The sequence below is a fragment of the Prevotella melaninogenica genome (assembly GCF_018127925.1).
Taxonomy (GTDB): Bacteria; Bacteroidota; Bacteroidia; order Bacteroidales; family Bacteroidaceae; genus Prevotella; species Prevotella melaninogenica_C.
Genome location: NZ_CP072347.1, coordinates 1,271,271 through 1,328,941, shown reverse-complemented (window position 1 = coordinate 1,328,941; position 57,671 = coordinate 1,271,271). Strand labels below are relative to the sequence as shown.

44 protein-coding genes and 1 CRISPR repeat array (2 of these 45 cut by a window edge) are annotated in these 57,671 nt (G+C 40.0%); of the genes, 17 read left to right on the top strand and 27 right to left on the bottom strand.

Annotated features, from left to right (window positions below; all coding sequences use genetic code 11):
- The 6 genes from J4861_RS05050 to J4861_RS05025 all read right to left on the bottom strand — a co-directional run.
- Positions 1-633, bottom strand: the 5' portion of a protein-coding gene (locus J4861_RS05050; RefSeq protein ID WP_211816056.1) for an RloB family protein. It extends 21 nt beyond the left edge of the window; the window shows 633 of its 654 coding nt (coding positions 1-633); the start codon lies at positions 631-633; its stop codon lies off the left edge, out of view.
- A 3-nt stretch (positions 634-636) separates the two neighbouring features.
- Entirely contained in the window at positions 637-1,959 is a 1,323-nt protein-coding gene (locus J4861_RS05045) for an AAA family ATPase (RefSeq protein WP_211816055.1), read from the bottom strand.
- Positions 1,960-2,769: 810 nt separating this feature from the next.
- Entirely contained in the window at positions 2,770-3,240 is a 471-nt protein-coding gene (locus tag J4861_RS05040) for an HU family DNA-binding protein (RefSeq protein WP_211816053.1), read from the bottom strand.
- A gap of 294 nt (positions 3,241-3,534) precedes the next feature.
- Positions 3,535-5,091 (bottom strand): hypothetical protein, encoded by a 1,557-nt coding sequence (locus J4861_RS05035; protein WP_211816051.1) that lies wholly within the window; start codon positions 5,089-5,091, stop codon positions 3,535-3,537.
- Positions 5,092-5,145: 54 nt separating this feature from the next.
- Positions 5,146-5,355, bottom strand: coding sequence for a hypothetical protein (locus tag J4861_RS05030; RefSeq protein ID WP_211816050.1), 210 nt, complete (start codon positions 5,353-5,355; stop codon positions 5,146-5,148).
- Positions 5,356-6,026: 671 nt separating this feature from the next.
- Positions 6,027-6,458: a Fur family transcriptional regulator gene (locus J4861_RS05025; protein WP_211816048.1), complete on the bottom strand. Its 432-nt coding sequence runs from the start codon at positions 6,456-6,458 to the stop codon at positions 6,027-6,029.
- A gap of 542 nt (positions 6,459-7,000) precedes the next feature.
- On the opposite strand from J4861_RS05025, the gene J4861_RS05020 reads away from it, so the two are divergent.
- Together J4861_RS05020 and J4861_RS05015 are read left to right on the top strand one after the other, a co-directional pair.
- Positions 7,001-7,525: a flavin reductase family protein gene (locus J4861_RS05020; RefSeq protein WP_120175206.1), complete on the top strand. Its 525-nt coding sequence runs from the start codon at positions 7,001-7,003 to the stop codon at positions 7,523-7,525.
- Positions 7,526-7,606: 81 nt separating this feature from the next.
- A complete protein-coding gene (locus tag J4861_RS05015) occupies positions 7,607-8,050 on the top strand; it encodes a hypothetical protein (RefSeq protein ID WP_211816046.1) in 444 nt (147 codons plus the stop codon).
- Positions 8,051-8,509: 459 nt separating this feature from the next.
- Here the strand turns inward: J4861_RS05015 and J4861_RS05010 are convergent, their stop codons facing one another.
- The 5 genes from J4861_RS05010 to J4861_RS04990 form a co-directional block, all read right to left on the bottom strand.
- On the bottom strand, positions 8,510-9,799 hold the full coding sequence (locus J4861_RS05010; RefSeq protein ID WP_211816045.1) for a histidine-type phosphatase: 1,290 nt from the start codon (positions 9,797-9,799) through the stop codon (positions 8,510-8,512).
- Between the two features lie 171 nt (positions 9,800-9,970).
- Entirely contained in the window at positions 9,971-11,131 is a 1,161-nt protein-coding gene (locus tag J4861_RS05005; RefSeq protein ID WP_211816043.1) for an OprO/OprP family phosphate-selective porin, read from the bottom strand.
- A gap of 152 nt (positions 11,132-11,283) precedes the next feature.
- The gene (locus tag J4861_RS05000) at positions 11,284-12,075 is read right to left on the bottom strand and encodes an acid phosphatase (protein ID WP_211816041.1); all 792 of its coding nucleotides are present in this window, start codon (positions 12,073-12,075) and stop codon (positions 11,284-11,286) included.
- Positions 12,076-12,239: 164 nt separating this feature from the next.
- Complete coding sequence (locus J4861_RS04995) at positions 12,240-15,410, bottom strand: ligand-binding sensor domain-containing protein (protein WP_249110742.1); 3,171 nt, start codon at positions 15,408-15,410, stop codon at positions 12,240-12,242.
- A 447-nt stretch (positions 15,411-15,857) separates the two neighbouring features.
- Positions 15,858-16,445: a DUF417 family protein gene (locus tag J4861_RS04990; RefSeq protein WP_036921230.1), complete on the bottom strand. Its 588-nt coding sequence runs from the start codon at positions 16,443-16,445 to the stop codon at positions 15,858-15,860.
- A gap of 666 nt (positions 16,446-17,111) precedes the next feature.
- Here J4861_RS04990 and cas9 point away from each other — a divergent pair.
- The 3 genes from cas9 to cas2 are packed head-to-tail and all read left to right on the top strand — an operon-like array spanning position 17,112 to position 22,638.
- The gene (gene cas9 / locus J4861_RS04985; protein ID WP_211816039.1) at positions 17,112-21,383 is read left to right on the top strand and encodes a type II CRISPR RNA-guided endonuclease Cas9; all 4,272 of its coding nucleotides are present in this window, start codon (positions 17,112-17,114) and stop codon (positions 21,381-21,383) included.
- The gene (gene cas1 / locus J4861_RS04980; RefSeq protein ID WP_211816037.1) at positions 21,380-22,306 is read left to right on the top strand and encodes a type II CRISPR-associated endonuclease Cas1; all 927 of its coding nucleotides are present in this window, start codon (positions 21,380-21,382) and stop codon (positions 22,304-22,306) included. Before cas9 ends, cas1 begins: the two co-directional genes overlap by 4 nt.
- A complete protein-coding gene (gene cas2, locus J4861_RS04975; RefSeq protein ID WP_009013305.1) occupies positions 22,306-22,638 on the top strand; it encodes a CRISPR-associated endonuclease Cas2 in 333 nt (110 codons plus the stop codon). The genes cas1 and cas2 overlap by 1 nt, the downstream gene beginning before the upstream one ends.
- 100 nt (positions 22,639-22,738) lie before the next feature.
- A CRISPR array of direct repeats spans positions 22,739-26,473; the repeat unit is 47 nt; unit sequence GTTGTACGTGCTAATGCAAAGATACACATTTTGAAGCAATTCACAAC.
- Positions 26,474-26,559: 86 nt separating this feature from the next.
- Here cas2 and J4861_RS04970 read toward each other — a convergent pair.
- From J4861_RS04970 to J4861_RS04955, 4 genes are all read right to left on the bottom strand, one after another.
- Positions 26,560-27,978 (bottom strand): PepSY-associated TM helix domain-containing protein, encoded by a 1,419-nt coding sequence (locus J4861_RS04970; protein WP_211816036.1) that lies wholly within the window; start codon positions 27,976-27,978, stop codon positions 26,560-26,562.
- Positions 27,979-28,882: 904 nt separating this feature from the next.
- Entirely contained in the window at positions 28,883-29,500 is a 618-nt protein-coding gene (locus tag J4861_RS04965; protein ID WP_211816035.1) for a hypothetical protein, read from the bottom strand.
- A 186-nt stretch (positions 29,501-29,686) separates the two neighbouring features.
- Entirely contained in the window at positions 29,687-31,918 is a 2,232-nt protein-coding gene (locus J4861_RS04960; protein ID WP_211816034.1) for a GH92 family glycosyl hydrolase, read from the bottom strand.
- A 118-nt stretch (positions 31,919-32,036) separates the two neighbouring features.
- Positions 32,037-32,468, bottom strand: coding sequence for a hypothetical protein (locus J4861_RS04955; RefSeq protein ID WP_211816033.1), 432 nt, complete (start codon positions 32,466-32,468; stop codon positions 32,037-32,039).
- Between the two features lie 310 nt (positions 32,469-32,778).
- Between J4861_RS04955 and J4861_RS04950 the strand changes: the two genes are divergently transcribed.
- Positions 32,779-33,144: a BlaI/MecI/CopY family transcriptional regulator gene (locus tag J4861_RS04950; protein WP_211816032.1), complete on the top strand. Its 366-nt coding sequence runs from the start codon at positions 32,779-32,781 to the stop codon at positions 33,142-33,144.
- Positions 33,145-33,195: 51 nt separating this feature from the next.
- Positions 33,196-34,434, top strand: coding sequence for a M56 family metallopeptidase (locus J4861_RS04945; protein ID WP_211816648.1), 1,239 nt, complete (start codon positions 33,196-33,198; stop codon positions 34,432-34,434).
- Positions 34,435-35,200: 766 nt separating this feature from the next.
- Here the strand turns inward: J4861_RS04945 and J4861_RS04940 are convergent.
- From J4861_RS04940 to yihA, 4 genes are all read right to left on the bottom strand, one after another.
- Complete coding sequence (locus J4861_RS04940) at positions 35,201-35,740, bottom strand: beta-class carbonic anhydrase (RefSeq protein ID WP_211816031.1); 540 nt, start codon at positions 35,738-35,740, stop codon at positions 35,201-35,203.
- A gap of 10 nt (positions 35,741-35,750) precedes the next feature.
- A complete protein-coding gene (locus J4861_RS04935; RefSeq protein ID WP_211816029.1) occupies positions 35,751-36,341 on the bottom strand; it encodes a DKNYY domain-containing protein in 591 nt (196 codons plus the stop codon).
- A 235-nt stretch (positions 36,342-36,576) separates the two neighbouring features.
- A complete protein-coding gene (locus J4861_RS04930; RefSeq protein ID WP_211816027.1) occupies positions 36,577-38,367 on the bottom strand; it encodes an ABC-F family ATP-binding cassette domain-containing protein in 1,791 nt (596 codons plus the stop codon).
- Positions 38,368-38,376: 9 nt separating this feature from the next.
- Entirely contained in the window at positions 38,377-38,973 is a 597-nt protein-coding gene (yihA, locus tag J4861_RS04925; protein WP_211816026.1) for a ribosome biogenesis GTP-binding protein YihA/YsxC, read from the bottom strand.
- 177 nt (positions 38,974-39,150) lie between these two features.
- Between yihA and J4861_RS04920 the strand changes: the two genes are divergently transcribed.
- The 3 genes from J4861_RS04920 to J4861_RS04910 all read left to right on the top strand — a co-directional run bounded on the left by J4861_RS04920 (position 39,151) and on the right by J4861_RS04910 (position 42,433).
- The gene (locus J4861_RS04920; RefSeq protein WP_211816025.1) at positions 39,151-40,134 is read left to right on the top strand and encodes a Gfo/Idh/MocA family protein; all 984 of its coding nucleotides are present in this window, start codon (positions 39,151-39,153) and stop codon (positions 40,132-40,134) included.
- A gap of 41 nt (positions 40,135-40,175) precedes the next feature.
- Positions 40,176-41,381, top strand: coding sequence for a DUF4421 domain-containing protein (locus J4861_RS04915; RefSeq protein WP_211816024.1), 1,206 nt, complete (start codon positions 40,176-40,178; stop codon positions 41,379-41,381).
- Positions 41,382-41,446: 65 nt separating this feature from the next.
- Positions 41,447-42,433, top strand: a complete 987-nt coding sequence (locus J4861_RS04910) for an N-acetylmuramoyl-L-alanine amidase-like domain-containing protein (RefSeq protein WP_211816023.1) — start codon at positions 41,447-41,449, stop codon at positions 42,431-42,433.
- Positions 42,434-42,741: 308 nt separating this feature from the next.
- Here J4861_RS04910 and J4861_RS04905 read toward each other — a convergent pair whose 3' ends face one another.
- From J4861_RS04905 to J4861_RS04885, 5 genes are all read right to left on the bottom strand, one after another.
- Positions 42,742-43,845: a bifunctional methionine sulfoxide reductase B/A protein gene (locus tag J4861_RS04905; protein WP_211806513.1), complete on the bottom strand. Its 1,104-nt coding sequence runs from the start codon at positions 43,843-43,845 to the stop codon at positions 42,742-42,744.
- 109 nt (positions 43,846-43,954) lie between these two features.
- The gene (gene trxB, locus J4861_RS04900) at positions 43,955-44,887 is read right to left on the bottom strand and encodes a thioredoxin-disulfide reductase (RefSeq protein ID WP_211816022.1); all 933 of its coding nucleotides are present in this window, start codon (positions 44,885-44,887) and stop codon (positions 43,955-43,957) included.
- Between the two features lie 113 nt (positions 44,888-45,000).
- Positions 45,001-45,621, bottom strand: a complete 621-nt coding sequence (locus J4861_RS04895; protein ID WP_004359983.1) for a deoxynucleoside kinase — start codon at positions 45,619-45,621, stop codon at positions 45,001-45,003.
- Positions 45,622-45,786: 165 nt separating this feature from the next.
- Positions 45,787-46,401: a deoxynucleoside kinase gene (locus J4861_RS04890; RefSeq protein WP_004359982.1), complete on the bottom strand. Its 615-nt coding sequence runs from the start codon at positions 46,399-46,401 to the stop codon at positions 45,787-45,789.
- Positions 46,402-46,482: 81 nt separating this feature from the next.
- The gene (locus tag J4861_RS04885) at positions 46,483-47,952 is read right to left on the bottom strand and encodes an alkaline phosphatase family protein (protein ID WP_211816020.1); all 1,470 of its coding nucleotides are present in this window, start codon (positions 47,950-47,952) and stop codon (positions 46,483-46,485) included.
- A gap of 112 nt (positions 47,953-48,064) precedes the next feature.
- Here J4861_RS04885 and J4861_RS04880 point away from each other — a divergent pair, with 112 nt between their 5' ends.
- Positions 48,065-48,709: a helix-turn-helix transcriptional regulator gene (locus tag J4861_RS04880; protein ID WP_211816019.1), complete on the top strand. Its 645-nt coding sequence runs from the start codon at positions 48,065-48,067 to the stop codon at positions 48,707-48,709.
- 478 nt (positions 48,710-49,187) lie between these two features.
- Here J4861_RS04880 and J4861_RS04875 read toward each other — a convergent pair whose 3' ends face one another.
- Positions 49,188-51,182 (bottom strand): OPT family oligopeptide transporter, encoded by a 1,995-nt coding sequence (locus tag J4861_RS04875; RefSeq protein ID WP_211816018.1) that lies wholly within the window; start codon positions 51,180-51,182, stop codon positions 49,188-49,190.
- An 85-nt stretch (positions 51,183-51,267) separates the two neighbouring features.
- Between J4861_RS04875 and tsaA the strand changes: the two genes are divergently transcribed.
- Positions 51,268-51,930, top strand: coding sequence for a tRNA (N6-threonylcarbamoyladenosine(37)-N6)-methyltransferase TrmO (tsaA, locus tag J4861_RS04870; protein ID WP_211816017.1), 663 nt, complete (start codon positions 51,268-51,270; stop codon positions 51,928-51,930).
- Between the two features lie 94 nt (positions 51,931-52,024).
- Here the strand turns inward: tsaA and J4861_RS13350 are convergent, their stop codons facing one another.
- Together J4861_RS13350 and J4861_RS04865 are read right to left on the bottom strand one after the other, a co-directional pair.
- Entirely contained in the window at positions 52,025-52,348 is a 324-nt protein-coding gene (locus J4861_RS13350; protein ID WP_249110741.1) for a hypothetical protein, read from the bottom strand.
- On the bottom strand, positions 52,348-52,848 hold the full coding sequence (locus J4861_RS04865) for a zinc ribbon domain-containing protein (RefSeq protein WP_211816016.1): 501 nt from the start codon (positions 52,846-52,848) through the stop codon (positions 52,348-52,350). The genes J4861_RS13350 and J4861_RS04865 overlap by 1 nt, the downstream gene beginning before the upstream one ends.
- Before the next feature lie 167 nt (positions 52,849-53,015).
- Between J4861_RS04865 and J4861_RS04860 the strand changes: the two genes are divergently transcribed.
- The 5 genes from J4861_RS04860 to J4861_RS04840 all read left to right on the top strand — a co-directional run.
- Complete coding sequence (locus tag J4861_RS04860) at positions 53,016-53,612, top strand: DUF3256 family protein (RefSeq protein WP_211816015.1); 597 nt, start codon at positions 53,016-53,018, stop codon at positions 53,610-53,612.
- 74 nt (positions 53,613-53,686) lie between these two features.
- Positions 53,687-54,949 carry a nucleoside permease gene (locus J4861_RS04855; protein WP_211816014.1) on the top strand — a complete coding sequence of 421 codons (1,263 nt, stop codon included), beginning with the start codon at positions 53,687-53,689 and terminating at the stop codon, positions 54,947-54,949.
- A 28-nt stretch (positions 54,950-54,977) separates the two neighbouring features.
- On the top strand, positions 54,978-55,526 hold the full coding sequence (locus J4861_RS04850) for a bifunctional nuclease domain-containing protein (RefSeq protein ID WP_211816013.1): 549 nt from the start codon (positions 54,978-54,980) through the stop codon (positions 55,524-55,526).
- Between the two features lie 78 nt (positions 55,527-55,604).
- Positions 55,605-56,339 (top strand): RsmE family RNA methyltransferase, encoded by a 735-nt coding sequence (locus tag J4861_RS04845; RefSeq protein ID WP_211816012.1) that lies wholly within the window; start codon positions 55,605-55,607, stop codon positions 56,337-56,339.
- A gap of 381 nt (positions 56,340-56,720) precedes the next feature.
- Positions 56,721-57,671, top strand: partial view of a TonB-dependent receptor gene (locus J4861_RS04840; RefSeq protein WP_211816011.1) — the 5' portion only. The gene runs 2,310 nt beyond the window's last position; the window shows 951 of its 3,261 coding nt (coding positions 1-951); its start codon is at positions 56,721-56,723; its stop codon lies beyond the right edge, outside the window.

Genomic DNA, 57,671 nt, shown 5'->3' with positions numbered 1-57,671 from the left:
GATACTGTTAACAAGGAGATAGACTCTGGTACCCATGGTCTGTGGCCATCTATCATCTGGTTTGATGTCCAGTTTGCTTGCTCTTGCGATTGCATTTTCAATATTAGGGAGTAGAGTTGCGGCCTCGTATTTCGATTCACGATAGCTTCCCATGAGCGAACGAAGTTTCTTCTTGGTCCAAGTGTCACCATTCCGGCTTGTCTTCTTGTTCTCTGACAGATCATTCCAGTCTTCTTCTGAATAGCGTTCCACATCCTCAAGGTGCAGAATTAGCCATAGTTCAAAACAAGGGTTACTGACACAGAAATTAAAAAATCTGTTCTGAGAGCATTTCATAGCAACCTCAGACAGCATTTTCTCCGTCCACTTGTCTCTATCAACAACAGCCCATAACTGATCGTCCTCATCAATATCATATTCTGTAACAAAGCCTTGTATCTGTCGATATACCTCTTCTGGACTGGACTCATTCGTACCTCTACGCAATACCTCTACATGTACACCAGGGGCATGCATAGAGGCTTTCATCTCTTCAAAGTAGATGTTTTCAGTATCCTTACCCTCTGCAGCAATGACTACCAGGCGGCCTGATTTGATACCTTCCTGACGTTCAAAACTCTTGCGTTTTCTCATTGTTTACCACTTTAGACTATTAATAGGTGCAAAGAAGGGGATAGCCCCATACCGACCTTGTAGGTATCCCTTACGAACATCCTCCCTTGGTTTGTACTCTGCAAGGGAGGTGAAATGAGAGGCTCCAACAGCATCTTTCTCAACAAACCACACCTCGTCAGCACGAATCAAGTCTAAGTTTAGCAGGTTTGATTCGTGTGTAGAGAAGATGAGTTGGGTGTCTTTGTCAGCTGTGAGGTGACTGAAGTAATATTCAAGAATCTTCTGTGAAAGCATCGGGTGCATACTTCTGTCAATCTCATCAATCAGATAGACCGTCTCATTCAGACGCAGGTCAATGAGCATAGGGATGAAGTCCATGATCCTTATAGACCCATCAGACTCCTCGTTCATCTCAAATGCTATCTCTCTATTATCTTCACCATTATGGATGGTATTCTGCTTATAGATAGACATAGTTCCGTCTTTTTCAGACTCAAAGAAATAGATGGCTGAATTAGAGGGAGAGGCGACTACAATCCCTTTACCAGGTTCTGCTTCTGCAAGAATGTCTGTCACAAGTTCCTTGGGTAGCTCTAAGTTCTCCTTAGCCACCCTTACTCGTCGTATATCAACAATGCCCGTATTGAAATAGTTAAGGAGTGATTTTGTGGCAATAGCAAACTGTTTGTCTTTTTCCACACGGATAGACAGGCCTTCAAACCTTGTCTTTGGGAAGATAATCTTTAGGTTTTCTTTCATCCAACGATAGACCTCAGTGATGGCGTTAAGGCCTTTGCCATTTCGTTTGATATATTCTGAAAGAAAACTATCGTTCTTAGGAGTACTCATGCTGATGAACTTCACAAGCTGTTTCTCTTCTTCGCTCGCAGTGAAGGAACCAAAGGTAAAATCATTGCTATCAGCAGATACCTTACGTGTAAATACTTCCATGTCTGAACGACTGTTGGTTTCAAACAGCCACTCTTCGGCAATTCCCTTGACAGAGAACTCTACTCCGTAAGCATAATATTTCTTGCCCACCTTAAATTCCATCTCAACCTTTGAAGGTCTATTCCCTAACGTAGCAAGTTTGAAAGGTTCTACTTCATTCTTAGGGACGCTTTCCAGCGCAATTTTCTGTAGTATATCAACAGCCTTGATGATGTTACTCTTGCCCGAAGCATTGGCCCCGTAGATGATACCCGCTTTGAGTACAGAGATGTCGTCACGCTTTTCTGCGCGGCAAACCTGTTCAGAGTGTTTATCACTTTTACCTGCAACGAAACTGATTTGAGTTTCTTCTTTGAATGAGAGTAGGTTCTCGACGGTTATTCTTAATATCATGTAATGACGTATTTGTGCTTGTTTACGTTGCAAATATACGTAAAATACTTAATATCTCCAAATGTTATGTCGAATATCTACAATAATCTTGTAAATAACAGAAGCATCTTCTTTGTGTAGTGTTACCGATTATCTTTATCTTGTCGGATGTTTATCTCGTTAGTTCGCAGTATTAGGGTGTGTTTTCAAACGCTATGTACGAATGCTTTAAGGAGTAAGATGTAAGGGCCTTCCAATATATCGAATTATTGCTGTCCGGTAAAAATAAACTGAAAGCTCTGTATATCTTTATTCATCAGTGTTGCAGCCGTTTTACTTATCCAAGGGCTTGGTTTTCAGTTTCAAATTGTAAGCATTATAAAATGTGCTTATATTGATAAGGAAAGACCTATAATAACCAGATAAATTAATGAAATCATAAGTTTAAGTCTATTTTATCTAACACAGATAACCCCAAAAAGTTTTATCGGACACCAATATTTTTTTATGAACTTATCTTGACTTCTGTTTCTTCTTCACTTTTTTCATCAGAATAACAATGAAGTCGTCTTGACTTTTCTACTTTGTTAAAATCAAGCGGAATTCTTATCTTTGTCTTTACTAAAGAAGGCCTTAAATTCCTCTCATGTACAAAGTACTGGACAGAGATGCAATAAAAATAGCAAGAAACAATCGGATTGATAGGAAAAAAGTTTTTGAAAAGTAAATAATAAAAAGAGGATGTGCCGTCATTATTGGCACATCCTCTTTTACATTCTAGCCTATACACCGCTAGGCTACTCTCTTTTCAGGAAGAGACTGGGAAAGGGGTTATCCAGATACAGGGCCACCGCCGCCTTCTTTCTTTCCTTTCTCTTTCTTCTCTTCCTTTTCTTCGCCTTTCCACTCTTCCCAGTCAATGTCCACATCCGACAAACCGCGCGTAGAAACACGACCCTTGCCAGCACCACGATAGCGTGTTTCAGGGAGAAAACGAACGCGAACGCCCTTGATAAGGTTAGCCGTAACCTCCTTTTCAGTGTCAACACCGTTCTTGTTAGTAATCGCCGTAAAATAGAACGAACCTACACCGTCAAGTTTTACCGACCGCCCCTGTGCCATGAAGTCGCCCATCACACTGCCTAACGCCGTCAACACCGCACGCACGTCAGCCGGACTTACTGTCGACTCCGCAGCAATACGTTTCGCAACCTGCTCCGTCGTTGCAGCCGTTACAACCAGAACGGATTTAGGATACCATTTACCGTTCACTTTCATCTTAATTTTCTTATAAAATGCCATGGTTAAAAGATTTTAATCCGAGAACCGAAGTGTTAACATTAACGAAATGTACTTTCGTGGCTGACAAAATGTACTTTTGTGCCCCACGAAATATACTTTCGTGCCCCACAGAATATACTTCCGTCATGAAAACATATTTCAGTTCTCGGCTAGTTAATAATTATTATCTACAGACACTCATCATCTATAGATGTATCATGGTTTTATTTCTATTTTTATCCAGTTAGTCTTTTTCATCACTCTTTTTCAAACAAAAAGTACTTGTTTAGAGAGTGCGTGAAGAGCGTTCTCTTTTTACTCAAATAAGTTTTGTCCTATGAACCCAAACTTACGCCCATAATAATAAACATCGAAACTATTATTAGTAAAGCGTATGAGCCCAGCTTCAGTATTATACAATGGATTGCCACTGGAAGACCAATAGTCACCTTCAACACCAAGATCCTTTAGCTTTCCATCATAAAGATAACCTAGTGTAGGCAGAAAAAAGAACTGGTTTATCTCAGAGTCAGAAAGAGGAGTGTGAGAAGGAGGATTACTTAAGAATAAGCTACTAACCGTACGATAATCCGTTACTCCATCAGGACCTACTACAGAAGAGAATCCACTGATAAAAGCTTTTTTCTTAATCCATATACCGCTTTTATATAAATGTCCCATCGTTGTCCACAGTCTTCCGTCATCCCAATGAGGTTCTCCCTTTAGAGTATACCATACCAGCTCATTAAGATTAGGGAGAGAAGCACAGAAAAAACTAGCATCTAGACGTGATCCTCCGCTAGCTTCATTCTTATAACGAGGATCGGTATTGTTCTGTGGATAGAAGGTTGAACTCTGATCTTTAAGTGTTGGCTGCCAAAGTGGATTTTTGTGTGTCCATTCATAGCCATCCCAGTACTGCTTTTTCGCATCCCACATACAGTAATGATTACCATCATAATTGGGCACATCGAGATTGGCAGTCATGTCATAGTAGGTATTCTTTGCATAATTGAAAGCACTCAGGGTCTTCGTAATAGCTCCCTCCACGTTGGTCACAATATCCTTCACCCAGTAACGCACTTTTAAAATATGAGTTCCTGGCTTTATCACCATGTAAGCACCGTTGGTTGCTACACTAGCAGAGGTATTTGTCAAAGGGAAACCATTAGTGTAAGCACCGCTACCGATAGTATTAAGGGTAATCTGCTTGCCACTGCCTGTACCTGTCAACTCACCTGTAGTTGGGTCAAGTGTGTAGGTGTGAGTGATGTCATTGTCAGAGGTAACTTCTATCTTTGTTAGATAGCAGTCGTTAAGAACTGTATTACCTGTATAAGGCTGAAAGACAAGAATGGCTGCCTGGTGATCAAGTGCAAAAGCAAACGAGCCGTTCGGCTGCTTAGAAGCATCGGCCGTTCCACAGTCACCTGACTCACCGAAATGATCGGTGTTATTTGGTTCTGCTTGACTTTGGGCAGCAGAGATAGTTACTTGATCTTGATTACCATTCTTGCCAGGATAATAAACCTTGTAGGTTGTATGGTTCTTGAACTTGCCTGGTACCTTAAACTTAAAGGATGCTTCCTTACTTGCTGGGGCATTGTTACTCTGCTGCCAAGTACCGTCATCATCTTTCACCCAAATCTTGTCGCCGGCCTCCCAATAGAAAGCACCAGTACTATAATCCATCGTGGTACGGGTCTTTGCCTCGTCACCCGCAACAAAGGTAGTAAGATTCTTGTCATTCTCATTGTTTGTGCCTGTTGTGCCCTGTGCTACGTCTTCATTGGCACATGAAGCAAACGCTAACGCTAGCCCGCAGAAAGCTGCAAATGATAACAGGCGTGTCTTAAACGAATTCTTTTTCATTGTCTGTTTCTTCTTTTTTGATTCTGTTTTCTTTTCTGTTAATAACTCTCTTGCTTAATCTTCCCATGCAGAAGAAGTACCCTTGCTGCTCTCTTCTAAATCCTCCCATTCAGCTACAGCTTTAGCACTTGATGGACCGGTGCCGTGATGTCCAGGATTGTGCTGGCTGGGGAAAGAGGTAGCCATAAGACTAGTTTCTTCACTCATCTTTGCTATCTGGCACTGTGGCACGAGATAGACTTTTCTTTCTTTTGTTTTCATCATCTTTTTGATTTGATTAAAATAGTTGTTATTTACTCTCTATGTGGCTTTGTTGCTCACCTTTTATTATATACATCCTGATAAGCTCATTATCTATTCCTCTTAACAGCCTGCCCTCTCCCCCTCTACAGACAGACAGCATGTTACTGCTGCCTGCCCGAGAAATCAACGAGAGAAAACAAACTATTATCAGAGAATTACAATTATCTTTTGTGATAAAATCAGTGCTTAAAACGTTCTTATTTTGCTTTCTTAATAGCTCGCAAATGGACACAAAAAAGCGAACAAAGGAAACTCCGTGAAGTCCTTTGTTTACAAGCGTTACGACACGCTTCGCGCGCGCGTAGGATGGAAGAAAAAAAGTGTGATTAAACGCTAGTAGCGCCTGTGTGTGTGTGTGTGTGTGTGTGTGTGTGTGTGTGTGTGTGTTAGCAAAATATCTGAGACTACCAAATATAAAGCACTAAAAAAGGCAAAGAAACTAATATTTCTTTGCTGTGCTGAATTGGTCTGATATGTCATTACTAATTTGTTCACGGGCGCAAAGGTAAGACTTCTTTTTAGAACTGACAAGGAAATCTTAAAGAAATATATAAATTAGGGAGGTTGAGTTTCATTTATTCATAATTCAACCGTTACTCGCATGAGTGTTGCGACCTACAGCTATAGGGAATTTAGTTCAGTTCCTCTTTCTCGTTCATTGTCTCAAGGCAGTGAGGACAGATACCTTTATAGTAAAGCTGTGTGTCATCAATTCTAAAACCCTTGCCAATTTCGCCAGTATAGCGTGGCATTTCCATTGCCTCAAAGTCATAAACCTTCTCACAACGCTTGCAGAAGAAGTGTGCATGTGGCTCGGTAATACCGTCGTAGCATACGCGATGATCATCAATAGTAATCATTGATGCTGCTCCGTGCTCTGATAACATTCTCAATGTGTTATAAACAGTTGTACGGCTCACCGTAGGAAGTTTTTTCTTCAATGCAAGAAAGACCTCTTCCACTGTTGGGTGGGTGTGGTGAGTAGCGAGATACTTCATGATTGCTACACGCTGTACAGATGGGCGAATACCTAATGCTATTAATTTGTTATATACTGAATCCACTGTTGTCTACCTTTTTATCAATTTATACTAAATATAACTCCACTAATCATAATAAATCACCCGACTTAATGCGAATGATTGATAGAATATCACTGCAAAGGTACGAATTTTGTGAAAAACTGACAAATATTATATTGGAAAAACTACAGATATTGTTGAAGTAGACGGGTGGACAAGTAGACGAGTGAACGAGTTGCTTGTGAGAAAGACAGGGTAACATAGTAGTTTGATAAGAGAACGGTTTGCTCAGAGAAAGACACAGTAACAGAGGAACGAGGAGGAGTAATAACATAACAAGTAACTTATCTACTTCTTAATTTGTATGCAATAAAGAGTATTCTTATGTTACTTTGTCGTCTTTACAAGTAATTTATTCACTTGTTAACTTGTATGCATTAAATGTGTTCTTATGTTACTTTGTCTTCTTTATAGGTAACTTGTTCCTTTGTCATCTTTTCACTTGTGTGCTTTGTTGGAACAGATAAAAGTATTACTTTTGTATTTGATAAATGTTTAATGTGTATACATAAAGATTATTTAGGATGAAGGAAGTTAGTTACAAAGATTTAAAGTTCAATCCGTTCAACCTTTTAGGAAAGGAATGGATGTTGTTATCTGCTGGTAATGAGCAGGATGGGTGTAACACGATGACAATCAGTTGGGGACATATTGGCTGTATGTGGGGCCATAACGACCCAACAGTTGTTGCCTATATACGTGCCAGTCGCTATACAAAGACCTTTGTAGATAAGGAAGATTACTTTACGCTTTGCGTGATGGATGCCTCTTTTAAGAAGCAAATGGCTTATCTTGGTTCTGTTTCTGGACGTGATGAGAATAAGATAGAGAAAGCTGGATTGACAAAGGTTTTTGCTGATAATAGTGTTTATTTTAAGGAGGCTAAGTTAGTTCTTGTTTGTAAGAAAGAGTATGCTGCAGACCTAAAGGAAAGTGGTTTTATTGATAAGGAGGTTTTTGAACAGGCTTATCCTAATGGCGACCTTCATACGATGTATGTTGGTAAGATTGAAAAAATACTCGTTCGTGACGATGAGTATCTTGGTTAGTAAACAAGTGAACAAGTAGACAAGTTTACCAGTTGCTTGTAATAAAAGATGAATTGTAAGAGGCAAAAGGTTTATAAGGGAATGAAAATAGGGTATATCTTTATCATTCTATTGCTTCTTGTAGCCTGCAAACCTTATGATGATTATAAGGAAAGGGGGCATTGGAAGCAACTGGAAGAGAATGAACGTATAGGTTTTTATTGGCGGCATAATGATAAAATCTATGCCGCCTTAGGCGATTCTGCCGTCCTTATCAAGTATGTTAAGCCTATGGAAGATGTCGATATAGCGACCTTCTATGTGAATAAAGAAACTACCAATGGGATGGAGAATTATGCTAAGGATAAGAAGAATGTTTATTATCCTTTGCTTGTAATATGCGTTGATGCTAATACCTATGGTTATGAGTATACTACAGAGCCTATTGTCAAGGGTGCCTTTCCCTCTTCTTTCAGGTATGTCGGAGATGGGAAAGGAACAGATGGGTATACGATGTATAGATATGGTAGGCGAGAAGACAAGTGAAGGAGTAGACAAGTTAACCAATTGCTTGTAATAAAAGATGGTGTATCATGGTAATGGACATAGTAACAAAGGTAACGTGATAATTTAATAAGTAACTTGTTCACGTCCTTTGTTATTATGTCTTTTTTTATCTTTTACACAAGCAACTGGTTCACCTATCTACTTGTTTACTTTGTTATTTTGTCTTTTTTATACAGTAAACTTGTTCACTTCTTCATTATTCTGTCCTTAATAGGATAGGTGTTGAGGCTCCGCACATGTGGTGCTAAGGCTTCGCACGAGTGGTGCTAACCAACAGCACAAGGCGTGCGGAGCAACAATACCGCTGTAGAAGATGGGATATAAGCTGATTGATAGACGAGTTTAAGAGTAGGAAAGTTGCTTGTTAAATTCTCATTTCCTTTTTTCTATCTTTCTCACAAGCAACTCGTCTACTTGTCCACTTGTCAACTCGTCCACTTACTTAATATCATCGTATGCGCGAATAGCCTGAAGGAAACGTGCATTGACATCTTCGAAAGTATAAAGACCGTCAGTATTCTGATTGAGACCCTTCAACTTTAAGGAGAATACTTGTGGAGCATGCTGCAGGTCGAGTAGGAACATCTGCTTAAGTTGGTCTGTACTCTGATAAACAAGGTTTACGGCTATATAAGCTTTACCAGCAGCGTCGACCCACTTCTCTAAGACAAGTTTTGAACCGATAGGAGTCTTCTTCTCGATAGAGTTAGGAAGTGAATATTCCTCAACGCCAAGGGCAGCATCAACACTTGCAATGTTTGAGTCGTGACCACAGAGGAATGTAAACTTACGGTCTTTGTCGTTCAGTTCGTCATACATATACTGTAAAAGTGGGTGAGCCACGTTAACAGCAACAATCGGAGCAGTGAAAAGTACGTCGCCATACACGTCTTTTACCTTAGCAATCTTAGTCCAATCCTCAGTTGTGAGTTTATGACCAAAGGCAGCTTTCATGCCATCTGGCTCCTCATAATACTGGAGGATAAAGGCGTCAGAAGCAGAGTTAGCATTCTTCAACGAACCCTTCATTCCTGGCTCTTGGTTGAGTTCAAGCGTAATTTGTGTATCGTTATTAACGAAGTCTTTTATTTCTCCTTTCTTATAATACTCACTTTGCTTCATGTCTAAGACCTTAGCAATGAGGTCGTAGCTCTCCTTCAGACCTTTGTTGATACCAACGAGTCCTTCCTTACCACCCATAGCATTGATTTGCTTCATAGCCTCAGTACGGAAAGCCTCAGTACTTTTTGTAAGACGAGGGAAGAAGATTGGGTCCATCTTAGATGGCACATAGCGGTGGTTCACACGTAGGTTAGCCACTGGCATGAAGCCACCAGAGAAGTATTGTGCAGTAGCGATACAACGCTGCATAGAGTTGGCATAGACATTTACTTCGTCAATTGTTGGAACATAGTTATCCTTAAACAATCCCGTTTCGATAGTCCATTTGCGGAAGAACTGTCCCATCTCGGTCTCAAGTACACCACCTCTGAGTGTCAGTTCGCTGGCTGCAGATGACCAATTTGTCCACTCGTGTGGAGTCATCTTGCTCAGTGCAGAACCATTGGTTGATAGTGGTGAGCGGATGTTATGACGAGAGAGGATAACAACTTCCTTTAGTTTGTATTTTCCTTTGAACGCCTCAGAACGCTGAAGCTGTGCCTGTGCTAATGCTGGACAAATGATTGTCAGTATTAAAAGGAGTAAGAGTGAATTAAGTTTTCTCATTGTAGTAAGAGTTTGATTAATTCATAATTTATAATTCACAATTCATAATTATGATTACCATTGTTTGCTATAAAGATAGGTAATTTATCTATAGTTAATGATAACACCCTTATCATAAGCATCTGAAGTAATCATAATTATGAATTGTGGATTATGAATTCTGAATTAATGTTAGAATTTAATCTGCAAACGTGTCTCAAGAATAGAGAATGTGTTATTGTTGAATGCTGCGTTATCTGTTGCGCGAGTGATAGAACCACGAACACGCCAAATCATATACTTATTAAGGTAGTAGTTGAAGGTCAATGACCAATCATTTACCTTACCACCAAAGATATTAGCATCCTTATCAGTCAAGGTAGAGTAGTTGTAAGCTGCAACAAGCTCCAAAGAACCTGGATCAGGAGTAGCAATACCCGCATCAGCCTTGGTATAAGTATAGCCCTGACCATTGAGGAGGTAGCGTACATTGCTATATGCACCCCATGCGTTATAGTTTGGCATAGCGTTGTCGCGCTTGATGCCTACGTAGAAGTATTGTGCCTCGAAACCGAAGTTGCCAATAGCAAAGTTCATTTCTGGAGAGAACTTCCACAGTGCTTTAGCGTCTGAGATTTTAGCCTCCTGTGCAGCAACATTTGCTATACGTGTTGGGAATGGAGCCTTCAACGTGTAAGACTTATGGCTGATGGTTGCATCCTTGTTGTAACGTGGAGACTCATATGCACCACTGATACCGATGTGGAAAATCTTACCACGCTCAGTTAATGGGCGCCATACCAATCGTGTCATTGCACCCCATGCCTCGTTGCCGAGCTTGTCGGTTGTCATCTTCATCGCGTCATTCTCAGCAAATACTGATGCAGTAGCATGGAACTTCTCGCCAGCATGAACATACATCGCACCAATCAGACGGCTGTTGAAGAATGCCTGGTTAGCCAATGGCTCTTCCATTGAAATCTTGAAACTTGATGATGTACCACTCTGTAAACCAAACTGGTGTACGAAGTAACCCATACGAATCAAGTTCTCTTTGTTGAAATTATAATCGAGACTAATGTCTTTAAGTGAAAGACTTTGACGTGCATAACCAACGTCAACCTTTGCTTTCCACTTACCATATGTGGCACTTACGCCCATACGTACGTCTGGAATAGCAACACCATCATTGAGCTGGTTATCAAGTTTCTCATCTGTTGAGTGCATAACACCTGCATCCATAAGGATACGACCTGTTGGTTTTACTACCAACTTTGGTTCTGCTTCTTCCTGAGCAAAGGTACTTGCACAAGTCATTAATGCACAGGTAGCAATAAGGATAATTCTTTTCATAAAGGTATTTTTATTATCAATCTTTTATAAATTAGGTTTTTAACTAAGAGTTAGAGCTATAAGAAAGAGTCAAAGAGGAGTTAAGCTATCAACTAAAATGTTAATGTAAACCTACTGGCTTAACTCCTATGACACCTTATATATCGTAAGACTTAGTCAGCTGTCTTAAATGTACTCTTAGCAATCTTGCCTTCCTTCTTCAGCTTAGCAAACTCTTTCTTTGCCTTTTCCAACTGCTCTTGGAAAGCTGGTTCTGCATGGAGACGTGCTACAACCGCTGCACTAATGACACGAGCGGCATCTACATCGCTCTGCCAGTGGTAACCACAGATGACACGACTCTGCCCCATTTGATAGCCACGCTCAAGGATTTCATTCTGACGATCAATGTTAATCTCTGACAGAACAAGAGCGGTAGCCCAACCGATAGCAGTGTGACCTGATGGATAAGAACCATTAGTAGACAGCTCTTGCTGCTGCTCTGGGTTACAAGTCATCTCATTATAGAAAGCAAATGGGCGAACACGCATGTAGTGATCCTTAGCGCTACGTGTAGCCAAGTCACCTGCATCTTCACGCATATTCAAAACAAGTTTATAAATCTCTGGAGTTGTCCCCTTGCTGATTTTAATACCGAAAGCCTCTGAGAAAGCGTTTGGAACACCGTCACCACCTACACGTGCATCAGCTGCTGCCTGATCACCACGAGGAGTATTGCGCTGCATCTTACCCCATTGGTACTGCGCTTCGTCATAAAGGAACTGAATACTACCTGGCTGTGGAGGTGCTGGAAGAAGTTCAAGTGAACTTGCTTGCTGTCCATCCTGAAGATAATAGAGGTCTGGTTGTGTACGGACGTCTTTAATCTTCTTTGCCGCTGTCTGTGCGAAAGTGGTTACTGAGAACATTGCCAGCAAACCAACAACTAAGGTCTTCTTTGTCATTTTGGTAGAGTTTTAAATTTATAAAATGGTTTAATTAAAATACAATAGTAATATATTTCTACAAAGGTAGAAGAAATGTTATAAACAAAATAGTTGCATCTCGTTTTTTAGATAAAATAAACGAATGCAACTATTGTTAATATATTGATTATCAGTTATTACTCTTATTCTGATAATTTTAAAATATAATAGACGATACTGGCTGGATTCTCGTTGTAATAGGCTGTGAGAATTACCTTATTATCACCAATCTTACTATGATAAAGACGACTGACAACAGGATTTAAGTTGCCATAGATACCTAACATTCCTGGTAAGAGTGTGCGCTTTACTCGTGGCATTGCAAGGAGCAAAATCAAGACTCGTACCTGCTGACTGTTGGCTGCAGTAAAGTGGAATATCTCTTTGCAGACTTCTTTATCTGTCATGGCAAAACTCTTGAAGAACTCGTCTGACACCTCTGCTATTTGGTCAGTGATGTCACGTGTAGCAGAGTCGATGTCAGCAAAGAGTTTTGAGTTAAACTTTTTCATGCGTCTTTCCTCATTCTCTTGCACAACATTCTCGTGTACAGCAGTATAATCTTGCATCAGTTTTTGTAGTGTCTTCAGATGTTTTATTTGGTTGATACGATTATCAATCGTCTGTAACAAGCGAAGGAGTACTATGCGGTCGCGGTTGTCAATGTCGTTTTCTATCGATTGCAATTCGTCCGACAGTGCCTTAGTCATTATCTCATAGCCTTCAAACTCTTTTAGTTGTTTGATACTATCAGATATATAGTTACGAATGATCTTCAAGCCATCCTGCGTGAAAATGTTCTCGTATTGATGCTTAACAGCAATGAAATCAGAATAAACTTCTGCCACAGGATGTTGTTTTGATTCATTAAGAATATGATGAAGACGCTCTTTCATACCATCATTCAGTCCTTTTAGCACGAGTGTGTCTTGAGTAGAACGATGGAATTTATTGAGTCGTTCTTTAAGTTCTTGGATATGATTGAGCCATACTTCATTCCTTCGGCATTGCTCAATGATAACCTCAATATTGTCTGTATTGCGTGCTTCTTCTGATTCATGCACCATAGAGTCACGTTCATAGACCTCAAATTGCTGGATTCGAGTTATTTGCTCATTCAGATATTTCACCATCTGAAGAGCTGTGTCACGGTTTAGTCGGGCTATTCGTGCTGATAGTTTTGCAAACTGTTCGTTGTTATTACGCAGACTTTGTGAACTGATATTAATGCTATCAATCTCATTATTAATACTATCGAGCGTATTGCGTTCTGCCTCTGTCAGCTTGTCTTTTAAGGATTCTAAAGCTTCCAGCCGTTGGTGCAGGTCGTCTTTACTCATCTGAAGTTGGCGATAAGTCAATATCTGATGCCTACGATAGCTAATGAAGATAATACCAAGAATGCAGATCAGGGTAAAGAGAATGATACCAATAAGTTGTAAACTCGGTACTTTATTATCGAAGGTTACCCATTTGGCTACCTCTTCCTTCCCTGGAATTAACTGCAAAACACCGAGGTCGGAGCCTATATATAAGGTATTGTCAAGGATAACACCTGCCTGAGCATTGAAGTGGATGTCTGCAAAGTAACTACCACAATCAATCAGTCGTCCCTTTTTAATGATATATTTATGGATGCCAGTCTCTGGTATCGTATAGACAACACTGTCATTGATACAGAACATTCTACAGCTTCCATCCGTCTGAATAGAGTCAGAACCTTGAATCTGTAGATAATGATTGGTGAGCAATAGGAGATGAGGATTCTGTTCACCGTATGTCAGTAGACTACTGATAAATACTTTATCTTGTGTTCCTGCAACTTGTTTTATCTGTTCATGCTTTCCAAAGAATACACCATGGTTGAGTGTGGCAATATATATCCCTTCACCGTTTTTCACTTGATGAAAAGCTGTTATATATCTGTTATCCATTGCCTTTATCGTATCTGTCTTACCGTTTTGGGTATCAATGGATAATAGATAGTCTTGCACACCAAGGAGTATCTTACTTTGTTTTGGCAGAAATGCCATAGAGGTGATACGTGTCTTGGTTTGCGCCAACAGTTGTGGACGCTTAAAGAGCTGATTAATCAGGTAATGATTACCAAGATTCAGTCTGAATAGCTGATTATTAGAATTATAGTAATAAATGTCCTCACCATTGGCATACATCTCCTTTGGCAACTCATCATTGTCAAAGTCGTATATCTTCTTTGCTATCTGTTCACCTGCTTTCTGGCAGAATAGCTCATGTTGATTATTAACATAGATAAGAGATTTGTCGGAAAGACATGCAGTGACGACCGGAGGATTAGCGTTAAAGAAGCCAAGATGGTGTGGAATACGCCATACTGCATTCTTTGTCAGTAGCACAGAAAAGCCATTGCCATCGTCTGCAATGGATATCTGATGCGGATTGTCTGGAATATTGTTACGTAATGGAATAGTAACAAAACGCTTTAAATTGTCTGATAAAAGAATGCTGGACGAAGTGATAAAATAGTAAGTTGAACTTGCTTTATAAAAGGACAAAACCGATTGAGGAAGCGAAAAGGTCTTACTATCAGCTCCATTAAAGCCTTCAATAGTCAGCTGATTATCAGATAGGATATAAAGTTTGCCATCATAAATAGCAACACTACGTATATTCTCCCCTTTATGACGCAGTTCTGTCTTCTTCCTTTGGAGGTTTATGCTTATAACACCAGCTTGTGTTGCTGCAAAAAGCCACTTATTTCCGACATGACAGAGATTATTTACTAAGAAAGGTTCATAATACTGACCTGTTTTTTCTTTATGAATAGGGTAAAGGGGTTTTAGTCCTTGCTGCTGTTGATTAAGCGGCATAGAGAAAAGTCCTTGAGAGGTGGCAACAAAGAGTGTACCGTCTGCTATATCAATATTATATGGAGAGTATCGGTTACCTTTGCTTGGAATCTCAAAGGTCGCCTTGTGGACAAGCGTGTCGGCAGCTATGTTCCATAACTGTAAACCGGCATTACGTGATGCTATCCATATCTGATTAGTCTGGTTGGGGGCGCGTTCAATGTCATAGATGCGGTCAAGTCCTGTGTAAAAACGCTTTCTGTTTTGTCCGTCAACATGCCATATAACACCCGTCTCACCGCCAATCCAGTATCCTTTTTTATCTATAGCCAGTGTTGACAAGCGGTCATCATAGTGAAATTCCTGCTCTGATAACGACCGTGAAGTAGTTGTTTCCTTGCAGCTTGTGATGATAAATAATAATATCAAGCAAAGGCAGCTACTAAGAAAATGCTTCTTTATCCCTAAGTTATATCTTGTAGTCATTAGATTCTACTTTGTCTGCAAAGATAACGAAATACTCTGATATTGTAACAGAATATCTTATTTACTTTGTGGAAAAGTTATGCTTCCGATGTGTTTCTCAGTGTGTTTTATCATAGAGTATGCTTGCTTAATAATCTTTCGTGCTTTCGAAAGAGCTTTTTATTAACGCCTTTTCGTGTCTTATAATGAGCATAATGCCTCCTTCTCTTACCATCTCTCACCAACGTATTGATGCTCCGCACATGTCGTGTTGACGGTCCGCACATAATGTGCTAAGGGTAAACACCAATGGTGTTGAGGCTGAATTGCCTTGTAATATCAACGATTGATTTGGATTAAAGCACTATAATGAATGTGTATCTTCCAGATGATTAAAGGCTGTGTTACTCTTTATATACATAAAAAAGAAAAGGGAATGTACTGAGCATCCCCTTTTCTTATAATCGTTTACCTCTTATTATTCTTCAAGATTCGCTGTGCACAGTCTGCTAATACAACTACGGCACCTGCTAAAATACATACGTCCTTGATGACAAGTCGACCTGCACCAGTTAGTAGCGGGAATCCATGTTCACCACTACCTAAGTCTGGAACCCAAACTTCAGGTGTCGTGACAAGGAAGGATAGTGTTCCGAATGTCATGATAATGACCAATCCAGAGCCTACAAAACCAACCTTTGGGAACCATATACCCAATAATGTCAAGATACCAAATGACATGATTGCAATACCCAAGCCGTGTGAGAATGTATAAGTATTGTTTGCCTCATGCCACTCATGCTTAACCTTATCAAACTCACCCTCTTTGAGTTTGTAGTCCTTATATTCAGGTGCTTGCTTTGTATAGAAGAAGCTCATAAACGGACTGTTAGCAACGAAAGGTACAATACCCTCTGCCTCATAGTTCCAGAACTTCAGACCACCAATCCATACGAAGATGATAAAGATAGCTATACGTATCAAATGAATACCTGTACCCTTCAGCGATGCTGCGGTATTAAGAACGAAATCTAATAATAATTTTACTTTATTCATAATCTGTTTTTTTATTGAATTTTATGTCTTGAATTTATACTTTGTGCTTGTGGAATTATCCCTCAATTTATAGATTAAGTTTAGTCTTATCCTATTTCTTTAATCTATTTTTATCCCTATTATTTGGATTTGTCGGCAAAGATATATATTTATCTTCAAACCGCAAAGAATTATTTTGTATTTATTTCAAATAATGCTTCAAAAGACCTATTTATCATGCCTTTTACGCCCTAATTACTTGAGAAATACCATGTTTGTGGTATATAACAAAACAGTAAAAAGAACAAATTATGTATAACTTATGGCTTAAATTAATTATATGTTTTTGTATTAATGTGTATAGGTGCTTACTTGATATGGAATTGTATTTGGAGCTATGGAATGTTTTGGTTATTTTCTAAATTTAATAAAAATATCCATTAATTTGGAAATTTGAGAAAAATTATATAAGTTTGCATTTATAGAATAAACTAAGTAATGCTGTAATTAAGAACCTAAAGAAGTCTGAGTAGTAAACTTGTAGTAGAATATAAAAAAGCCCCTACGGTTGTCCGCAGGGTGCAAGAAAAATCTTCGGCTTATAGCCTTGTTGTGAAAAGTATTCACTGTGTATCTGGTTGCAAATTTACAACTATTTTTTGAATATACAAGCAAAACCATAAAAATATGACACAAAAAGTTTTAGGCTTAGACCTTGGTACTAATTCTATTGGCTCTTCAGTAAGAAATTTGGATCTCTCTGATGATTTGAAAGGGCAATTAGAGTTTTTCTCTTCTGATATTTTCAGAAGTAGCGTTAATAAGGAAAGTAACGGACGTGAATATTCATTAGCAGCACAGCGTTCTGCGCATAGCAGAAGCCGTGGGTTGAATGAAGCAAGGCGTCGTAAGTTGTGGGCAACCTTGGATTTACTTATCAAGTACGGTTATTGTCCGATGTCTCCTGATTCTTTAATGAGATGGAGCACTTATGATAAACAGAGAGGGCTCTTCAGAGAGTACCCTATAGACGATAAGGATTTTAATGCGTGGATACTTTTGGATTTTGATGGTGATGGTAAACCTGATTATTCCAGCCCATATCAACTACGTCGAGAACTTGTTACACGTCAGTTTGATTTCGATCAGCCTATTGAACGTTACAAATTGGGTCGTGCTTTGTATCATATTGCTCAGCATCGTGGGTTTAAGAGCAGTAAGGGTGAGACTCTGTCACAGCAGGAAACTAATAGCAAGCAATCACTTACGGATGAATCTACAGATGTAGCTGGAGAAATGAAAGCTTCGGAAGAGAAACTGTCAAAGGGGCTATCTACCTATATGAAGGAGAATAACCTTTTGACGGTTGGTGCTGCTTTTGCTCAGTTAGAAGATGAAAGGGTGAGAGTACGGAACAATAATGATTATCGAGCAATACGTTCACAATTTCAGCAAGAAATAGAAACCATTTTTAAGTTCCAGCAAGGTTTGTCAGTAGAAAAAGAGTTGTATGAACGTCTTGTTAGTGAGAAGAAAAATATTGGTACAATCTTTTATAAACGTCCATTACGTTCGCAACGTGGCAATGTGGGTAAATGTACACTTGAACGTACAAAGCCACGTTGTGCCATTGGGCATCCATTGTTTGAGAAGTTCCGTGCTTGGACACTGATTAATAATATCAAGATCAGAATGTCTGAAGAGGAACAAGCAGAACAACTCCCTATGAAATTACGGTTCGAACTTTATAATGACTGCTTTTTAGCATTTGTAAGAGCTGAATTTAAGTTTGAGGATATTCGGAAGTATCTTGAGAAGCGTCTGGGTGTTCATTTCTCTTATAATGACAAGACTATTAATTATAAAGACAGTACAAGTGTTGCTGGTTGTCCTATAACAGCTCGATTCAGAAAACTTTTGGGAGAGGATTGGGAGTCTTTCCATGTTGATGGGCAAAAACAGAGACAGGCGCATGGGAAGAATAACGCTTCATTCCATACTGTTTCTTATTCCACGAATGATATATGGCACTTCTGTTATGATGCGGAGGAACCAGAAGCTGTATTGTCTTTTGCGCAAGATAATTTAAAGTGGGAGAAGAAGAAAGCAGAAGAACTTGTCCGTATCTGGTCAGCAATACCTCAAGGCTATGCTATGTTGAGCCAGAAGGCTATCCGTAATATCAATAAGATGTTGATATTGGGAATGAAATACTCTGATGCAGTGTTACTTGCTAAGGTTCCAGAGATTGTAGAGATAGCTGACGAGGAGATTCTTTCTGTTACTGAAGATTATCATCGTGTGGAAGCACAGGTTGGGCATGAAAAACAGATTAATAATATTGTTAATGCTCTCATAGCCAAGTATAAATCAACGTCAGAAGAATACCGTTTTGCCGATCATAATTATGATTATCAATTAGATGAGTCTGATGAAAAAGATATAATCAAACAGATTGAGAGTAATATAGGTACAAGGAAGTGGAGTTTGTTGGATGCCGACGAGCAGACGGATATTTTACAGAAAGTCCGAGATAAGTATCAGAACTTCTTTAGAAATCACGAGCGTAAGTTTGTAGAATCTCCTAAATTAGGAGAGTGCTTTGAAGAGTATCTTGTAAAGAGATTCCCAATGGTTAAGGGAGAGCAATGGAAGAAGTTATATCATCCGTCACAAATCGCTATTTATCGTCCTGTTTCTGCAGGTAAGGATCGCTCTGCTTTAAGACTGGGTAATCCAGATATTGGTGCAATAAAAAATCCTACAGTGTTGAGAGTGCTTAATACTTTGAGAAAGAGAGTAAATCAACTCTTGGATGATGGGCTTATATCTCCAGATGAAACAAGGGTGGTTGTAGAGACTGCACGTGAATTGAATGATGCTAACAGAAAGTGGGCATTGGATACTTACAATAGAATCCGTCATGACGAAAATGAAAAGATAAGGAAGATTCTTGAAGAGTTTTACCCGAAACGTCGTGATACTATAAGTACAGATGATATAGATAAGGCACGGTATGTGATAGATCAACGTGAGGTAGATTACTTTACGGAATCGAAGACCTATAATAAGGATATAAAGAAGTATAAATTTTGGTTGGAGCAGGGAGGACAGTGTATGTATACTGGGCGTACCATTAATCTATCAAATCTTTTTGATCCAAATGCTTTTGATATTGAGCATACCATCCCAGAGAGTCTCAGTTTTGACAGTTCGGATATGAATCAGACTTTGTGTGACGCTCATTACAACCGTTTCATAAAGAAAAACCATATTCCTGCAGATATGCCGAATTATGATAAGGCTGTTATTATAGATGGTAAAGAGTATCCTGCGATAACATCTCAACTACAGCGTTGGATAGATAGGGTTGAGCGTCTTAATCGTAATGTAGAATATTGGAAAGGGCAGGCAAGAAGGGCACAGAATAAAGACCGTAAAGATCAATGTATGCGTGAAATGCATCTATGGGGAATGGAGCTGGAATACTGGAAAAAGAAGTTGGAACGCTTCACAGTTACTGAGGTTACAGACGGATTTAAGAACAGTCAGCTTGTCGATACACGAGTTATAACTCGTCATGCAGTTTTATATCTGAAGAGCATATTCCCACATGTAGATGTGCAACGAGGAGACATAACTGCTAAATTCAGAAAGATACTTGGTATACAAAGTGTAGACGAAAAGAAAGATCGTAGCTTACATTCTCATCATGCTATAGACGCAACAACTCTGACGATAATCCCAGTTTCTGCAAAGAGAGAGCGTATGCTGAAGTTATTTGCTAAGATAGAAGAGATTAATAAGATGTTATCTTTCTCTGGTAGTGAGGATAGGACAGGACTGAAACAAGAACTTGATGGCTTGAAAGATCAGCTTAATAAAGAAGTTAAGGCTTGTAGGATAGGACATAATGTTTCGGAAATTGGTACGTTTATAAATGATAATATTATTATTAACCACCATATTAAGGACCAAGCTCTTACACCAGTTCGTCGCCGGTTGAGAAAGAAGGGACATATAGTTGGAGGAGTGGATAGTCCTCGATGGCAGACTGGTGATGCCTTGCGAGGTGAAATCCATAAGGCAAGTTATTATGGTGCGATAACACAGTTTGCAAGGGATAAGGAGGGAAAAGTTCTGATGAAAGAGGGACATCCTCAAATTAATCCTACGATTAAATTTGTAATACGTAGAGAATTAAAGTATAAGAAATCTGCTGCAGACAGTGGCTTTGCTTCATGGGATGATCTTCAGAAAGCTATTGTTGATAAGGAACTTTTTGCTTTGATGAAAGGGCAATTCCCAGCAGAAACATCTTTCAAGGATGCTTGTGAACAGGGAATCTATATGATAAAGAAAGGAAAGAATGGTGAGGATGATAAAAAGTTGTACAGAATAAGGCATATAAGATGTAATACTGTGCAGAAAAATGCTTTGAAGATAAAAGAGCAAACCTATAAATCCGAGAAAGAATATAAGCGTTATTTCTATGCTGCAGTCGGCGATTTGTATGCAATGTGTTGTTATACAAATGGTAAGATTCGTGAGTTTAAAATATATAGCTTGTATGATATTTCTTGTCATCGTAAATCTGATATAGAGGATATTCCAGAGTTTATCACCGATAAGAAAGGTAATCGACTTATGCTTGATTATAAGTTGCACACTGGCGATATGGTATTGCTTTATAAGGATACTCCTGAGGAATTGTACGATTTAGATAATGTGAACTTGAGTAAATTATTATATAAGATAAATGGGTTTGAAAATGACGGCTTACGTGTTAGGATGGTAAATCATTTAGTTGTAAAAGAGGCTATGGGAGAATCTGTTAAAGATTATACGAAATTGCCTGATATCATTCGTTGTGGTATTAAAACAATAAAGTTTCTTATTATGGGCGAGAATCGTGACTTTGTTATTAAGAATGGTAAGATAATCTTCAATCACCGATGATAAAGAAAACTTTATATTTTGGGAATCCTGCTTATCTCTCACTTCGTAATAGGCAGTTGGTTATCCGACTTCCAGAAGTGGAGAAAGCAGAACTTCCTGATATCGTAAAACAAGAGACTGTTAGAACGATTCCAATAGAAGATATTGGTGTGGTGGTATTGGATAATAAGCAGATAACCATTACACAAGGTGCTTTAGCAGAGTTAGTAGCCAACTCTGCTGCAGTAATTACCTGTGATAGTAAATGTATGCCTACGGGAATGTTACTTCCTCTTTCTGGTAATACATTGCATCAGGAGCGTTTTCGTAATCAGATAGAAGCTGCAATTCCATTGCGTAAACAGCTGTGGCAACAAACGGTAAAAGCTAAGATAGAGAATCAAGCATATTGCTTACAGAAGAATACTTCTAAATCATTTGTTCCGCTCCATGTCCTTGCTCGTAAAGTCAGGAGTGATGATGCTGATAACCACGAAGCGCAAGCTGCAGCCTATTACTGGAAGAATCTCTTTTCTGATGGTTTCACAAGAGATAAGGATGGTATTCCACCTAATAATCTGTTGAATTATGGATATGCAATACTTCGTGCTGTGATTGCTCGTGCTTTGGTGGGGAGTGGACTATTACCTGTCTATGGTATTCATCATCATAATCGTTATAATGCTTATTGTTTAGCAGATGATATTATGGAACCTTATCGTCCGTTTGTGGATGACCTTGTCATTTCGACAATGAAAAAGATGGAAATTTCAGATGATTTGACAGTAGAATTAAAGCGGGAGATGTTGTCAATACCAGTTCTTGATGTTAGTATAGGTGGTAAGCGTAGCCCATTGATGATTGCTGCAGGCTTAACAGCTGCAAGTCTTGCAAAGTGCTATAATGGGGAAGCTCGTGAAATTTCTTATCCTTCTTTTCTTTGATGCAACGACTTAGCGAATATAGGGTTATGTGGGTGATGGTCTTTTTTGATCTTCCAACGAATACAAACAAGGAAAAGCGTGCTTATACTATCTTCCGAAAAGATTTGATGAAAGATGGTTTTACAATGTTTCAATTGTCAATCTATGTTCGTCATTGCGCAAGCAGAGAGAATGCAGATGTTCATGTGAAACGTGTAAAATCGTTTATGCCTAATTCTGGTAATGTCTGTATTATGGTCATTACTGATAAACAATTTGGTGAGATAGAGCTTTTTCGTGGAACTCAGCCACAAGAACCTAATGCCCCAGGACAGCAACTAGAATTATTCTAAAAAAGAGTCCCATCATTGTGATAGGACTCTTTTGTTTTGCATTTTTTGTTTGTACAAAAGTCTTGTTACTTGCTGTAATACAGGTAAATATAACTTTTAAGTTGTACGTGCTAATGCAAAGATACACATTTTGAAGCAATTCACAACCAAATGGTCTTGTTACTTCCGCTCAACTCCGTTGTACGTGCTAATGCAAAGATACACATTTTGAAGCAATTCACAACGATACTATTGACGCTATGTTTCGTCAATCGGTTGTACGTGCTAATGCAAAGATACACATTTTGAAGCAATTCACAACATGAGTAAGCGCTCAACTCGTGATAGCTTCGTTGTACGTGCTAATGCAAAGATACACATTTTGAAGCAATTCACAACCACTCCTACTAAGTTACGACGTGAGTATATGTTGTACGTGCTAATGCAAAGATACACATTTTGAAGCAATTCACAACATGAGTAAACGCTCAACTCGTGATAGCTTGTTGTACGTGCTAATGCAAAGATACACATTTTGAAGCAATTCACAACCTATTAAAACAGCTGAAGAAACTACTGGTGGTTGTACGTGCTAATGCAAAGATACACATTTTGAAGCAATTCACAACGCAGCGCAAAGAGTTTGAGGAGAAGCAGCAGTTGTACGTGCTAATGCAAAGATACACATTTTGAAGCAATTCACAACCCAACGATGCTGCTCAACGTGCATATGATAGTTGTACGTGCTAATGCAAAGATACACATTTTGAAGCAATTCACAACTGGGAGTGTAACCCCTCTGAACATTTTCAAGTTGTACGTGCTAATGCAAAGATACACATTTTGAAGCAATTCACAACGTTTTGTTGCTTCTCTCTCTGATTGCTGGTGTTGTACGTGCTAATGCAAAGATACACATTTTGAAGCAATTCACAACAATACTAAGCGTCAACATATGCACGCTTTGGTTGTACGTGCTAATGCAAAGATACACATTTTGAAGCAATTCACAACTTAACTGTTCCTGTAAGTCCTAAAGAATTTGTTGTACGTGCTAATGCAAAGATACACATTTTGAAGCAATTCACAACCCAGTTTGCCTTGGTGAATTTTGTCATAATGTTGTACGTGCTAATGCAAAGATACACATTTTGAAGCAATTCACAACTTTCCGCTCTAAACAGCGTGAAACTACTTGTTGTACGTGCTAATGCAAAGATACACATTTTGAAGCAATTCACAACCAGCTTGGTGACCTTGCAGGTAAAGGACTTGTTGTACGTGCTAATGCAAAGATACACATTTTGAAGCAATTCACAACTAGGGGGCTGAAAGCCCCCATAGCGATAGCGTTGTACGTGCTAATGCAAAGATACACATTTTGAAGCAATTCACAACTACTCCAACTAAGCTGAGACGTGAGTATAGTTGTACGTGCTAATGCAAAGATACACATTTTGAAGCAATTCACAACTTCTGCAGAGCGGATTCTATTTTCTTTTTTGTTGTACGTGCTAATGCAAAGATACACATTTTGAAGCAATTCACAACCTTATGATACAGACTTCGTCTCTGCTAATAGTTGTACGTGCTAATGCAAAGATACACATTTTGAAGCAATTCACAACTTCTGCTCAACTGCAGATACTCTCACGTCTGTTGTACGTGCTAATGCAAAGATACACATTTTGAAGCAATTCACAACTACACCGACGAAGCTGCGGCGTGAATATATGTTGTACGTGCTAATGCAAAGATACACATTTTGAAGCAATTCACAACCTTCGTATGCAGAATTATCTCAAGTGGTAGTTGTACGTGCTAATGCAAAGATACACATTTTGAAGCAATTCACAACAGTGTAGCTGCCCTCTCTGCTCCGTTCTCTGTTGTACGTGCTAATGCAAAGATACACATTTTGAAGCAATTCACAACTACTTATAAAAATGGTGGTGTCGTTTGCTTGTTGTACGTGCTAATGCAAAGATACACATTTTGAAGCAATTCACAACACACCTTGCGCCTTACTGTTGTTATGCTCGGTTGTACGTGCTAATGCAAAGATACACATTTTGAAGCAATTCACAACATAGGGGGCTTTGCCCCCATAGCGATAGCAGTTGTACGTGCTAATGCAAAGATACACATTTTGAAGCAATTCACAACCAAGAGATTACGGGAGAAATCTTGCAAAAGTTGTACGTGCTAATGCAAAGATACACATTTTGAAGCAATTCACAACTGATGCAACTGTTACTGCTAAAAACGGTAAGTTGTACGTGCTAATGCAAAGATACACATTTTGAAGCAATTCACAACAACAACTTTTCGTTAAAGTATGATGCGCCTGTTGTACGTGCTAATGCAAAGATACACATTTTGAAGCAATTCACAACTATAGGGGGCTTTGCCCCCATAAGCGTCCAGGTTGTACGTGCTAATGCAAAGATACACATTTTGAAGCAATTCACAACGGTGAATTGACTGCAAATTCTAACATGCGAGTTGTACGTGCTAATGCAAAGATACACATTTTGAAGCAATTCACAACAATAACCCTATTTTAGCCGCAGGAGAAATTGTTGTACGTGCTAATGCAAAGATACACATTTTGAAGCAATTCACAACGCGTATTTGTCTGCTTCTGTGGGAACTATTGTTGTACGTGCTAATGCAAAGATACACATTTTGAAGCAATTCACAACAACGAACAAGATTTAACCCCGGTTGAGGCTGTTGTACGTGCTAATGCAAAGATACACATTTTGAAGCAATTCACAACATGAGCCGAGAAATAAAGCTAAAACTTGGAGTTGTACGTGCTAATGCAAAGATACACATTTTGAAGCAATTCACAACAGTTAACGGGTCAATGTCTACGATGGACGTGTTGTACGTGCTAATGCAAAGATACACATTTTGAAGCAATTCACAACTTAGGTATCAGTGGGCAGGCGTTAAACTCGTTGTACGTGCTAATGCAAAGATACACATTTTGAAGCAATTCACAACTACTTACGAAGATAATCAGAAGCACGAAGGTTGTACGTGCTAATGCAAAGATACACATTTTGAAGCAATTCACAACAAAGAAGATGCTCGTTCTAAGAGAATAGCTGTTGTACGTGCTAATGCAAAGATACACATTTTGAAGCAATTCACAACGGTTACTAAACTTTGCACGCTATATGCAGGTTGTACGTGCTAATGCAAAGATACACATTTTGAAGCAATTCACAACGGACAGGCTCTTGGTTCTCGCGGTGGTCTTGTTGTACGTGCTAATGCAAAGATACACATTTTGAAGCAATTCACAACGATTATTGTACATTCAATATAGAAGAGCAGTTGTACGTGCTAATGCAAAGATACACATTTTGAAGCAATTCACAACATGGATTAGATTGACTTTAGAGCAATCTGGGTTGTACGTGCTAATGCAAAGATACACATTTTGAAGCAATTCACAACGTACGGGTCTTCTGATTATGCTAACCCTCTGTTGTACGTGCTAATGCAAAGATACACATTTTGAAGCAATTCACAACTCGTGATGCGCTTGTTAATTCTCCTTTATAGTTGTACGTGCTAATGCAAAGATACACATTTTGAAGCAATTCACAACCGTTCTGCTTATCTCGGTATCATTAGTTCTGTTGTACGTGCTAATGCAAAGATACACATTTTGAAGCAATTCACAACCACTTGGATAGGTTTGTCATTGAAAAGTCGGTTGTACGTGCTAATGCAAAGATACACATTTTGAAGCAATTCACAACCCATACGGAGCGGGAAAAACAATACCGTAGGTTGTACGTGCTAATGCAAAGATACACATTTTGAAGCAATTCGCAAATAGAAAAGCTTTGCTTAGATATTAAACAGAGTTGTATGTGCTAAAGTCTGCAGCACATCTCATTTGTTCACGGATAAATTCTATCCCTATGCCTTTTTACCAGACACAAGGGTGAAGATGATGAGGATGCCGATGACGAAAATGAAGAGGAAGGAGCCTAATGCACCGGCATAGATTCTACCTGTGTGTACCTCTAAAGCAAGACTCCAAAGCGACATGGGTTTATCTTTCAATTCTTCTGGCTGTTTTGCGAAGGATGAACCTTGGAAATAGGTTGCTATACATTCCTTGTTTGTGAAATCAGAACTATAGCCAGAGATTGTCTGTTCGTCTGGTGCAGTACCCGGTATGCGGGGAGTAGAGACCATAGCATCATTGTAGTAAAGTACGACGTTATTCTTACGATCCCAGTAGAACAGACCATCGAAGGAGCCTACTATCCATGATTTGTTGTCTGCATGTTGCCAAACATTTTGACCCATAACACTCACTGGGGGTGCTGTGGTGATAGGTGTTGGCTTGGAAGAGAGATTCTTAAGAGAGTAGAAACCTTCCGAAGTCGAGATGAGCCAGTCGTGAGCTTGCTCATCATATCGAATCATTCTTAGTTTATCATTCCAAGGATTATCATTGTCTAAGGTCGTACCAGGCAATGGTTTCGTATTGTTTGTGGCAAGGAGAATCATCAGTGGGGGACGTAAAGCCCATCCCGTTATTGCGATAAATAGCGTTAAGGCGAATGTGTAATACCCAATCTTCGTATGCCAAACGATCATTAATGCTGTTTTGCGACGAACCCAATACCATATACCCGTCACACAAAGGATAATTAAGACGACTCCAATTCCGTCTACAATGAGTTTCCCTACGGTTCCAAACAGTGCACCACTATGCAATAACCATATTTGACGGAACAGTGATACCTTCCCCTCATTGCCCTCACCAGCTTGTAGTGTCAGACAAGTAAACTTCTTATAAGGGGCTGTAGCATAGTAGAGGTGGGAGCGAGAAAGAACGATGAGCGTATCACCATGGGTGGTGATGTCTGTCAATAGTTCGTCATCCTCTTGCTTAGGTAGGTCAATTTTTTGCCAAGATGCGTTCTTCCCCAGTTTATATAAGTCTATGACGCTAACCGCAAACAGGTCATTTTGTGGGGTTTTAGCCATTCCTCGCATCTGTCGATAGTCAGCACCAGCAGGTAGACCTTGGTTATATTCGGTGAAGTGAGAAGCAGTTGTATCAGTTTGAATGACACCCGCTGCGCCATATATGAACACTTTATCTTTGTTTTTATTATCTTTGTAGCGTAATGTTCCACGTAGTAATCCGTTGTTCCATTGTTTGAATTCATACTGACCAGGCAATATTCCACGGCTTACATTAATATCAGAAAAGAGTTGACGATGATTGAGGACAATACCTGAAAGGCAGAACATTACTAAGAAGAATGTTATGATGATGCCAATCCACTTATGGTTTTTAACCCATGTCTTACGTTTCATATTTTGTTGTTTGTGTTATGTTATTTTTAACTCAGTTTTAAAATGCTGTACAAACTTACACAAAAAAACTGTATTTCGGGGCTTTTTGAGCTATATTTTTGGTTCTTCCGGAAGTTGGAGTAGTAAAGTGAAGCTATTACGTAATAAGTCACACGGAGAAATAGAGCGGAAGGATCTAAACGCAAAATCATGGAGTTGGTGATGGCTTAAAGAGAGACAGAGGTGATGCGTACAGATTCTTGATACCTTAAAGGAATTCATGCTTTGTACATAAAACTCGCAAACAACCTCCGTTGTTTCAAGCATCGACGTTGCTTTGGTAACTTCTATCGCTTTGTTTTGACAATTCTCAGTTATCTCCTTTTCTCTGTGTGATATTTGTTAAGATTCTAAATGCAAAAGAAAACCTAACCATTTCAAGTTTCCGAGTACTCCTCTTTGTCCTATTTTTTTCATAAACTGATTTTGTAAAGACCATAAAATGGCTTGCTATTAACGCCCTTTAGGCTTCTAAAAGATGCTCTTTAAGCCTCTTACTAACGCCCTTTTAAAGCCTTATTAAGCACCTTTTGAAATCTTAATTTGCAACTACTTGATAGCAAATAACTTGCAAAGGTGATAAAATAGGTCACTTTTAATCCATTTTCCTACCTTTTCTTTAATCTTTTTGTCAATATATTTCTTTGCCTTTTAGACTAAAATATGTTGCCTATAGGGGTGTTTTCGGGTGTTACTTTTAACTTCGTCTGCTTTGTTTCTTCGTGTGATTTATTATGTAATAGGGGTTTACTTTATCACTCCTTATCTTGAAGAACAAAAAAAGAAACCCCAATTAACAGAGCTTTATATAAGTTCAAGCTACTATTAATTGGGGTGTATATTATAAGTTTGGGTTTGTTATGTCTTACTTTCTTGTAACACGAACATATCTCATAACCTTCTTAACGACTACTCTTCTCAAGTCGCTGTCATTGAATTTGGTCTGAGTTAGCTCAAACTCATTGCTGTTCAAGAATCTAATTTGGAGGTTCTTGCGCATCTTACCGTCTATCTTCATAAAGAAACCATCACGGCGGAAACCATAAACACCGATATCATCATCACGCTTCCATCTGCCGTTGTCTTCTCTTTCTATAACACTCATGGTTCCATCATGGTAGAAATCGAAACGGTGCAACTCATCATCGAGGTCGTTATCATCATGACCAACAAGCGTACGAAGATTAACAGGCTCACCTGTAGCGAAGTCAACAGGGAGGAACTTATAGTCGTCATATCTGTCAATCGTGAAACCTACCTTATATTCCTTATGTGTTCTTGGATTGCGCACAATGGCATAGCTACCCTTATTTGTAAGCTCCCAGGTACCAACAATCTTAGAGTTGGTTGTAGGTTCAGCAGCTACTACGTTGTTATTATCCTTTACTTCATTGTTTGCAGCGTATGAACTGGAAAATGTAAACAGTCCACCTAATACTAAACCAGCACATAAAGCGTGGTTAGAAAAAAAGTTTTTCTTCATTGTTATATATTCATTTTTGGATTAATATGTTGCAAATATACGTAAAGAAATTATAATAGCAGGGAAGTATTTATACCGTTTTAAATGATTTTATAGAACTCATTAACATACTGCCTCTTAATTAACAGATTTGTTCAAATAGAAACAAAATCTGTTAATTGAGTGCAAAGGGGATGTGATAGCTTCCTATTTCGCAGGTTTATTGCCCATTGTGAAGTCGATTATAGGACCTGATAACAGCTGTTCATGCTCAAGATAATAATGTGGATAAGGCTGCTCATTCATTGTAATATGCTGAATGAAGCGATTGTCTTTGTTATTCTTTTCCGCCCGAATTGTGACAGTCTTGCCATTCTCCAACTGTATCTTGACTTTACGAAAGTAGGGGGTACCAATCATATATTGTGTACTGCCAGGGCAAACTGGGTAGAAACCGAGAGCGGAGAAGACATACCAAGCTGATGTCTGACCATTATCTTCGTCGCCACAATAGCCATCAGGATGTGCAGTATAGAGTCGGTCCATCACCTCACGCACCCAATACTGCGCCTTCCAAGGCTGTCTGCTGTAGTCATAGAGGTAAATCATGTGCTGGATAGGTTGGTTTCCATGTGCGTAATTACCCATGTTCATGATTTGCATCTCACGTATTTCGTGAATTGTAAAGCCGTAATAGCTATCGTCAAAGATAGGAGGAAGTTGGAAGACACTGTCTAACATTGCATTAAACTTATCGTATCCTCCCATCAGCTTTGCCAGCCCAGCAGGGTCATGGAATACACTCCACGTGTAATGCCAGCTGTTGCCTTCTGTGAAGGCGTCGCCCCATTTGAAAGGATTAAATGGCGATTGGAAGCTACCATCCTCATTACGTCCACGCATAAGACCCGTTTCCTTGTCGAAAACCTTCTGATAGTTCATTGCTCGGAGTTTGAAAGGTTTGAGTTCCTTAGCACTCTTTCCGAGTTTTAATCCCAATTGATAGATACACCAATCATCGTAGGCGTACTCTAAGGTACGGGCAACACTCTCGTTGATTCCCACGTTATAAGGTACGTAACCTAAGCGATTATAATAGTCAAAGCCTTTACGTCCAGTAGAGTTGACGGTTGGATGAACAGCATTAGCACCATGCACAACAGCCTTCCAAAGTGTTTCAATGTCGTAGCCACGCAATCCCTTGATGTAAGCATCAGCAACGACCGAAGCCGAGTTGTTGCCCACCATACAATCACGATGCCCTGGACTTGCCCACTCTGGAAGGAATCCACTCTCCTTATAGGCGTTGACTAAGCCTGCTTGCATCTTCTCATTCATTGATGGATAGACAAGGTTGAGCAATGGAAAGAGCGAACGGAAGGTGTCCCAGAAACCTGTGTCGGTAAAGAGATAGCCCGGTAATACTTTGCCATTATATGGACTATAATGGATAGGATTACCCTGTTCGTCAAACTCATAGAACGAACGTGGGAAAAGTACGGAGCGATAGAGGCAACTATAGAAAGTGCGAAGATGGTCGATATTATCGTCCTCCACTTCGATACGTCCTAAGATATTGTTCCATTCTTTTCTACCTTCTGACTTTACATCGTCGAATGTCTTTCCCTCAACTTCCTTGAGGTTACGCAAAGCTTGTTCGTCACTAATAAACGATGAGGCTACCTGTATATTAACTTGTTCGCCTCGTTTCGTGTGAAATCCGACAACAGCCATGGCGTGATTGCTGGTTGCAGAAGTCTTTCCCTCTGATAGTTTTCCATCTTCAATACAGCCAACGAAAGAGAAATCGTGGTCGAAGCGAAGCACAAAATAGTTCTTGAAGTTTGCTGGTACACCTCCGCTATTCTTGGTTGTATAGCCTATGATAGTACGTTTGTCAGGCATAATCGTTACGGAAGAACCCTTATCAAAGGCATCAACAACAAAATAAGCTTCTTTTGTTTGTGGATAGGTGATACGCATTGCAGCAGCACGACTGGTAGGACTAATCTCTGCAGTGACGTCATAGTCAGCTAAATAAACCTTATAGTAATAAGGTGTTGCCGTCTCTGCTTTGTGGGAAAACCAACTGGCACGACCCTCTTCGTCAAAGACTTTCTTACCCACAACGGGCATGATAGAGAACTGTCCGTAGTCGTTAATCCACGGACTGGGTTGGTGTGTCTGCTTAATTCCGCGAATCTTATCGGCTCGATAGGTGTAAGTCCAGCCATCTCCCATCTTTCCTGTCTGTGGAGTCCAGAAGTTCATGCCCCATGGTAGGGCAATAGCGGGGTAAGTGTTACCCGTTGAAAGTTCTGGTTTTGAGGCTGAACCCACTAAAGTACTTACGTAATCAACAGGGTTGTTTACCGTGATAGCATGTAGATGAGCAGTAAATGTCAGCAATAAGAAAATAAGAAAAAGGTTTCTTTTCATCTTTTGATAAGGTGATTTATTTGTATATTTTAGGTTAAGAGTCAGCCTGATAGTTAGGCTTAGTTAATGACAGAAAGTAGTAACGGATTTCTATTGAGGACCGATAGGATGGTCGTACTTATTTTGTAGCCGACTTCCAAACCCATAATTCGCCCATTTGGAAGCGAACTAATAGCTTTGATCCTGCGTCCGTTAGCATGATACCTTTAGTCCCTGGTTGTAATAAGAATACCTCTCCATTATTTAGTTGTTTAATAATGGTAGAATCCTTCTTGCTTATCTCGTTAGGAGGGGGCAGTAGGTCAAGGGCATCCATATTGACAACTCCCAAACAAGGGATCGTCAGTGTAACCTCGTTTGCTCTGTTGCTGATAAAGCCTGCATCTCTTTTGTTTGCATTCTTAACAGCCTGATCGCCATTGTCAGTTATCTCCGTTGGGATAGTTTTAATGTCATGACTGTCTGCTTTCGGTTTATCTTGTGTCCCTTTATTACAGCCACTCAACGTAAAGGTAGCCACAGCAAGGAAGGTATAGAGTTTTCTAATCATTTTGTTTTACGCTTAAAATGTAAGTACAAATGTACACTTTTACAAGCATAAAGACAAGAGATGTTGAATAAAAACGATAACTTTCTTATTAATAAAGGGTGATAATTCCAAAGGAACAACTTTATTATTTATAGGGTAAACCTAATGTAAAAGCTGACATTTTACTAATCATGTATTCTTACTAATATTTCGTATTGCATTAAAATATAATGTGAAATATTATCTAATTAACTTTATTTCACTATCTAATGCTTGACTTTCTTACGAATTATTCGTAGCTTTGTGGCGTGAACTTTTAGATATATAATTTATGGAGAAACTAACTAAACAAGAAGAAGAAATAATGTTGCAGGTATGGAGTTTAAAAACTTGCACTATCAAAGATGTACTGCAAAAGTTGGAAGATCCTAAACCTCCTTATACTACAGTGGCTTCAATCATGAACAATCTGAAGCGTAAGGGATATGTAGTCGCTGAGCAGCATGGACTGACTTATCACTTTGTTCCGAAGATAGAACAGACGAAGTATAAGTCAGACTTCATGAAAGGCTTTGTTGATAAGTACTTTAAGAGTTCCTTCCGTGAAATGGTTTCCTTTTTTGCAAAGGAGGATAATATCTCGCCAGAAGAACTGAAAGATATTATAAATGAGATTGAAAAGGGGAAAGAGGAGTAGCCGATAAATACGTGTTTTTCTTTTCTCCAACAACAATAAGTTAACGTTTTGATGATAATGTATTTATTGAAATTGAATATTGCCCTTATTCTACTTTTCAGCTTTTATAAGTTGATGTTCACAGGAGATACCTTCTTTTCATGGCGTAGGGCTACGCTTATCGGAATGTATCTTGTTGCCATGTTGGTACCAGTAATGGATTTTTCAGCATGGCTAAGCAACAGCGAAGGGATGACATCTATTGCCAATGAATATGCAACAGTCGTTTTACCAGCTGTGTCTATTTCCTCGGAGGGTGGTGGAGTTCTACTATGGGAGTTGATAGTGTTGATTGTCTATAGTGTTGTTGCCTGTGTCTTACTACTACGTTTTTTGTGGCAGTTGGCTTCTATTATATTGCTAAAGAACAATAGTCAAACTTCTTATATATGTGATACAGAGGTTTATCTGTTGACCGATGACGAAGGTCCTTTCTCCTTCTTTGATTGGATATTCATCAACCCAGAGCGACATAAGAGCGATGAGATAGAGGAGATAATGATGCATGAATTGACACATTGCCAGCAACTCCACTCAATAGACATAATCTTTTCAGAACTATTTTGTATTATCTTTTGGTTTAATCCTTTCGTTTGGCTGCTCAAACGTGAAGTGCGATTAAATCTTGAATATCTTGCTGATAACAGCGTACTTGCTAATGGTAAGGATAATAAAGAGTATCAGTACCATCTGCTTGGGCTAACATATAGGAAGAATGTAGCTACAATATCAAATAATTTTAATGTTTTACCTATTAAAAAACGGATCAAGATGATGAACAAAAAAGAAACAAAGGGATTTTTAAAAGCTAAGTATGCGCTTTATATTCCATTGGTTGCAATGCTATTGGCGGTAAGTAATATCGAGACTATTGCACGTAATGTAACAAAGCTTACGGCAAGTGTTGAACTTCAAAAGAAGCCAACGAAAGAGTCTGAACGAGTATTTACAGTTACAGAAGTCATGCCTACATTTAAAGGTAATTTATATCAATGGCTATCAGAGAATCTTCGTTATCCGAAAGATGCAGTAAGTAGAAAAGAGCAAGGACGTGTTATGGTACAGTTTATCATAACGGCTAAGGGTGAGGTTATTAAGCCAGAGATTGTACGTTCTGTTTGTCCTTCTCTTGATAAGGAAGCCCTTCGTGTTGTGTCAAAGATGCCAGCGTGGAATCCTGGTAGAAATGGTAATAAGAAGGTTGCTACAAGGTATACGTTACCTGTTAAATTCTCCTTAGGCTCGAAGTAGAATATATATAGGTGTAAATTATAGTATTCTAAAATGGTTTCTAATGCTGGGATGTACATTATTTTGTGTGTCCCAGTTTTTTTTCTGGTTCTTTACTTAAATGTGTGGATGGTTACCCATGCTTGCTTCTAACAATAAGTTTGTTCCACATCGACAATAGATTGCATGGTATTTAGTACTTCGCACCATTGGTGTTTACCATCAGCACCATATGTGCGGAGCATCAGCACGACATGTGCGGACTATTATCACGTAGCTTAAAAGTAAGTAAAGAGAGGCGTTGTGGTTATTATTAAGAAGGTTCGTAAGTGTCTAATGGGTAACAAATATGTGTATGTTTTCTCAGACTATATTTCCTTCTTAAATAATAGCGAATGATGAATATTACATATCTCGTGTATAATAGCAGAATATTTCAGTGTAAGATGTATTTAAATAGGATACTCAAATGACGAAAAGAGTTTATTTATACATAGAATGAATAATTATTGTATTTTATGTAGAAAGTTAAGAATTAAAGCGGTTCTGATGTGATATTTTTACTAAAATATAACAAAAATAGGATAATTTTTGGTTGTTCTAACAGAAATGTATATCTTTGTATCTGAATGTCGGAGATGACATTAAAACTAACTATATAAACGTTATCTTAATCTACAAGCAGCTGGGAGAATTCTCAGTGACATCTAAATGTCAAGTATGTAATTGATGAGACCCTTGTGTGATATGCGATTATCAACAAGGGTCTCACTATTTTGATGCTTTGTTAGTCGACGGGTGTTAGTTCGCCTGTACGTGAGTCTATGATAAAACCACGTACACTAATGTCTTTCGGTACGAGTGGGTGTTGCTGAACAGTGCTCACCGTACGGCGTACGCTTGCCTCTGTGTCATGAAAACCGTCCAAATATTCGTTTAGATTAATCTGCTGCTCAGCTTCTTTGATAGCTTCGTCCGTGATTCCACGCTCACGCATCAAATGTAGGAAATGGTCTGCATTCATGTTGCAAGCACCACAACCAGAGTGATGGACAATCATAACCTCTTGACAACGCAACTCATAGATTGCCACAAGAAGAGAGCGCATCACAGAGTCGTAAGGAGTAAGAATGGTCCCACCAGCGACTTTGATAATCTTTGCATCTCCGTTTCTTAAGCCGAGTGCATTGGGTAGCAACTTCGTCAGACGGGTGTCCATGCAACTGACAATAGCTAACTTCATATCTGGTTGCCCAGATGTAATAAAAGGTTCGTAGCCTTTTTCAGCCACAAACCTTTTGTTATAAGAAAGTATCTGATCTATCATAATTGAATAATTATCTTACGACTTTTCCACGATAATAGGTGTCAAATGCATCTTCTGCATATCCATCTTTGAGTACTTTGAAGCTGGAACTGCTGGCGCCACTTACCTTGTTACCCATATAATAGACTTCGAATGCGTCTTTACCATATCCCCAACCTAAATCCTTGAAGCTGCTTGCGCTACTGCTAATCTTTCGTCCATTATAGAGGACTGCATTAGAAGTAACGATGTAACCTTCATTATAATAAGGGTCGTACTCATCACGAGGATTAACTGGATAGTTGCCAGAATAATCGCCAGGATAGCCACCTTGATAAACACTTCCTGGTACCTTTAGACGGAAGGTCATTGGGTCAACGAATGGAAGAATCTGTCCTTCAAAATAAACGTTATATCTATCTTTTGCATAACCATACCCAAGATCAACGAAGGTGCGTATGTCTATTCCCATAACTGGTTGACGACCATAGAATACACCATTCTTATTGAAAGAGTAAGGACGTACTTGACGTGAAGACTGTGCTGAAGCACTGAGTGCAAAGACTGTCATAAGGACTACGCAACTAAGGCGAAGCTGGTGATAAAAGTTCTTCTTTCCCATAATTATCTTTTATTAGTTATTATCTTAATTGTTATACCGCAAAGGTAATAGGAATTGTTCATTCACTTCATGGAATTACCCTAAAAGAAATTAGGGGAACACCTTTTTTGTTGTCGGGACTTCCGATATGAAGAATTGTCTTTTGAAAAGTGAAGACTCTTCCATGTACATCGTGGAGTGAATTATTTACCTCTTCATAATGAGAACCTCATTAGGTAGAGTAGGGTTGAGGGTGTTAAGCAAGTTCAGCCAACTCTAACCAACGAAGTTCTAACTCGTCCAGCTCATCTTTTAAGATAGGTAGACGTTTGCTCTTTTCTGTAAGTTCGTCTACAGAGAGATTACCAGAGCAGAGTTCTTCTTCAAGTTGTTGTTTCTCTTCTTCTAATTGTGCAATCTTATCAGAAAGCTGTTCGTATTCCCGCTTCTCCTTGAAAGACATCTTACGCTTTGTGTTGTTACGATAATCCTTCTTCTGTTCGTTTGCTGTTGGGCTACTATTCTTTGTTGGTTTCTGCTGTTCTTCTTCCTTAGACTTCATCTTTTGAAAGTCACGGAACTGCGTGTAGTTACCTGGGAAGTCTTGAATCTCTCCTTCACCTTTGAAAACTAAGAGATGATCAACAACCTTATCCATAAAATATCGGTCGTGTGATACCACGATGACACAGCCAGGGAAGTCTTGAAGATACTCCTCAAGAATTTGTAAGGTCTGAATATCCAAGTCGTTGGTAGGCTCGTCGAGTACTAAGAAGTTCGGATTTTTCATCAAAACCGTACAGAGATAGAGCTTGCGTTTCTCACCACCAGAGAGCTTGTACACATAGTTGTGCTGTTGTTCTGGTGAGAAGAGGAAGTAGTTGAGGAACTGTGAAGCCGTCATATGCTTCCCTCCTCCAAGGTCGATATAGTCTGCTATGTCTGTGATAATATCAATAACTTTTTGATCATCACGGAACTTTAAGCCTTCTTGTGAGAAATAACCAAAGCGCACTGTCTCACCAATATCAAACTTACCACTATCAGGTGCAACCTCTCCAAGTAGCATCTTTACAAAGGTTGACTTGCCAGTACCATTGTTACCAACGATACCCATCTTCTCAAATCGTGAGAAGTTATAGTAGAAGTCGTTCAGTATTATCTTTTCATCAAACCTCTTTGAGACATATTGACACTCAAAGATTTTACTTCCGATATACACACTTGATGACTTCAAACGTACCTGTCGTTCTTCAATTCGCTGCTTAGCTTTTGCTTCTAATTCATAGAAAGCTTCCTCACGATAGCGTGCTTTGTGTCCACGAGCTTGTGGCATTCGGCGCATCCACTCTAACTCCGTACGATAGAGGTTGTTTGCACGTGCAATCTCAGCGCGGGTGTTGTCGATTCTCTCTTGACGTTTCTCTAAGTAATAAGAGTAATTGCCACGATAGGTGTATATCGCGTTGTTGTCTAATTCTAAGATAGTATTACACACGTTATCAAGGAAATAACGGTCGTGTGTCACCATAAAGATGGTCTTGTTACCACGAGAAAGGTAGCCTTCTAACCATTCAATCATCTCTAAGTCAAGGTGGTTGGTGGGCTCATCAAGTATGAGGAAGTCTGGTTCCAATATAAGAACATTTGCCAAAGCAACGCGCTTCTGCTGTCCACCACTTAGTTGTCCCATAGGCTGATCTAAGTCATAGAGCTTCAGCATGGTGAGGATTTGCTTTGCCTTTAGGAGCCTTTCAGGATTTCCTTCATGGTTGAAACAAGCATCCAATACGCTTTCTTCTGGGTCGAAATGCGGACTTTGCTCTAACATTCCCACTCGCAAGTCATTGCGATAGATGATAGAACCGCTGTCATAACCCTCTTTTCCAGTTAGAATAGAGAGTAGAGTAGACTTTCCTGTACCGTTTTGTGCTACGAGTCCAACATGCTGTCCTTCTGCAATAGAGAAAGAGATGTCTTTAAAGAGGACCTGTGCACCGAAGCTCTTTGTTAGATTTTGGACATCAAGATAGGGTATCTGCGCCATAAAGTCCTATTATAAAGTCTTATTGATTTCTTCAATATAGTTTAATACCTCTTCTCTTCCAGTCTTGTTTTCAGCTGACGTAATGAAGTAAGGAGGAAGTTCTTCCCATCTATCTTGTAGCTTTTTCATCCAAAGAAGGGCGTTTGACTTAGCCTTGGCAGGTGATAGCTTGTCTGCTTTTGTAAAGATAATAGAGAAAGGAACATTGCTTTCACCTAACCAGTCAACAAACTCACGGTCTATCTTCTGCTGTTCATGGCGGATATCAATCAGTACAAATACGTTCACAAGTTGTTTGCGTTGGAGGATATATTGAGCAATCATTTGCTCCAACTTATTTCTTACAGTCTTTGAACTTTTGGCATATCCATAGCCTGGAAGGTCGACTAAGTACCACTCGTTATTGATAATAAAGTGATTGATAAGTAGCGTCTTGCCCGGTTTTGATGAGGTTTTTGCCAAGCCCTTATGGTTACAAAGCATATTGATAAGGCTTGACTTTCCTACATTTGAGCGTCCAATAAAAGCATATTCTGCCTTTGTATCTTCTGGACACTTTGACAATGAAGGTGAAGATATAGTGAATTCTGAATTCTTGATAATCATATTTTGAAGAGTATGTGATATAATCAGCTTTTCCTGCAAAGTTACTAAAAAGTTAATAGCTATGAATGGTCAGTTGATAGTTTTTTCGTATTTTTGCAGAAAATATGCTGCACTCGGCAAAGTTGAAGCAAGCTTCTTTTACTCTTGTCGATGCGTTTGTAGATAACTGATGTGTAAATGAAACAAATCAATTGGGGATTTATTGGCTGCGGTGAGGTGACAGAAAAGAAGTCTGGACCTGCGTTCAATGAAGTAATGGGTTCGCATGTTGTCGCTGTGTTTAGCCGTAGCGAGTTAAAGGCGCGTTCGTATGCTGAGCGTCAGGGTATACGGAAATGGTATACCGATGCACAGGCTTTGGTAGATGATCCTGACGTAAATGCAATATATATTGCTACACCTCCTTCTGCCCATGCAACCTTTGCTATCATGGCAATGCGTGCCAGAAAGCCTTGTTATATAGAGAAACCTTTGGCGGCTTCTTACGAGGATTGCGTGCGTATCAATCGTGTGTCAGAGCAGACGGGAGTACCTTGTTTTGTTGCTTATTACCGTCGTTATCTTCCTTACTTTAAGAAGGTAAAAGAGATTGTTGATAGTGGTGAATTAGGTAAGATACTTACGGTGCAAGTGCGTTTTGCCGTTCCTCCACGCGATTTGGACTACGAAAAGAACGTGCAACTACCATGGCGTCTACAATCACATATCTCCGGTGGCGGTTATTTCTATGACCTTGCTCCTCATCAGCTCGACCTACTACAAAACTTATTTGGCGTTATTATCAAGGCGCATGGCTACACAGCTAATCGTGCGGGGCTCTACAATCTCGAAGATACGGTAAATGCTGTCTTCCGTTTTGAGAATGGTTTAACAGGTAGTGGTGCTTGGTGCTTTGCAGCTCATGAGAGTGCGCGTGAGGACCGTATAGAGATTTATGGCTCAAAAGGCAGACTATCCTTCTCTGTTTATACTTATGCACCTATCCACCTCTGTACCAGTGAGGGTGAAAGAGATATTGAGGTCGCTAATCCTCCATACGTTCAACTCCCTATTATTAAGTCTGTTATTGAGGATATGCAGGGTTATGGAGCGTGTGATTGTACGAGTATTAGTGCAACTCCAACCAACTGGGTGATGGATCGCATCCTCGGAAAGATATAGGAAAAGCCCTTGAGGGTATTTGTTTTTGTTTTATTAATTAGATGAAGCTAACTTTCAACGACTACTTGGTTCTGTGTTTCCTCCTATTGTTTTTAGGAGGAACAAAGGCTTATGCGTTTTCAACAACGACTCTATCTGATAGCTTAGAAGTTAGGAAAGATAGTGGTGTAATTCCTCCAAGCAAGCAGTCAACAGACTCTGTGCGATGGATGCGCAGAGGTGAACCTTCACGCATTTTTAAGCAGAAGGCGGGTAAGGGCGGTGGCTTTTTCCAGCATTTCAATGAGATAGACACTTCTTATATTGAGCCTCAGAAGTATAATTTTGCTTTTATGTTGCAGAATACAAATACCTATGAGGTGTATCGTTTGAGTAGTTCGAAAGAGCAAAGTATTACCTTTGCACCTGAAGCTACGGTACGTATAGGACCTTATTTCGGTTGGCGTTGGATATTCTTGGGTTACACACTCGATATAAAGCACTTAGATTTCTGGAACAAGAACAACAGTTCTCGACAAGAATATGATTTAAGTTTATATAGTTCGATGCTCGGACTCGATATTTATTATCGTAAGACAGGCAATGATTATAAAATCAGACAGTTGTATCTTGGGAAGGATATTAACACAGATGCGATACGTGGCACTGACTTTGGTGGATTGACCTCAACCATTAAGGGTTTCAATCTTTATTATATCTTCAATCATCGTCGATTCTCTTATCCAGCAGCTTTCAGCCAAAGTACGATACAACGTCGTTCAGCAGGTAGTCCGCTGTTGGGCATTGGCTATACGCAGCATAGCCTTGATGTCAATTGGGGAGAACTTAATAGAGTCATCTCAGATCGTCTTGGTAGTCAGGTTCCTACCAATCCGATAGACAGTACATTGATGTTTAGTGAGATTAAGTACACTGATATTTCTATCAGTGGTGGCTATGCCTATAACTGGGTTTTTGCTCGAAACTGGGTCTTGGCAGGTTCACTTTCGTTGGCTTTAGCTTATAAAAGTAGTAAGGGAGACGTTACTCAGCGTACCTTTTCTATCAACGATTTTAAGTTTAGTAATATTAACGTTGATGGTATTGGACGCTTTGGCGTGGTGTGGAACAATAGCAAATGGTATGTTGGTATGAGTACTATCCTTCATGCCTATAATTATCGTCGCAGTAATTTCTCTACCAATAACTTCTTTGGAAGTATTAATCTCTATGCAGGTTTTAACTTTGGAAGAAAGAAGGAGAAATAGAATAGACATTGTTAGAGCATTAGTAGTCTAACGATATGTTGTTTTTTGAATTAAAACTTATTAATATGACACTAAAATATTCACTTATATTCTCTGCTCTCTTTGCTTTCTCTGCTTGTGGTGCAAAGCCCGAACAGAAGGCAAAGACACAGCAAGTTGCTGACACTGTTGTGACATCAGAGCAGATGGCAAGTGCTGTTCCTGAGGCATCTGCAGCCGAACAAAATGACACACTCCCCACCTATATAGACACGTATACAAAGGCTGATAGTGCTTTGGCTTGTCAGTTGTTACAAGAGTTTGTACCACAAAGACAACAGCTTACCAATGATCAGCTTATTATTAAGATTGCACGAAAGTTTATTGGGGTGCCTTATGTTGCCCATACCTTAGATATCAACGAGGATGAGAAACTCGTTGTTAATCTTCATGGATTAGACTGTACAACATACGTTGAGGCTGTTACGGCTCTTACACTTTGTGTCAAGAAGGGCGAAACACGTTTCTCTGACTATGTACGTCAGTTAGAACAAGTCCGCTATCGTGGCGGTAAGATGAGTTATGTAAACCGTCTGCATTATTTCCATTGGTGGTTGGAAGACAATGAACGAATGGGTTTTGTCAGAGAGATAGACACGCCTAATCCTCCTTTCACAGCTGTTCAGACGTTGAAAATCAACTATATGAGTCAGAACGCAAGACTCTATGAAATGTTGAAGAACAATCCTGAACGCGTGGCTGAACTTAAGAAATTGGAGGACGCTACTAACGGAACAAAGCTACGCTATATCCCTAAGAGCCTGCTTAACAATAGCAAACTACTTCGAGGAGTAGTGCGAGATGGTGACATCCTTGCGATTGTAACCAGTAAGCGAGAGTTGGATACGACACATCTTGGCTTTGCTGTATGGCATAAGGATGGACTTCATCTCATGAATGCTTCTAATCTTAGGAAGAACGGCAATAAGGTTGTTGACCCTGCAGAGACACTCTATAATTATATGATGGCTCGTCCAGCTAATCTCGGAATACGTGTTGTGCGTATTCAATAATAATGCGTACAACTTACGAAACAATCCTTTCTATCTGATTGTCATTTGTTTCCAAGATGATGAATGATGGTGGTAAAGCGTTTGTTTTAGTCCCTTTTATACTCGTGCGGACGTCCCGCACGGATGGTGCGGAGGCTTAGCACGAAGTGTGCGGAGGCTTAACACCATTACAAAATGTCGTTAAAAGATATCCAACTTGTTGTTGGAAGATAGATTGTGCATGGTAGAAGAGTCCTTTTAAGTTCATCGAGCAGCTATAAATAAAAATGCTCTGGCAGAGAACTTAATAGTCCTGCCAGAGCTTTTTCTTACTTTTTCATCTTAGCCTTGCGGGCATACTCAAAGAGCGCTGCAGGCAGATGGCAATAGCCTGTTGGGTGTTTGTCAAGATAATCTTGATGATATTCTTCTGCTGTGTAGAAGTTCTTGAGCGGTTTCACCTCAACGGCAATCTTTCCGTTAATCTGCTTTTGCTCCTTTTCAAACACCTTTTTGATCGTCGGGAGGTCGGCTGGATCGGTGTAATAAACGCCTGTACGATACTGACTACCACGGTCATTTCCCTGCTTGTTTATGCTTGTTGGGTCGATAGACTTAAAGTATAAGCCCAATAAGAAGTCCAAACTGATAACCTTAGGGTCGTAGGTGATGTGCACAGCCTCGGCAAACTGCGTCTTATCTGTGCAAACCTCTTCATATGTTGGGTTCTTGATAATACCGTTGGCATAGCCCACTTCGGTAGCCGTAACGCCTTCTATCTGTTTAAGGTAATGCTCTGTTCCCCAGAAACAACCACCTGCCACGTAAATTTCTTTCATTGGTCTAACTAATTTTATATAGGCTCCGTAGCCTTTTGCTTTCATCTCTTCAAGTGGAATGAAACGTAACGAAGCACTGTTGATACAATATCTTTTGCCCCCAGTCGCTGCTGGTCCGTCATCAAAGACGTGCCCAAGGTGCGCTTTGCCAGTCTTACTTCTCACTTCCGTACGTACCATGCCATGTGATGTGTCAGTATGATTTGTAACGACCTTCTTATCAATTGGCTTTGAAAAAGCTGGCCAACCGCATCCAGAATCGAACTTATCAGTAGAAGAGAACAGTGGTTCGCCAGTTGTGATATCTACATAGATACCCTCTCTGAACTCATGATCATACTCGTTGGTGAAAGGTCGTTCGGTGGCAGCCTGCTGTGTTACAGCATACTGTTCGGGGGTAAGCATCTTTCGTAAGGTGGCATCGTCGGGACGTGTGAATTTCGTCTTAGGAGCGATGATAGAATCAGTTTGTGTCATAGCTGTCTTGGTTTTGTTTGTGCAAGATGCTGTTCCTGCCATCAGTAAGCCACAAGAGGCAGCTTCAACAATGGTCGGAAGAATCAGTGTGCACAATATGGATAAAATGTTACGCATAGTTTGTTGTGTTTATAAATGTGATTAATAAAAAAGCAAGAGATAATAAAGGGTGCGTCAAAATCCAATTTGCTGGATTCTGAAACACCCTTCTTTATATTTGTTTTGTTTACAGCTTCTGCAAGAAACGGTCAACCTCAATAGCTGCCATTGCACCTGTACCAGCTGCTACGACACCCTGACGATAGGTTGGGTCTGCCACGTCACCCGCAGCAAAAACACCCTCGATATTGGTTGCTGTAGACTTTGGTTTGGTGATGATAAAGCCGTGATCGTCCATCTCTACCTGACCTTTGAAGAGGTCGGTGTTAGGAGTGTGACCAATAGCCAAGAAGAAACCATCGATGTTGATATCGAATTTCTCCTCGTTCTCCTCACCCTTGAAGCGTACCAAATGTGCTCCCTCTACACCGTCTTCACCAAAGAGACCGAGTGTGTTGGTATTGTAAAGAATCTCAATATTCTCCTTCTCTGTCACACGCTTACGCATAATCTCTGCTGCACGCAACTGAGGTTTACGTACAATCATGTAGACCTTCTTTGCCAAACCTGAGAGATACATAGCCTCTTCGCAAGCAGTGTCACCACCACCAACAACGGCTACGGTGCGCTTACGATAGAAGAAACCGTCGCAAGTAGCACATGCACTCACACCCTGACCACGGTATTTCTCCTCATCAGGTAAGCCCAAGTACTTTGCACTTGCACCTGTTGCGATGATTACTGTCTCAGCTTCAATCTGGTTGCCACGCTCATCTTCGAGGTGGAATGGACGACTGCTGAGGTCTGCCTTTACGATAGAACCATCGCGAAGGTCAGCACCATAGAGCTTAGCCTGCTCACGCATCTCTGACATGAGTTGGTTAGCATCGATTCCTTCGTGGAAACCTGGGAAGTTTTCTACAATGGTTGTGGTGGTCAACTGACCACCTGGCTGCAGACCAGAATAGAGTACTGGCTGAAGATTAGCACGTCCAGCATAAATCGCAGCAGTGTAACCTGCAGGGCCGCTACCAATTATAAGGGTTTTTACTTTTTCCATATCAATATATTGTATGTTGCCCCTTAAATAAGACTTAACTTCTAAGCGGGGCTTGATTAATATTTTTGTACTTATTACAGAACAAACATTGTGCCAAAGAAAGACTATTCCTCTTATTCCATTGGGAATAAGCCAAAGAGTCGGTCATCAATCATATCTGTGACACGTTTGAAGTCTTGTGGGTTGTCTTGGAAGTCAGTTGTGTCACCATCGACAATCATCAGATGTCCTTTGTAGGTCTTAATCCATTCCTCATAACGCTCGTTGAGACCACGGAGGTAGTCAATACGCATTGTTTGTTCGTAGTCACGGCCACGTTGTTGTATGTGATCGATGAGACGTGGGATAGAACAACGGATGTAAATCATTAAGTCTGGCAGTTTAACTAATGAGAGCATCAAGTCGAAGAGGTCGGTGTAGTTGTTGAAATCACGCTCTGACATCAATCCCATATCATAGAGATTCGGTGCAAAGATACGTGCATCCTCGAAGATAGTACGGTCTTGGATAATCGTATCCTTTGATTGTGAGATCTCTACAACATCACGAAAACGCTTGTTGAGGAAGTAAATTTGCAGATTGAACGACCAACGAGTCATGTCATTATAATAGTCTTCCAAGTACGGATTGTTGTCGACTGGCTCGAAATGAGCTGTCCATCCGTAACGTTTCGCGAGCATTTTGGTGAGTGTTGTCTTGCCTGCTCCAATATTTCCTGCGATTGCTATATGCATAATATATGTGTATCTAATTGCCCACCTTACGGTATCTCCTAAAGTAGGAGTGGTTGATATTGGCGTTGTGAGCTTATAATTTCTTGTTGTTTTGTCTGTATTAAATCCCTTTCAGTACTTTGAGACTCTGATTTTTATGTAGGGTAGGGATTCCATTATCTGTATTTAGAATAAGCCAAAGAGCTCTCTGTCTATCTTATCAGTAATGAAACCAAAGTCTTTTGGGCGATGTTGATAATCGAGGTTGTCGACATCTATCGTCAGAACACGCCCTTTATACTTCTCTTTGATAAACTCTTCATAGCGTTTATTGAGGTTCTCAAGATAGTCCAAAGGCATCTTCTGTTCATACTCTCGTCCACGTTTCTCAATGTTAGAAACAAGGTGACTGACCGAAGCACGAAGATAAATCATCAGGTCAGGGAACTGAACAGCATCTGTCATGTCCTCAAATAGCTCCATATAAGTCTCATAGTCACGATCATCAAGATTACCCATGGCATAGTTGTTTTCCGTAAACACGTAGACACCTTCATAGATAGAGCGGTCTTGTACTACTGACTCATCACTCCGACTTATCTCAAGCAAGTCCTTAAAACGCTCCTTTAGGAAGAATACTTCCATAGGGAACGACCAACGCTTAATGTCCTTATAATAATCTTCTAAGTAGGGATTATAGTCAACAGACTCAAATCTTGGCTTCCAACCATAGCGTTTGGCAAGCATTGTTGTGAGTGTTGTCTTACCGCTACCTATATTTCCTGCAATTGCAATGTGCATAACATAGTGTCCACATGTACATCTCTGACTTTCTCAGTGATAGACAAAGCCAGAGATGTCAGTGGAAAATATCGTTTATATTTAGAATTGATTTCTTGCCTTACCTACACAACCATCTGGCATCTGGATATGTAACATCGCGCATACGGTTGGTGCGATATCTACGATATGTGTCTCCATATTACTTGCACCATGCTTCACGTTCCATCCAAAGAGGAGGAAAGGAATGTGTGTGTCGTATGGGAATGGTTGTCCATGTTGTGTTCCACGGAAGTCAGGTCTGTCCTTACCACCGAAGAATTGTGGACGTGTTACAACACCAATCTCACCTGAACGGCCACGGAAATAACCATTCTGCATACGCTCCTTTATCCAATTAGGCATTGTTGTCTCGCTTATTTTCTCCTCGTCAAAGACGTAGAGGAACTGTGGATCTTTCTTCAACCACTCTACAGACTCATCTATAATCTCCTGCTTCTTCTTACCAGCAGCAGCGATAGTAGAGTCATTAAAGTAGAATTGGTAGTTGTCTTCACCCATTACAGGACTGATACCAAACTTTCCTTGCAGATAGGTATTGAGGTCTTTAACAGTCTGCTTATAATCCCATCCGCCTGCTGGAATGTGGTGCTCATGCATGTAGTTATAGTTGTGAGCAGCACCATGGTCGGCTGTAAGGAAGAGCAGATAGTTGCCTTCACCCACCTCTTTATCAAGCACCTTAAGGAACCATGCCAAGTCTTTGTCTAACTGCATGTAAACTTCGCGATTCTCCTTTCCACGTGTAGAGAATCTATGTCCGATGATATCTGTTGATGAGATACTCACTGTAAGCATGTCTGTTTCTTTCCCTTTACCGAGTTTCTCATTCTTCAATGCAGCCTCAGCCATCTTGAAAGTCATAGTAACGCCCTGTGGAGAACCCTTGATATCAAAATTAGGGTCTGTGTGATTCTTTGCATTAAAGTCCTCAACCCACTGTGGAAGTTTATCCATGTAGAAGGTAGAAGATACAAAGCGACCTGCTGAAGTGTCCCACCAGTAAGCGGCATCGGCTGCATGACCAGCAGGAAGGATTGATGCGCGGTCTTTCAATGCTACACCAATCACCTTTGAACGGAAGTCTGTTGCAACTTGAAGCTCGTCACCAATGGTGGATGTAAGCATACGGTGAGGGCTCATCTGACCTTCTTTACTATCAGAACCAACACTCTTCACGGTATTATCTTCGCAGCAGTAAACACTCTTATCGTCTTGATAGAAAGAATTACCAGCAATACCAGTGAAGGCAGGAATAGAGCCCGTATAAACAGAACTATGTCCGATTGCAGTCACTGTTGGCGCATAGTTGATATGTGTATTCTCAAAAGAGAAACCTTGGTTGAGCAATCTTTTTAAGCCATCATTACCATATTCATTATTATAATAGTAAAGATAATCCCAACGCATTTGGTCGACAACAAGACCAACCACCAACTTTGGTCGTTGTATCTGCGCATTCGCTGCTGCTGCAATCAGCAATCCAGCTACAAGAAAAAGCAGTTTTTTCATTTTAGGTCATGTGTTTAAATTATCTTGCAAACTTACAATATTTTTTTTAATTTCTCGACTTTTTTGTCTACTTTTGCACTTGTCGGAATGATATTAAATACAAACAAGAAACATGAAGAATATTATCATCGCAGATAATCAAGATATCACACAGGCTGGAATGGCTTATGTGCTTTCTAAAAGGGATAATATATCTTGCCGCGTGGCAAGGGATAAGTCTGAGTTGATTCTTCTTTTAAGCGATTGGCCCGAAGCGGTTGTGATATTAGATTATACCTTGTTTGATATTTCCAGTGAGTCAGATCTACTGAATATAGGACAGCGTTTTCCGCTTGCTCATCTCATATTGTGGAGTGAGGAGTTGAGTGTCGACTTCATTCGCAGCCTTGTTAATGCAAGCAATCGGATTAGTGTGCTTATGAAGGACGCCAAGATGTCTGAAATAGAACAATGTCTTGACTATGTGTTGCAGGGGCAACGTTTCCTTTCTCAGCACGCTACTAACATGATTTTGGCCCCTACTGCGTTAGTTGATAAGGAGATTGTCGCGTTGACAAAAACAGAGACAGAGATTCTTAAAGAGATTGCTTTAGGTGCTACGACACGTGAGATTGCTGAGAAACGTTTTTCTTCTTTCCACACGGTCAACACACATAGAAAGAACATCTTTCGTAAGTTGGGGGTGAATAATGTTCATGAAGCTATCCGCTATGCGATGCGTTCGGGATTAGTAGATGCTGCAGAATATTACATTTAAGGTATGTCTTGTTAAACCCTAATCATCTTTCCCCTCCTTCTCTTGATTTGAAAGGATAGAAATTTATGCGCATGAATTGCGAAATATATTTACACTTATGCTTGTCTATTTGCCCTAATCTCACCTAAAAAATACCATCTTTTGTTGCTTTTGTAACTAACTTGAAATCAAATGGTTATAAAACATAATTGTAAAAGGTGCTTAATTGGACTTCAAAAGGGCGTTAGTAACGTTGCTAAAGGGCATCTTTAGCAAGCCAATTGGGCGTCTTTTCGAACCCAATTAAGCATCTATTGATTTTTAAGTAGTGACTTTTTTATTACAATGTGGTTTGAATTGATGTTTTTCTTGAAGCCACCTTATAATGTTGTAGACTCCTTACAATGTAGGTTGATGACAACAGAAAGAGCCATATCAAACACTGTTAGCGTGAATCGATATGGCTCTTTTCGTATGTGTAATGACCGAAAAAATAATTTTAGTTTTGGTCTGCTAACTCCTTTTTGCTAAGCTTGGTTGCAAGAATGAAGTAGAGAATCAAAGCAGCGTAAGCCACAAGTGAGAGAAGTTCTGAAAGATGATTCTCCCACCATGATGAGTAATCGAACTCGATACCACCAAACTTCAGTAGGGCAGAAACGACACCCATCAACGCACCACCAGCAATGAAGCCTGATGCTAAGAGGGTACCCTTATCGCCACGTGTCTTGTTGACTGCTTCATCTTTAGAACGAGTGGTTACATACCAGTTTACAGCACCACCCACCAAGAGAGGAATATTCAACTCTAAAGGAATGAACATACCCAAAGCGAAAGCTAAAGCAGGAACCTTGCAACGGTCGAGGATGAGTGCGATAACTGCACCAATGCCATAGAGAACCCAAGGTGCACCTTGTCCACTCATCAATGGTTTGATAACAGCTGCCATTGCGTTTGCCTGTGGTGCAGCCAACTTGCCAGAGTTGAAGCCATATGTCTTATCCAAGACAATCATCACACCCGCTACTGTTGCAGCTGAGATAATCGTACCAAGGAACTTCCATGTTTCCTGCTTCTTAGGAGTTGTGCCGAGCCAATAGCCAATCTTCAAGTCGGTGATAAATGAACCTGCCATAGAAAGCGCTGTACAAACAACGCCACCCATCAAAAGGGCTGCCAACATACCAGCGTTACCCTTCAGTCCAACTGCTACCATAACGACAGACGCAAGGATGAGGGTCATCAATGTCATACCAGATACTGGATTGCTTCCTACAATCGCAATGGCGTTAGCAGCAACAGTTGTGAAGAGGAAGGCAATGATGGCAACGAGAAGAATACCCACAACTGCATGCAGCAGGTTGAAGTCCATCACACCAAAATAGAAGAACAGGAAGGTGATGATGAGCGTGGCAATACTTCCGAAAGCAATAATCTTAAAGGAAATATCACGCTGTGTACGGAGGATTTCTTCCTGTCCACTGCCTTTACCTTTCATCTCGCGTGCAGCCAAACCAACCGCACTCTTGATGATACCCCATGACTTGATGATACCGATGATACCTGACATCGCAATGCCACCGATACCGATTGAACGAGCGTATGACTTAAAGATAACTTCTGGTGCCATCTGTCCTACGGCTGTAGTGATTGACGGGTCCCATTGGTTCAGTACGGTGTCTGGGAAGATGAGTGCCATACCTGGTACGATAAGCCACCATACTGTCAGCGAACCAACACAGATAATGAAGGCATATTTCAGACCGATGATATAACCAAGACCGAGGACGGCTGCGCCTGTATTAACCTTGAAAACGAGTTTAGCTTTGTCTGCTATCGTCTCGCCAAAGCCAATCATACGACTCGTTACATTCTCATTCCACCATCCAAAAGTGGCAACTGTGAAGTCATAGAGTCCACCTACAAGACCAGCGAGGAGAAGAGGTTTTGCCTGACTTCCACCTTTCTCGCCACTCACGAGTACCTGTGTGGTAGCCGTTGCTTCAGGGAAAGGATATTTACCATGCTGGTCCTTAACAAAGTATTTACGGAAAGGAATCAAAAAGAGAATACCCAAGACACCGCCTAAAGCAGCTGCAATGAAGATATTGAAGAAGTCGGCTTCCAACTCAAGCATATAGATCGCTGGCATAACGAAGATACCTCCCGCAACAACAGCACCTGAACAGGCTCCGATACTCTGGATAATGACATTCTCGCCTAATGCGTTCTTACGCTTTGTGGCAGATGATACTCCAATAGCAATAATGGCAATTGGGATTGCAGCCTCAAATACTTGTCCAACTTTCAAACCAAGATAAGCTGCGGCAGCAGAGAAGAGAACTGCCATGAGAATACCCCAAGTGATAGACCATGGGCTTACTTCACGATAGGTCTCTTGTGGAGACATGACTGGCTTATACTCTTCGCCATCTTTCAACTCCCTAAAGGCATTCTCAGGAAGGTCAATGTTTTGATTCTGGTTATTTTCCATTGTTTAATAGTATTATTTGCTTGCAAAGATAAATAAAAATCATTTATCTTGTACCAATTCAGCATAAAATATTATCTTTGTCAGTATGAAAGAGATTAGACCTATTGCTTTTTTCCGTTCTCCCTTGACGTCAAAGTTTGGTATTCCTCGGCAAAGTGGACTGGCTGACAATCTGGTGGGTAAGATTGTGTTTGAGCCTCAATACCAACGTGAGGAGGCATTGCGTGGACTGGAAGACTTTGATTACCTGTGGTTAATTTGGGGCTTTTCTGCGAATAAGTCTACTGATGAGGGCAAACTGACTGTTCGTCCTCCGCGGTTGGGTGGGAATGAGCGTTTAGGCGTGTTTGCCACACGTTCGCCCTTTCGTCCAAATGGTCTTGGGCTGTCTTCTGTCCGTATTAAACGAATAGTGGATGGAGTGATTGAAGTTGTTGGGGCTGATTTGATGGACGGTACACCTATTTATGATGTAAAACCTTATATCTCTTACGTCGATAGTCACCCAGAGGCAAGGGGTGGTTTTACTGATAAGAAAGAGTGGAAATTATTGTCTGTTGTTATTGCAGAGGAGTATTCTAAGTTGTTTGATGTAGAGGAACTTGCAGCCTTGAAGGAGGTTCTTTCGCAAGATCCACGCCCACAATATCAACATGATGCAGCACGTGTTTATGGTATGCCTTTCGCAGGGAAGGATGTGAAGTTTAGGGTTGAAGGAGATGTGTTAGAGGTTGTTGGGATTGATTAGAAAGCTATTTGGCTTATTAGGCTAATTAGCCTTATAAGCCCAATTAGCCCAATTAGGCTAATAAACCCAAGAAAGTTATTATCTCAATAATCACCTATTTCTTCTTCAAATATTGTATCCACGCAAAGGGGCGACGATGTGATAGATAATTAAGGTTGTTCATATTCCCATAAGCTTCCCGTTCAAAGGAGAGGTTAAGATAGGCCCGCCCTTCCATGGGTAAGCGTATAAGCCATTCTATAAGATACCATAAATAAAAGGGAAGGATGAGCATTTCTAACATTTGACGTGTATGAATACGCTCGTGATTGATTATCTCCTTCGTTAGTTTAACGCCAGGATGAACAAAAAGAAACCCAAGAATGTTGATTGCATCATAATTCTTGGGCGGTAGATATTTCGTCCGAATAATCTTCATTAATCTGTTTCAATAGACTCAACACGTGGTTTGGAAACCGATGGAGCAATAGGTTGTGGCTCATTAGAAGAAGGCTCGGAGGTGCTGTTCTGATTGTCAGAACTGCCTGAAGAAGCGTCGTTGCTACTACTCTTGCGACTTGAACGATGACTTCTACGAATACTGTTGAATACCTTCTCAGCCTGTTCTTCTTCCTGTTTCTGGGTAGAATCGTTGGCTGTTGTGTCCTTAACAACTGTGTCGAACTTAGCCTTATTGTTGTCTGCTAAGTTTGAATCTGGTTCAATAGCAGTCTGTGTATACTCTGGATCGTTCTTATGTTGACCGTAATAATAGAATCCAAAGGCAACAAGGAAAATTGTTCCAAGAATAATAAAAGCAACCATACCGCGCCCTAAGGTTGGTCTGTTGTCTGTATCATTATTATTCAATGGAGTATTGCAGTAAGGACAATTCTTATCCTTCTCACTCACCTCATTATTACAATTACGACATTTCATATTTCTTTCTTTAGCTTTGATTTCTATCGGCAAAGGTAAAAGAAAAGGTAGAGATGACAAAACGATTTGCCTTTTTATTCGTTTCTTCTTTCTTTTTTGTATCTTTGCAGGGATTTTCAAGAGATGATATAATCATTTTAAAAACAGAAAAGAAGGAGTTTCTCGATATGAAAAAGATATTGATAATTATATGTTTCCTTACTTGTTGGTTGGGTGTTTCTGCCCAAAGTCTGCGTGAGGTATGGATAGAAATGCCTGATAGTATACTGCCTTATTTGAGCAAGAGCCAGCGTACAGAGCTGGCTGACTATGTTGAAATGAAGGCAGAACCAGCCGTCTTGAGTACTTTTGGTGATTCTGTTCGGATTGAACGCATGACCAATAACTATCTTTTATTGAAGGCAAACGAGGCAACACGATTGGAAATCAAGCTGTTGGATAATAACACGTTGGCTTTAGTTCAGACATGGATGGCACCTGCTGCAGAGAGTAAGTTGAGTCTTTTCAACCTACAATGGCAACCTAAAGAGGTAGTTGTAGACTATAAAGCAAATATTGTAAAACCCGAATCAATGAGCGATGAAGACTTTGCTGATTTGAAAACATTGATGTTTCCTCGCCTAAAAGAATATCGATTGTCAGCAGATAACAACTCATTGTCAGTAAGTTGGAACTATCCATTGCTTTCTAAGAAGGATGTCAAGCGTGTCACAGAGATATTAAAGTCGCAGGTACTTAACTGGACAGGAAAAGATTTTCGATAGTAAAAAACGATTGCACATTTGGCAGTTTCTGATAAAATCAGTACTTTTGTGGTCATAAAATAATAGCTTATAGCATGAATTTGAAGGTACGTTTAGCATTGATGAACTTCTTGGAGTTCGCAGTGTGGGGAGCTTATTTGACCTCTATGGGTCGCTATCTTGGTAATATTGGTATTGGTCCTGAGATTGGCTATTTCTACTCAATGCAAGGTGTAGTGTCAATCTTTATGCCTGCTTTGATGGGTATTGTTGCTGACCGTTGGGTACCTGCTCAGCGTTTATTAGGCTTCTGTCATCTGCTTGCAGGCTTGTTTATGTTTGCCACAGCAGGCTATGGCTTGAGCGTTGGTGACCATGCAGACTTCTCTACCATCTTCACTCTTTATTCGCTTTCTGTTGCCTTCTATATGCCAACATTGGCTCTCTCAAACTCTGTTGCTTATAGTGCTTTGAGTGATGCGGGTATGGATACGGTGAAAGCTTTCCCACCTATCCGCGTGTTCGGTACAATCGGTTTTATCCTTACCATGTGGTTGGTAGACCTCTTAGGCTTCCAAAGCAATCAGAATCAGTTTATTACTTCTGGTGTGGTAAGTATCCTTCTCTTCCTTTATACCTTTACATTACCTAAGTGTGCAGTTAATAAAGGCACTGAACAGAAGAGCTTTGTGGACGCCTTTGGCTTACGTGCTTTCGCCTTATTCAAGGAGAAGAAGATGGCAATCTTCTTTATCTTCTCAATGTTATTGGGTGTAAGTCTTCAGATTACCAATAGTTTTGCCAATCCATTCCTCTTTAGTTTTGGTGCTCAACCAGAGTTTGTAAACTCTTTCGGAGTACAGCATGCTAATATCTTGATTAGTCTTTCACAGGTTAGCGAGACTTGTTGTATCCTTCTGATTCCATTCTTTATGCGTCATTATGGTATTAAGAATGTGATGTTGATAGCTATGTTTGCATGGGTATTGCGCTTTGGTTTGTTTGGAGTTGGTAATCCAGGCTTCCCAGGTATCTTGATGTTCGTACTTTCAATGATTGTCTATGGAGTAGCCTTCGACTTCTTCAATATCTCAGGTTCACTCTTTGTTGATAATAGTACGGAGCCAGCTCTTCGTTCTTCAGCACAAGGTTTGTTCATGTTGATGACCAATGGTGTTGGTGCAACAGTAGGAACATTGGCAGCTCAGGCTGTTGTAAATGCCTATACACATCCACAGACAGTGGGTTCAGACACGTTGACAGTAGGTGATTGGCAGTCTTGTTGGTTCATCTTCGCAGGCTATGCCTTTGTTGTAGGTGTCTTGTTTGCTATTATCTTCCGACCAAAGAAAGCATAATTGCATACTGATAAATCGTATAGAATTAATGAGTAAAGTTCAACTTATATATGAAGGTGTCTCACAGATAGTAGGAGGTCCAGAGTTAGGGCTCCTCGTTCTGTCTGATCTTACACACACAAGGCAGATTGCTATTGTGTGTGATAAACATATGGAGTATGAACTTGGCTTGCGAACAGGTGAGAAGTCTGTTACAGAAAGGTTGTTGCCAGAAGTGCTTTGTAGTGTGAATCCAATGATGAAAAGTGAGCACTATGAGATACTCTTTAATTCTATTATTGATGGACAATATAAGGCTCTTTTGGTAAATAAAGATGACTTAACACTTACCCCTATACGTGCTTCTGATGCAATATTATTGGCACATGTGGCAAAGTTGAACATCTTTATGGAAGAGCATTTATTCAAGCGTCAGAGTGTTGATAGCAGTGTAAGTCAGAACAAGATGGCATTACCTTTAAATGCTTTAAACTTTGAGATGTTACATCATGCCTTGGAGAAAGCTATAGAAGATGAGAATTATGAACTTGCTTCTATGCTTAGAGATGAAATGAAGAATAGGGCAAAGGAACCTTGATTACGAAAGCTAATCAAGAATACCGAATTACTATATAGAACATTCTTTTTAAAGAAGACGATGTTATAAAACCAGAGAATGAAAGAAGTAAGATATTTTTTTGTCCCTAATGCAGCCGTAGAAACGGAGTTGCCTGCTGAGGAAGCAGTTCATGCAATACGTGTACTTCGGTTGAAGGAAGGCGACGAAATGTTCCTTATGGATGGTGAAGGCTGCTTTTATAAAGCGGAAGTAGCACTGGTATCATCAAAGAAGTGCCTTTATACTATTAAAGAAACGCTGAAACAAGAACCTGTTTGGCGTGGAAAGATTCATCTTGCTATTGCTCCAACAAAAGACATGGGGCGCATAGAATGGATGACAGAAAAGGCTACTGAAGTAGGCTTTGACGAAATCAGCTTCTTAGATTGTAAGTTCTCTGAGCGTAAGACATTGCGTGTTGATCGTATAGAAAAGATTGTCATTTCTGCTGTAAAGCAAAGTCGTAAGGGCTGGAAACCTGTTGTAAATCCGATGACACCTTTTCGTCGTTTCATAGAAAATTGTTCCAACAATGGGCGGAAGTTTATTTGTCATTGTTATCCAGAGATTCCACGCGCAGACTTCTTTACCGCTATCTCACAGGGAGAACAGCCTTCTTCTGCAAAGGATATTACCGTATTGGTAGGTCCAGAAGGCGATTTCTCTATTGATGAAGTACGTTTTGCTTTGGAGCATGGTTTTGAGAGTGTTACATTGGGTAACAGCCGTTTACGCACAGAGACCGCAGGACTTAGTGCCGTTATGATGTCGCAGCTTGCACGTAGAGTGTAAGCTGTTTTTGTGTGTATAAAGTTTGAATAGATGGTGAAGACTTCTAAAAATAGATATGTGTAATTGTAATTATCATATTCCGCACCAATGGTGTTAAGCCTTCGCACAATGTGTGCTAAGCCTCCGCACATGATGTGCGGAGCATCAATACGACAGCAAATAATGGATAGAATCGTCCTTTATGGACATTAGTTGGAATGCAACAAGACAAATAATAGGTAATAGGACACTAATAATTAAGTTATATGAGAAAAAGTTTATCGAGTGCAATAGAATTATTTTTTTTCATTGTTCTCCCGTGTTTGTATCAAAAAAAATGCTTAATTTTGCAGCATACATTTAAATAACGTTATTATTTATATTAAATTTTTTAGCTAAACTATGCAGAAAAGATTACTTTTCTTGATTACGTTGTTGCTTGCAATGACAACTACTGTCATGGCACAGGTTACAACTTCTGGAATCAGCGGTAAGGTTGTATCTCAGGGTGAAGATGTTATTGGTGCTACCATTACAGCGACCCACCAACCTTCAGGAACTGTTTACCGTGCTGTGACGAACATCGATGGTCGTTACACTATTCAGGGTATGCGCGTCGGTGGTCCTTACAAGGTGACCGTAGCTTACATTGGTCAGAAGACAAAGACTTTTGATAATGTAACACTTCGTCTGGGTGAGACGGAAGATCTCTCTTGTTCTCTTCAAGATGACACCAAGGAACTTCAAGAGGTTGTTGTAAAGGGTAGTGCAGGTGTCAACGCAACCAAGACAGGTGCTGCACAGAGTATCAACTCTAAGCAGATTGCTGATATGCCAAGTATCACGCACGGTATTGCCGATGTTGCTCGACTTAATCCACAGTTGACAACAACAAATAGCGGTGCAATGTCTTTTGCAGGTACCAGTAACCGTTATAACTCTTTCATGATTGACGGTGCTGCCAACAACGACGTGTTTGGTCTTTCTGGTGACGGAACGAATGGTGGTAGAGCTGGTGCACAGCCTGTATCAATGGAGACCATTGAGCAGATTCAGGTAAATGTTGCTCCTTTCGACGTTCGTCAAGGTGGTTTTACTGGTGGTGCTATCAATGCTATTACAAAGAGTGGTACCAATAATTTCCACGGTAGTGTTTATGGCTTTGGTAACAATCAGAACTTAGTTGGATCAAAGTATCCTCTCGCAGATGGTGGTTATGCGCCAAAGTTCAACAAGCAGCAAGAATATAATATTGGTGTAACTTTAGGTGGTCCGATTATCAAAGATAAGTTATTCTTCTTTGCAAACTATGAAAAAACCAACAAAACCTATCCAAACCTTTATACTTTAGGC

Coding starts and splice junctions, on each gene's coding strand:
- J4861_RS05045 (WP_211816055.1), bottom strand. CDS start 1,959: ATGATATTAAGAATAACCGTCGAGAACCTACTCTCATTCAAAGAAGAA.
- J4861_RS05040 (WP_211816053.1), bottom strand. CDS start 3,240: ATGGCATTTTATAAGAAAATTAAGATGAAAGTGAACGGTAAATGGTAT.
- J4861_RS05035 (WP_211816051.1), bottom strand. CDS start 5,091: ATGAAAAAGAATTCGTTTAAGACACGCCTGTTATCATTTGCAGCTTTC.
- J4861_RS05030 (WP_211816050.1), bottom strand. CDS start 5,355: ATGATGAAAACAAAAGAAAGAAAAGTCTATCTCGTGCCACAGTGCCAG.
- J4861_RS05020 (WP_120175206.1), top strand. CDS start 7,001: ATGAAGGAAGTTAGTTACAAAGATTTAAAGTTCAATCCGTTCAACCTT.
- J4861_RS05015 (WP_211816046.1), top strand. CDS start 7,607: ATGAAAATAGGGTATATCTTTATCATTCTATTGCTTCTTGTAGCCTGC.
- J4861_RS05010 (WP_211816045.1), bottom strand. CDS start 9,799: ATGAGAAAACTTAATTCACTCTTACTCCTTTTAATACTGACAATCATT.
- J4861_RS05005 (WP_211816043.1), bottom strand. CDS start 11,131: ATGAAAAGAATTATCCTTATTGCTACCTGTGCATTAATGACTTGTGCA.
- J4861_RS05000 (WP_211816041.1), bottom strand. CDS start 12,075: ATGACAAAGAAGACCTTAGTTGTTGGTTTGCTGGCAATGTTCTCAGTA.
- J4861_RS04995 (WP_249110742.1), bottom strand. CDS start 15,410: ATGACTACAAGATATAACTTAGGGATAAAGAAGCATTTTCTTAGTAGC.
- J4861_RS04990 (WP_036921230.1), bottom strand. CDS start 16,445: ATGAATAAAGTAAAATTATTATTAGATTTCGTTCTTAATACCGCAGCA.
- cas9 (WP_211816039.1), top strand. CDS start 17,112: ATGACACAAAAAGTTTTAGGCTTAGACCTTGGTACTAATTCTATTGGC.
- cas1 (WP_211816037.1), top strand. CDS start 21,380: ATGATAAAGAAAACTTTATATTTTGGGAATCCTGCTTATCTCTCACTT.
- cas2 (WP_009013305.1), top strand. CDS start 22,306: ATGCAACGACTTAGCGAATATAGGGTTATGTGGGTGATGGTCTTTTTT.
- J4861_RS04970 (WP_211816036.1), bottom strand. CDS start 27,978: ATGAAACGTAAGACATGGGTTAAAAACCATAAGTGGATTGGCATCATC.
- J4861_RS04965 (WP_211816035.1), bottom strand. CDS start 29,500: ATGAAGAAAAACTTTTTTTCTAACCACGCTTTATGTGCTGGTTTAGTA.
- J4861_RS04960 (WP_211816034.1), bottom strand. CDS start 31,918: ATGAAAAGAAACCTTTTTCTTATTTTCTTATTGCTGACATTTACTGCT.
- J4861_RS04955 (WP_211816033.1), bottom strand. CDS start 32,468: ATGATTAGAAAACTCTATACCTTCCTTGCTGTGGCTACCTTTACGTTG.
- J4861_RS04950 (WP_211816032.1), top strand. CDS start 32,779: ATGGAGAAACTAACTAAACAAGAAGAAGAAATAATGTTGCAGGTATGG.
- J4861_RS04945 (WP_211816648.1), top strand. CDS start 33,196: ATGATAATGTATTTATTGAAATTGAATATTGCCCTTATTCTACTTTTC.
- J4861_RS04940 (WP_211816031.1), bottom strand. CDS start 35,740: ATGATAGATCAGATACTTTCTTATAACAAAAGGTTTGTGGCTGAAAAA.
- J4861_RS04935 (WP_211816029.1), bottom strand. CDS start 36,341: ATGGGAAAGAAGAACTTTTATCACCAGCTTCGCCTTAGTTGCGTAGTC.
- J4861_RS04930 (WP_211816027.1), bottom strand. CDS start 38,367: ATGGCGCAGATACCCTATCTTGATGTCCAAAATCTAACAAAGAGCTTC.
- yihA (WP_211816026.1), bottom strand. CDS start 38,973: ATGATTATCAAGAATTCAGAATTCACTATATCTTCACCTTCATTGTCA.
- J4861_RS04920 (WP_211816025.1), top strand. CDS start 39,151: ATGAAACAAATCAATTGGGGATTTATTGGCTGCGGTGAGGTGACAGAA.
- J4861_RS04915 (WP_211816024.1), top strand. CDS start 40,176: ATGAAGCTAACTTTCAACGACTACTTGGTTCTGTGTTTCCTCCTATTG.
- J4861_RS04910 (WP_211816023.1), top strand. CDS start 41,447: ATGACACTAAAATATTCACTTATATTCTCTGCTCTCTTTGCTTTCTCT.
- J4861_RS04905 (WP_211806513.1), bottom strand. CDS start 43,845: ATGCGTAACATTTTATCCATATTGTGCACACTGATTCTTCCGACCATT.
- trxB (WP_211816022.1), bottom strand. CDS start 44,887: ATGGAAAAAGTAAAAACCCTTATAATTGGTAGCGGCCCTGCAGGTTAC.
- J4861_RS04895 (WP_004359983.1), bottom strand. CDS start 45,621: ATGCATATAGCAATCGCAGGAAATATTGGAGCAGGCAAGACAACACTC.
- J4861_RS04890 (WP_004359982.1), bottom strand. CDS start 46,401: ATGCACATTGCAATTGCAGGAAATATAGGTAGCGGTAAGACAACACTC.
- J4861_RS04885 (WP_211816020.1), bottom strand. CDS start 47,952: ATGAAAAAACTGCTTTTTCTTGTAGCTGGATTGCTGATTGCAGCAGCA.
- J4861_RS04880 (WP_211816019.1), top strand. CDS start 48,065: ATGAAGAATATTATCATCGCAGATAATCAAGATATCACACAGGCTGGA.
- J4861_RS04875 (WP_211816018.1), bottom strand. CDS start 51,182: ATGGAAAATAACCAGAATCAAAACATTGACCTTCCTGAGAATGCCTTT.
- tsaA (WP_211816017.1), top strand. CDS start 51,268: ATGAAAGAGATTAGACCTATTGCTTTTTTCCGTTCTCCCTTGACGTCA.
- J4861_RS13350 (WP_249110741.1), bottom strand. CDS start 52,348: ATGAAGATTATTCGGACGAAATATCTACCGCCCAAGAATTATGATGCA.
- J4861_RS04865 (WP_211816016.1), bottom strand. CDS start 52,848: ATGAAATGTCGTAATTGTAATAATGAGGTGAGTGAGAAGGATAAGAAT.
- J4861_RS04860 (WP_211816015.1), top strand. CDS start 53,016: ATGAAAAAGATATTGATAATTATATGTTTCCTTACTTGTTGGTTGGGT.
- J4861_RS04855 (WP_211816014.1), top strand. CDS start 53,687: ATGAATTTGAAGGTACGTTTAGCATTGATGAACTTCTTGGAGTTCGCA.
- J4861_RS04850 (WP_211816013.1), top strand. CDS start 54,978: ATGAGTAAAGTTCAACTTATATATGAAGGTGTCTCACAGATAGTAGGA.
- J4861_RS04845 (WP_211816012.1), top strand. CDS start 55,605: ATGAAAGAAGTAAGATATTTTTTTGTCCCTAATGCAGCCGTAGAAACG.